Source organism: Mycetocola zhadangensis, assembly GCF_003668565.1.
GTDB lineage: Bacteria > Actinomycetota > Actinomycetes > Actinomycetales > Microbacteriaceae > Mycetocola_A > Mycetocola_A zhadangensis.
On sequence record NZ_RCWJ01000004.1, the window covers coordinates 281,301 to 338,069 of the forward strand.

Consider the following 56,769-nt stretch of genomic DNA (forward strand, 5'->3'; position numbering starts at 1 on the left):
CAGGGGTTCGCGTCGGCGCGGTCGGACTGGTCACCGATCCGGCGCACGCCGAGGAGATTGTGGCATCAGGGCAGGCCGACGCCGTCCTGATCGGCCGCGAGGCCCTACGCGACCCGCACTTTGCGTTGCGCGCCGCCGCCGAGCTTGGTGCAGAGATCGACTACCTGCCCGGGCAGTACGAGCGTGCTCCGTACCCGTCGCCGACGGGAGTCAGCCTCTAACGCCGCTGCGTGGCATCCTGAACCTCACCGACAAGCTCTTCGATGATGTCCTCGAGGAAGAGCACTCCGGTGGTGTCGCCCTCACGGTTGAACGCGCGGGCCAGGTGGGCGCCGGACCGCCGCATGATGGCGAGGGCGTCTTCCAGGTCGGTGTCTTCGAAGATCGAGACGAGCTGCCGGATCCGTTTCGCCGGAACGGGCTGATCGGAGTCACCGTCGTCTTCACCTGAATCCAGGCGGAGCACGTCCTTGAGATGCAGGTAGCCGGATGGCAGTCCCTGCTCATCAACAACGACATATCGCGAGAACCCGTGTTTGGCCACGGCGCGTTCGACGTCGGTCGGCGTGGTGTTCGGCGGCAGTGTGAGCAGGCTCTCGAGCGGGAGCGCAACGTCGATCACCTTTTTGTTGGTGAACTCGAACGCGGCGAGGAGAGCGCCTGTCGAGTCGAGCAACAGGCCCTCACGGGTGGACTGGTCGACGATGTTCGCGACCTCGTCGAGTGTGAATGTGGAGGTTGCTTCGTCCTTCGGCTCGACCCGGAACAGCCTGAGCACACCGTTGGCCGCTGCGTTGAGCACCCAGATCACCGGCTTGAACACGCGGCCGACGAAAACGAGCGGAGGCGCGAGCAGCAGCACGGCCCGGTCAGGCACCGAGAACGAAATGTTCTTCGGTACCATCTCGCCGAAAACAACGTGCAGGTACGACACGAGCAGCAGGGTGACGATGAAGCCGACGGTTCCGACGGCTTCCTCCGGCAGGCCGGTCAGCCCCAGCGGGATCTCGAGCAGGTGGTGGATGGCCGGTTCTGACACGTTCAGGATGAGCAGTGAGCAGACGGTGATGCCGAGCTGGCTTGTCGCCAGCATGAGCGTGGCGTGTTCCATCGCCCAGAGTGCGGTGATGGCGCTGCGTTTACCCTGTTCGGCGAGCGGTTCGATCTGCGACCGCTTGGCCGAGATGACGGCGAACTCGGCGCCGACGAAGAAGGCGTTGCCGATGAGCAGGACGACAAGCCAGGCGATTCCGGCCCAGTCACTCATTTTCGGCTTCTTCCTTCACGGGGTTGGGGGTGTAACGGATGCGATCGATACGGCGGCCGTCGAGGCGTTCGACGCGCAGGGTTCCCGAGTCGATCGAGACGGTGTCGCCGATCACCGGCAGCTTGCCCAGTTCGCTCATCACGAAACCGGCCACTGTCTCGTACGGGCCGTCTTCGGGAACAGTGATGGCAGTGCGCTCGAGCAGTTCGTCTGGGCGGAGGTCACCTGGGAAGGCGATGGAGTCGAGGGTGCGGACGACACCGGCGCGAGTGCGGTCGTGTTCGTCGGCAACTTCACCGACGAGTTCCTCAACGAGGTCCTCGAGGGTCGCGATGCCTGCGGTTCCGCCGTACTCATCAACGACGACGGCCATCTGGAATCCGCGACCGCGGAGTTCACCAAGCAGGGCGTCGAGTCGCATGGTTTCAGGCACCCGGACGATGTCCGACTGCAGCGCTGAGACCGGAACGTCGGCACGCTTGACACGGGGAACGGCGATGGCCTGCTTGACGTGGACGAGACCGACGACGTCGTCCGCGTCTTCGTCGATCACCGGGAAGCGGGAGTATCCGGTGGTGCGGGCGAGTTCGACGACGAGCTGCGCCGAGTCTCCCCTGTGAACAGCTTCGACCCGAGGGCGCGGTGTCATCACGTCTGCCGCCGTGTGGCTGGCGAAGAGCAGTGTGCGGTTGAGCAGAGTGGCCGTGTCGGTCTCGAGGGTTCCTGCCCCGGCGCTGCGGCGCACGAGGCTCGAGAGTTCCTCGGCGGTGCGTGCGCCTGACAGTTCCTCCTTCGGCTCGATGCCGATCGCGCGGAGAATGCCGTTCGCGCTTCCGTTGAGCATCACGACCGCCGGTTTGAAGACCGTTGTGAACAGTGTCTGGAACGGGACGACGAGCTTCGCCGTGTGAACGGGAAGCGCGAGCGCGAAGTTCTTCGGAACGAGTTCACCGATGATCATCGACAGCAGGGTGGCGATGATGATTGCCGCCGTTGTGGCGATCGGCACGACGGTGATCTCGGGAAAACCAATCGCGAGCATCGGCTGCGTGAGCAGGCTGGTGATCGCCGGCTCCATCGTGTATCCGGTGAGCAGTGTGGTCAGCGTGATGCCGAGCTGGGCGCTCGACAGGTGCGTCGACGTGATTCGCAGGGCGGCGATCGTCATGCCAAGCCGGGACTCACCCTTCGCCTGGCGTGCCTCGAGTTCGGAGCGGTCGAGGTTCACGAGAGCGAACTCGCTTGCGACGAAGAGTCCGGTGCCGACGGTCAGCAGAAGGCCGACGCTGAGCATGATCCACTCAAACACTGGTCACCTCCCGTCGGGGGGAAACAACTTGGTGAGCGGCGGGCGAATCAGCAGGAGGGGGGTCGTCCATTGTGTCAGCAAGTATACGCAGCGTTCACCTGAGTGTCCGCCGTATCGCCCGCACGCATCACCAGGAAACGGGGAGCGCTTTGCCCTCGTCGTAACCCGCGGCGGACTGGAGGCCGACGCGTGCACGGTCGCGGAATTCAGCGAGGTCGGATGCTCCGGCATAGGTGAACGAGGAACGCACGCCTGATGTGATCATGTCGAGCAGGTCTTCAACGCTCGGGCGGCCCGGATCGAGGTAGATCTTCGACGACGAGATGCCCTCGGCGAACAACGTCTTGCGAGCCAGTTCGTATGGGTCGAGTCGGCCGAACCGCTCCTGCACGGCCTTGGTTGAGGCCATTCCCCAGCTTTCCTTGAAGAGCCGCCCCGTGGCATCCGACTTCAAAGTTCCTGGCGCTTCGATCGTGCCTGCGAACCAGGATCCGATCATGACGCTCGACGCACCAGCGGCGAGGGCGAGGGCGACGTCGCGCGGGTAACGCACGCCGCCGTCGGCCCAGACGTGAACGCCGAGGTCGCGCGCGGCCTCCGAGGTCTCAAGTACGGCCGAAAACTGTGGTCGTCCGACCGCGGTCATCATGCGAGTGGTGCACATGGCGCCGGGTCCGACGCCGACCTTGAGAATGTCTGCACCGGCCGAGACCAGGTCGGCCACACCGGTTGGTGTGACGATGTTGCCCGCGACGAGCGGGATCTTCAGGCCGAGGCTCTTCACTGTTGCAAGGGCGGTGAGCATCCCCTCCTGGTGACCATGGGCGGTGTCGAGGACCAGCACGTCGACGCCGGCCGCCGCGAGCGCGCGTGCCTTCGCGGCGACGTCACCGTTGATGCCGATGGCCGCCGCGACGCTGAGTCGGCCAGCAGCGTCGACCGCCGGGCGGTACAGCGTTGCCCGAAGCCCGCTCGTACGCGACAGCGTTCCGACCAGGACGCCGTGCCGAAGAACCGGCGCGAAATCCAGGTCAGCTGCGACGAGCAGGTCGAACGCGCTTCTGGCTGTCGTGACGTCTTCGGCGTCGATCGAGGTGAGCTGGCCGTGCAGCAGATCGCCCAGCCTTGCGTCGGGCGGGGTGCTGCCGAGAACTGTGGCCGGGAGACAGCCGAGGTACTCCCCCGACCCCGACCGCACAACTATCCCGTGCCCGGTCAGCGCTGGAGTGAGGGTGAGCGCGTCGGCGACCGTTGCATCAGCGGCGAGTTCAAGCGGGGTGTCGTACTCGACCGGCTGGTCCTTGACCCAGCGAATCGCCGCATCGAGTTCCTGCAACGGCATGTCCTGCGGCAACACGCCGAGCCCGCCCCGCCTGGCAAGCGTCGCCGCAAGCCTCGGCCCTGTCACCGAGTTCATATTCGCTGACACCAGAGGGATCTGCGCTGGAGTGCCGTCTTTCGGAGCGAGCGACACGTCGAGCCTCGACGTCACCTCCGATCGTGAGGGGACGAGGAAGACGTCCGAGTAAGTGAGATCAAACGCTGGTTCCGAACCATAGAACTCCATGTGCACCACGCTACTCATACCGCTCTCGGGCCGCAGCCTTCCTCTAAAGGGATTAGGCTTGATAACTGGATCTGGCAGCGCTTCCCACGGATGTCGCTGCTGTGCTCAATTCAATGGAGAGAGTGGTGGTCTGGCGGTGTCAAGCCAGTTGACCGGTGTGGGAACTGACGACGGTTCGTCGGGAGAATTTGGAGCGAACGAGTGGCTTGTCGACGAGATGTACGAACAGTACGTCGCCGACAAGAACTCTGTGGATCAGTCCTGGTGGCCGATCCTCGAGAACTACTCGCCCGTGAAGGGTGACGCGGCGACGCGAACGGCTCCTCCGGCGCACCCGCTAACCGCGCCGATTCCGGTGATCGGTTCGCAGCCGGCCGCGAAGACGACGTCGGTGCAGCCCAAGGCAGCACCGATCCCCGCAGACGCCCCGCGGACCGAGCCGGCGAAGCCGAAGGCTCCCGCTGTGACGGATGCTGTCGCTGAAGAACCGCAGGACACGGTCCAGCCGCTGCGTGGCATGGCCAAGTCGCTCGCGACAAACATGGACGTCAGCCTCACCGTTCCGACCGCGACGAGCGTTCGGACGATCCCGGCGAAGCTGATGATCGACAACCGCATCGTCATCAACAACCACCTCAAGCGCGCCCGCGGCGGCAAGGTGAGCTTCACCCACCTCATCGGCTGGGCACTCATCCAGGCGCTCAAGGACTTCCCCAGCCAAAACGTCTTCTACGACGTCGTCGACGGCAAGCCGAGCGTTGTGGCCCCCGCGCACGTTGGGCTCGGTATCGCCATCGACATCCCCAAGCCCGACGGCAGCCGCGCGCTGCTCGTTCCAGCCATCAAGAAGGCAGACACCCTGACCTTCAGCGAGTACCTCGCGGCGTACGAAGACCTCGTCTCCCGCGCCCGCAAGAACAAGCTCACCGCCGATGACTTCAAGGGTGCGTCAGTTTCGCTGACCAACCCGGGTGGAATCGGCACCGAGCACTCGGTGCCCCGCCTCATGAAGGGCCAGGGCTGCATCATCGGCGCGGGTGCCCTCGACTACCCGGCCGAGTTCCAGGGAGCGAGCGAGCACACCCTCGTCGAGCTCGCCATCGGCAAGACGATCACGCTGACCTCCACCTACGACCACCGTGTCATCCAGGGTGCAGGATCCGGCGAGTTCCTCAAGAAGGTCCACGAGCTGCTCACCGGCCAGAAGTCGTTCTACCAGGACATCTTCGCGGCCCTGCGCATCCCGTACGACCCCGTGCACTGGGCGCCGGACATCTCCGTCGACCTGAGCGACACCGTCAACAAGACGGCGCGTGTGCAGGAGCTCATCAACTCGTTCCGTGTTCGCGGTCACCTGATGGCAGACGTCGACCCGCTCGAGTACGTGCAACGATCACACCCCGACCTCGACATCCTCAACCACGGCCTGACCTTCTGGGACCTCGACCGCGAGTTCGTCACCGGAGGATTCGGTGAGAAGCGCCAGTCCAAGCTCCGCGACATCCTCGGTCTGCTTCGTGACTCGTACTGCCGCACCATCGGCCTCGAGTACATGCACATCCAGGACCCTGCCCAGCGCAAGTGGATCCAGGAAAAGGTTGAACGCCCGTACGCCAAGCCAACCCACGATGAGCAGATGCGCATCCTCGGCAAGCTCAACGAGGCAGAAGCGTTTGAGACCTTCCTGCAGACCAAGTACGTCGGCCAGAAGCGCTTCAGCCTCGAGGGCGGCGAGTCAACCATCGCTCTCCTCGACGCGATGCTCCAGGGCGCGGCAGAAGCCGGCCTCGATGGAGCCGCGATCGGAATGGCACACCGCGGCCGTCTGAACGTGCTCACCAACATCGCAGGCAAGACGTACGGCCAGGTGTTCCAGGAGTTCGAGGGCACCTCGAAGAAGGCGTCCGGCTCAGGTGACGTCAAGTACCACCTTGGAACCGAGGGCACCTTCCGTGCGGCTGACGGCACCGAGCTGCCTGTCTACCTCGCGGCGAACCCTTCGCACCTCGAAGCCGTCGACGGCGTCCTCGAGGGCATCGTCCGCGCCAAGCAGGACCGCCAGCCCATCGGCTCGTTCTCGACACTGCCGATCCTCGTCCACGGTGACGCGGCCATGGCCGGTCAGGGCATTGTGCTTGAAACCATGCAGCTCTCCCAGCTGCGCGGTTACCGCACCGGTGGAACCATCCACGTCGTAGTCAACAACCAGGTCGGTTTCACAACACCTCCGGGTGAGGGCCGTTCGTCGGTCTACTCGACCGACGTCGCCAAGACCATCCAGGCCCCGATCTGGCACGTCAACGGGGACGACCCCGAAAGCGTCGTCCGGGTTGCACAGCTGGCTCTTGACTACCGCCAGGAGTTCAACAAGGACGTCGTCATCGACCTCATCTGTTACCGCCGTCGCGGTCACAACGAGGGCGACGACCCGTCGATGACGCAGCCGCTGATGTACAACCTCATCGAGCAGAAGCGCAGCGTGCGCAAGCTGTACACCGAGGCACTTGTCGGCCGCGGCGACATCACCGAAGACGAGTACGAGGCATCGCACCGCGACTTCCAGGACCGCCTCGAGCGCGCGTTCATGGAGACGCACGCCGCCCAGACAGCTTCGACACCGATCATCGTCGATGACATCGACCAGGACGGTTACTCAGGTGAGCCAGAGACGACCGGTGTTCCCGAGGCCGTCGTTCAGCTCATCGGTGACGCGTTCAACAACAAACCGGCCGGCTTCACCGTGCACCCGAAGCTGCAGCAGTTGCTGCAGAAGCGCCTGGACATGAGCCGCAACGGCAACATCGACTGGGCGTTCGGCGAGCTCCTCGCGCTGGGTTCGCTCCTCGTCGAGGGCACGCCGGTGCGCATGAGCGGGCAGGACACTCGCCGGGGCACTTTCGTGCAGCGGCACGCTGTGCTCCACGACCGTGTCAACGGTCAGGAATGGCTGCCGCTCGCGAACCTCGCAGACAACCAGGCCCGGTTCTGGATCTACGATTCCCTGCTCTCGGAGTACGCGGTCCTCGGTTTCGAGTACGGCTACTCGGTCGAGCGTCCTGACGCTCTCGTGCTCTGGGAAGCACAGTTCGGCGACTTCGCCAACGGTGGTCAGACCATCATCGACGAGTTCATTTCGAGCGCCGAGCAGAAGTGGGGACAGCGCTCAAGCGTTGTCATGCTGCTGCCGCACGGTTACGAAGGCCAGGGCCCCGACCACTCGTCAGCGAGGATCGAGCGGTACCTCCAGCTGTGTGCAGAGAACAACATGACAGTTGCTCGCCCGTCGACCCCGGCGTCGTACTTCCACCTGCTTCGCCGCCAGGCGTACGCACGGCCTCGTCGTCCGCTCGTCGTCTTCACACCGAAAGCCATGCTCCGCCTCCGCGGCGCATCGTCGAGTGTTGAGGAATTCACGAGCGGCAAGTTCGAGCCAGTGATCGACGACGCGCGGATCACCGACAAGGCAGCCGTGAAGCGAGTGCTTCTGCACTCGGGCAAGATTCACTGGGACCTCGTCTCCGAACTGGCCAAGCAGCCGAACGACGCCATCGCCCTCGTACGCGTTGAGCAGTTCTACCCGCTCCCCCGGGTCGAACTCGACGGAACCATCGCCCAGTACCCGAACGCCGAACTGGTGTGGGTGCAGGACGAGCCTGAAAACCAGGGCGCGTGGCCGTTCATCGCTCTCGAGGCAGCGAAGCACGTGAAGGACCGGTCCATCCGTGTCGTTTCACGCGCGGCATCAGCGTCGCCGGCGACCGGCTCGGCGAAGCGCCATGCTGCCGAGCAGGCTGACCTGCTCTCGCGGGCGCTCACCCTGTAACCAGGTCCCACCAGCACAACGGACGTCGGCTTCTGCCGGCGTCCGTTTTGCGTTGTCGGACGACTGCGCCTGGCGACGTCGGCTTCTGCCAGACTGGGACACAATCAAGGGGGGCCATGTCGTCGACGCAACTTCGATCATCACAATCGTTCGCCACGTCCCGAACCGCGTCGGTGCTCGCGATCTCGGCCGCAACGGCGCTTCTTGTCTCTACTGTTGTATCGGCGACTCCCTGGCCGTCCGCATTGCTGATCCGCTCAGCGTTCGAAGCCGGAGCTCGCGCCACAGTCAAGGAAATGCTGCCGTACGTTCCCTCGTCGGGAATCTCCGAGGAACTCGACGTGGAGATTCCTCTTCCCAGCGGCTCAAGCACTCTCGATGTCTTCACGCCATCGAACGCGACGGGCCCGCTGCCGACAGTCGTCTGGGTGCACGGAGGCGCCTGGATCTCGGGCAGCAAGACCAACGTCGCGCCGTACCTCCGCATCCTCGCCTCACGCGGATACACGACCGTCGGTGTGAGCTACCCGATCGCGCCGGAGACCACCTACCCGACGGCGGTACACGACCTCAACGACACGCTGGCGTACATCACCGAGAACGCCGACGATCTGGGCGTCGATCCGACACGGATCATCCTCGCCGGAGACTCGGCCGGCGCCCAATTGGCCAGTTCCCTCGCGACGGTGACGACCAACCCGGCATACGCGCACCTTCTTGGTGTCACCCCGTCGCTGTCTTCTGAGCAGCTGATCGGCACCATCCTGCACTGCGGCGTTTATGACCTCGACGCCATGGCCGACCTCAACGGCCTCACCGCGTGGGGGTTCAAGGTCGCACTCTGGGCATACACCGGCACCAAAGACTGGTCAGACACCTACGCGGGCACAACAATGTCGACCATGGATTTTGTGACAGACGGCTTCCCGCCGACGTTCATCAGCGGAGGAAACGGCGACAGCCTGACCTGGATCCAGTCCGTTCCCATGAGCACCGCGCTCAAGAGCCAGGGTGTCGCCGTGACAGAGCTGTTCTGGCCTGCCTCCCACGAGCCGGCGCTTCCCCACGAATACCAGTTCCACCTCGACTTCGAGGAGGCGCGCAGCGCACTCGACGACACAGTGACGTTCCTCGACCGCCTGACCCGCTGACTTCTCGCCGAATTCCACCTCCGACCGGGAGTTGTGACGGGCACCCCTCTACTCTGGGGACATGGAATACGCCCTTCTGGGACTCTTCGGCGTCCTCGCCATCGTTGTGGTCGCCAGGTTCGCCCCGAAACTTGGAGTCGCCAGTCCGCTCATCCTCGTCGTCGTCGGTATCGGCACGAGCTTTGTGCCAGGCGTTCCCGAGATCGTCGTCCCGCCTGAGCTGATCCTCTCGGTGGTGCTTCCCCCGATCCTGTACGCGGCGGCCGTCAACGTGCCGCTCGTCGATTTCCGCCGCAACCTCAAGGCCATCACCGGCCTCTCCGTGCTGCTCGTCATCGTCTCGGCGCTCGTCACCGGCTTCGCGCTTCACCTGATCCTCCCCGACCTCAATCTCCCAGCGGCCATCGCCCTCGGAGCTGTCATCAGTCCACCGGATGCTGTCGCTGCGACATCGATAGGAAAGCGCCTTGGTCTTCCCCCACGGCTGGTCACTGTCCTCGAGGGCGAGGGCCTCGTGAACGACGCCACAGCTCTCGTGCTGCTGCGCTCAGCAATCGCCGCGTCGGCCGGAGCCGTGTCGCTCGGGGAGATCGCCGGTGAGTTCCTCTATGCGGTCGCGGGCGCCATCGTCATCGGCATTGCCGTCGGGTTCGCCACGGTCTGGGTGCGTTCCAAACTCGATGACCCCGTCCTCAACACCACAATCTCCTTTGTTGTGCCGTTCCTGGCGTTCCTCCCCGCTGAAGAGTTGAACGCGTCGGGTGTGCTGGCCGTGGTCGTCGCCGGACTCATCACCGGTCACAACAGCGCGAGGTATTTCAGCGCACACGACCGCATCGCCGAACGGCTCAACTGGAGAACCGCGCAGTTCGTTCTCGAGAACGGGGTGTTCCTGCTCATGGGCATCGAACTGCGCACCCTCATCGACGAGGTTGAAGCTGACGACCTCAGCGTGCCGGCCGCGATCGGACTCGGCATCCTTGCCAGCGTCATGCTCGTTCTCATCCGCACACTCTTTGTGATTCCGCTCGTTGCCCTGCTGCGGCACGACCAGCGGCGCGCGAAAGCCCAGGGCCGCTACCTCGACTCAGCGCTGCGCCGCCTCGACGACCCGAAAATCGAGACGCCGGTCTCACCCGAACGAACCGTCCGGGTACGTCGATTCCTCACGCGGAAGCGCGCCGACGTCACTTTCCTCACCGAGGAAGGCCTCGGCTGGAGGGGCGGAGCCGTTCTCGCCTGGTCGGGAATGCGCGGCGTCGTCACGCTCGCCGCGGCGCAGTCGCTGCCAACCGACATCCCCTACCGTCCGCAACTCATCCTCATCGCATTCACGGTGGCCGTCGTCACCCTCCTTGGTAACGGCGGCACCCTGCCGCTCCTCATCCGGAAGCTGCGCATCACCGGCTCCGACCCCGCCGCCGACAGGGCGGAACTCGCCGAGCTGATCAGAGAGGTCAGCGCTGTCGGGCTCGCGACCCTCGATAACCCCGAGCTTCGTGTCGAGAACGGCGGCGAGTTCGAGCACGATGTGATCGAACGCGCACGAGCAGACAGTGTCATGCGCACCGAATCTGTCGCTGAGCTGCGCACCGGAGCGCCAGGGCCATACCAGCAGCACCGCACACTGCGCATGCGGGTGCTCGAGGCCGAACGCGCGGCGCTTCTCGACGCCAGAGCCACCGGTTCATACAGTTCACGGGTGATGGAACGGGCGCAGACGATCCTCGACCTTGAGGAGTCCCGACTGTCGCAGCTCAGTGGCCCGATCGACAGGCACTGAAACCGGCACCCCGGTTCTCTTTGCGCCGATCCCGCTCGCTAGGTTCGGGTCGGGCCGGTCTTGCTGGTCGTTGCGTACCGCTCGGAAAGCGTGGCGAAAGCTGCGGCGAGCTCGGGTGGATTGACAACCTCCATCGGCACTTCGAACCTCCCGAACGAGGCGGCCAGGGCTCCCCAGGACCAGGAGCCTGCGTCGAGGCTGCAGGTGTGCTCGTCGATAGCCGTGACCGTGCCGTCGCCAGCGAAAGGGAGGACGTCACGGGCGGGCGCGGAGAGAATCACGGTGCCGCGGCAGGGCCAGTCGTTGACGTCAGCACCCTGAAATCGCGCTGAGACGAACTCGTTCACGTCGCCGCCAGGCACCGTGCGCTGGGTGAAGCGAGGTCCGTTGGGTATGCGCGGATGGATCCGCTCGACGCTATAAAGCCGCCAGTCGTCGCGCTCAAGGTCCCACCCGACGAGGTACCACCTGCCGTGAGAAGTGACCAGGTGATGCGGCTCAACGCGGCGGGGCGGGAGCGGCTCGCCGGTGTCGGCCGCCTCGCGAGTTGCGTAATCGAAGCGAAGGATCTCTCGATCGCGGATGGCGTTCGCGAGGATGACGAGCACGTCGAGTGAGATCTCCAAGGGTGCCGCGTCACCGGGGCGGCCGATCGCCGTGACCTCGAGCGCATCGAGTCGGTGTCGGAGCCGCGAGGGCATCACCTGACGGATGGTGCCGAGGGCGCGGATTGCGGCTTCCTCGATTCCCGCGCCGATGGCGGGGGCCGCTTGCAGGGCGATGGCAACGGCGACGGTCTGGTCGTCGTCGAAGAGGAGCGGTGGCAACTCGCTGCCGGCGTCGAGGCGGTATCCGCCGTCCGGACCCATGGTGGCCCGGATGCTGTAACCCATCTCTCGCAGGCGGTCGATATCTCGTCGGACCGTGCGATCGCTGACGTCCAGCCGGGATGCCAGGAGCGATCCTGGCCAGTCCCGCCGGGTTTGCAGGAGCGACAACACCCGAAGCAGTCGTGAAGTCGTCGTCATGTTCTTGACTTTACGGCCGGTCTAGGACAGAACGCGTCCTACTCGCCTGCGATGGTGAAGACATCGACCCGATCGGGCCGAAGTTCACAAGGAGCACAGATGACCATTCAGGCGACCACCCACCTCAACTTCCGCGGCGATGCACGCCAGGCGCTGGAGTTCTACCAGTCAGTCTTCGGCGGGCACACCGTCTTAAACACGTACGCAGACTTCGGCATGCCGGCCGAGCTGCCCGGGTCCGACAAGGTCGTGTTCGGGCTCGTCGCCGCGGAGAACGGCTTCCGGGTGATGGGCTACGACATCCCGGGCGAGACTGAAGGCCCGATCGCCGGCGGCGGCTCGACTCGCCGCGAGAACAACACCACGGTCACCGACCAGGCACTGTTCATCTCGATCGGTTCCGACACCCTTGATGAGCTCCGGGGCTACTGGGACGCGCTGGCGAGAAATGCCGTCATCGTCGAGCCGCTGGCCGCGTCGGCGTGGAGCGCCGGGTTCGGCATGCTGACCGATCGTTTCGGAGTCACCTGGACTGTCAGCGTCACCGCTCCCTAAGTGCTCCTTGGTCGCGGCGCGGGTCTCATCCGACTCGCGCCACGACCCCGGCCGTTCACATGATCACCATCCCGAAGGAATAGCTGTGCACCGCGGTCCCTGTCCAAGACAGCGTCGTTTCTCGATCAGCTCTCGCGGTCGGCGGGAACACGGTCGTCGCTTACGACAGGTGCCGACCGGTCGGCCGAGTGGATGCCACGTGACAGCTTGCTCGGCCACCAGATGGCCCGGCCGATGTCGTAGCTCAACGCCGGAACGAGGAGCGAGCGTACCAGGAACGTGTCGAGGAGCACACCGAATGCCACGATGAACGCGATCTGGAGCAGGAACAGGATCGGAATAACGCTGAGCGCAGCGAAGGTCGCCGCCAGCACGAGTCCTGCCGAGGTGATCACGCCACCTGTGACGGCCAGGCCACGCAGGATGCCCTGCTTGGTGCCGTGCTTGCCCGACTCCTCTCGCACCCTCGTCATAAGGAAGATGTTGTAATCCACGCCGAGGGCAACGAGGAAGACGAAGCCGAACAGCGGAACAGAGGGGTCAGCCCCCGGAAAGTCGAAGATGCCGTTGAACACCCACGCCGAAACCCCGAGCGCCGCGCCAAACGACAGCACGACGCTGGCGATGAGCAACAGCGGAGCGACGATCGAGCGCAACAGGAGCATGAGAATGAGCGTGATCGCGCCGAGGATCAGCGGGATCAGGAGGTTCCTGTCGGCGATGGCCGTGGTGTTCGAGTCCAGGGCGATGGCCGTTGTGCCACCGACGAGCACCGGTGCGTCCTCGGTCGAAATGTCGGCAAGCTCAGCGCGCAGGTCTACCACGACGTTTTCGGCTTCGATCGAGTCGCCAGCGTCGAGGAGTGTCGCCGAGAGCAGCACGTTTCCGTCGATGACCGTGAGCTCGGGAACAGGGGTTCCCGGAGGCCCGAGCGGCTGGACGCCGTTCTCGGTGACCGGGAGTGATCCGGACGGGGAATCCGCGGAGAGCACGGTCAGCGAGTCGACACCGTCGGTGGCAAGCACCACGTCGGAGACGGCGTCGAGCTCGTCCTCCGGCGCGATGATGACCGTCGGCGAACCGGAGCCGGCCGGGAAGTGGTCGGCGAGCACAGCCTGGCCGTCGCGGGCCTGTGATTCGCCGAGCACAAACTCGCTCTGCGCGATGCCGTCTGCCTTGAGCTGGAACATGCCGAGGCACATCACACCGAGCAGCAACACGCTTGAGATCCAGATGGCACGCGGACGGCGCGCGATGAATCGCGCGAGCGCCGGCCAGAGACCCTTTTTGTTCTCGGCGACGGGGTTATCGTCGACCGGCTTGGCCTTCGGTTTGATCGGCCAGAATGCAACCTTGCCCGCCCAGTACAGCAGCGCGGGCAGAAGCGTGAGCGACGACAGCAGGGCGAACACGATACCGATCGACGCAACAGGCCCGAGCGACTTGTTTGAGTTGAGGTCGGAGAAGAGCAGAAGCAGCAGGGCCGCGATGACGGTTCCGCCCGACGCCAGGATCGGCTCCCACGATCCCTTGAGCGCGGCCCAGGTCGCTGTCCACTTGGTGGGCTGGGTTGCAAGCGACTCCCGGAACCTGGCGATGTAGAGCAGAGAGTAGTCGGTCGCCGCTCCGATGACGAGGATGAACAGGATGCCCTGGGTCTGCCCGCTGAGCAGCAGAATTTCGGCACGAGCGAGCTGCACGACCACGAGGATCGCCGCGCACAGCGCCGAGAGGCTGGAGAACAGCACGAGAACGGGAAGTAGTGGCGACCGGTACACGACGACGAGGATGACAAACACGGCGCCGAGCGCCACGAGCAGCAGAAGACCGTCGATTCCAGCGAACGCATTGGTGAGGTCCGCTGCGAGCCCGCCGGGCCCGGTGATTGCCGCGGTGAGCCCGTCGACGGCGTTGTCGTCGAGGACTGTGCGGAGCTCCCCCACCGTGTCTGCCGTCTTGACGTCGGTGTCGAGCACCATCACGACCTGGGCCGCTTCGCCGTCCTCGGACGGGATGGCTGGCGAACTTTCTTCGGGCAGCACCCCGTCGAGGGTGCCGAACTCGGTGACGATGTCGTCGATCGAGGCCAGGTCGCTCTCGGTGAGCCCGCCGTCGCGTTCGAAGACTACGATCGCCGGAATCACATCATCGTCGCGGAACTCGGCCTGGAGTTCCTGGACCTTCGTTGCCTCTGCGCTTGCGGGCAGCTGCTGCGACTGGTCGTTCGTACTGACCGCGCTGATCTGGCCGAAGCTTGCTCCGCCAGCCCCGAAGAGCCCAAACCAGACGAGGATAAGGGCAGCGGGGATAAGAATGCGCAGCCACACGGGCACACGCGACTTCCGGACGGGAGCAGGGGTCTGAATCACACACCCAACGCTACGGGGCGAGGCAAACCGAGTGCGTCGTCCGAAAGTTGGAACCTAGTGTGTTGCCTGCACCGCACGGAGCCGCTCAAGAACGTGCTCGCGCAGGTCCGCGGGCGCGGTCTCCTTGCATGCCCGCTGAACAGCATCCGTCAACGTCTTCGCGAGAAGCGCTTCTTCCTGGCACGACGTGCAGTGCTCGAGGTGCTCTCGAATATCTGCGGCATTCGTCGAGCACACCTCGTTTCGGAGGTACTCCTCGAGATCGCGCTTCGCCTGGTCACATCCGCAATCGGTCATTTTCGTGCTCCTGCCGGGCGGGTGTCGATACCGCGCTCGGTTGCATAGTCGGCCAACAGGTCCCGCAGCATCCGCCTGCCTCGATGCAGTCGGCTCATAACGGTTCCGATGGGGGTTTTCATGATGTCGGCGATCTCCTGGTAGGCAAAGCCTTCGACGTCAGCCAGGTACACCGCCAGTCGGAAGTCCTCAGGAATGGCCTGGAGGGCATCCTTCACAGCACTGTCCGGCATGTGATCGATTGCCTCGGCTTCGGCCGACCGTGATGACGACGCCGTTGTCGACTCCGCACCACCCATCTGCCAGTCTTCGAGGTCATCGATCGTGCCCTGGTATGGCTCGCGCTGCTTCTTGCGATAGATGTTGATGTACGTATTCGTGAGAATGCGGTACAGCCACGCCTTGAGATTTGTTCCCTGCGTGAACTGCCCGAAGGCCGCGTAGGCCTTCACGAACGTCTCCTGGACGAGGTCCTGCGCATCCGACGGGTTTTTCGTCATGCGCATGGCAGCGCCGTACAACTGGTCGATGAACGGCAGGGCCTGTTCTTCGAACAGCGCACGCGGGTCCGGTTCAGGGGTTGGGGTATCGTCCACGGTGGTCATCAGAGGCAAGTCTACGGCCGCCGGTTCGAGACGACGCTCGAGATCGCGAAGAACGTCGCCGGTGACCGGCACGTCTGTTGCTCGCTCGAGTACGTAACTTGTCATTATCGAAATGCCTCCAGGACTGAAATGGCCGATACATTAGAGAAACAATGCTTGAGTCTCAATATTCCGCACCGGAGTTCGACATCTACGGCGACCGCCACCAGCCCGCCGGAAACGAGCCGTGGCCTGCCCCTCTCGCGGCAGGCCCGATTTCGGCTGTCGTCTCACTTCCAGGCTCAAAATCGCTGACCAACCGCGAGCTTGTGCTTGCCGCCCTGGCCGATTCGCCCTCTGTCCTGCGTGCGCCGCTGCACTCGAAGGACAGCCAGAACATGGTCGACGCTCTGCGGGCGCTTGGAACAACGATCACAGATACGGATGCCACTGGCGAGTTTGGTCCTGACGTGCTGGTCACGCCGGGAGAACTGACCGGTTCAACCACTGTTGACTGCGGCCTCGCCGGTACTGTGATGCGTTTCGTCCCTCCCGTCGCCGCACTCGCTCTCGGGCCAACAACTTTCGATGCAGACGACTCCGCTCGCGGCCGTCCGATGACAACGCTCATCTCCTCACTCCGCGACCTCGGCGTCGACATCAACGACGACGGCCGCGGATCGCTGCCGTTCACCGTGCACGGCACGGGCAGGGTGGCCGGAGGGACGCTGACCATCGACGCGTCCAGCTCAAGCCAGTTCGTCTCGGCACTCCTTCTGGCTGCGGCACGGTTCGAGACCGGCCTCACCCTCACTCACGAGGGCGAACGCCTGCCGAGCCTGCCGCACATCGACATGACGATCGCCGCCCTCGCCGCCCGCGGGGTGACCGTCACTTCGCCAGCACCAGGCACCTGGCGGGTCGAGCCAGGCCCCATCGCCGGTCTTGATGTCGACATCGAACCCGATTTGTCCAACGCCGCACCATTCCTCGTCGCAGCCGTTGTGACCGGCGGAAGCGTGACGATCCCGCGCTGGCCAGCCGAGACCACCCAGGTCGGCGCCGAATTGCTCGAGCTGCTCCCGAAGTTTGGCGCCGAGGTGGTTGTCGACGGCGACCGGGTCACCGTGTCAGGAACCGGCCGCATCTCCGGCGTCGACCTCGACCTCACCACGGCAGGCGAACTGGCACCACCCCTCGTTGCGCTGGCGGCCCTCGCCGACTCGCCATCCACCATCACGGGCATCGGGCACATCCGCCACCACGAGACCGACCGCCTCGCCGCACTCGCCACCGAGATCAACAAGCTCGGCGGTGAAGTGACCGAACTCGAGGACGGCCTGTCCATCGTTCCGAAGCCGCTCACCGGCGGCCTGTGGTCGAGCTACCACGACCACCGCATGGCGACGGCTGGCGCCATCATTGGACTCGTCGTTAAGGGCGTCTCGATCGAGAACATCGCCACAACGGCGAAAACCCTCCCCCAGTTTCCCGAACTCTGGACAACAATGCTGGCCGGAGCCGTGTCCCGATGAGCTGGTGGGACACCGGCGAAGACGACGATGAGCCGCAGTTCGACGAGTCGTCGATTCGCGTTCGACCGAACCGCAAGGGCAACCGCCCGCGAACCAAGACTCGCCCCGAGCACAACGACGCCCAGACCGCGCGCGTTCTCGCCGTCGACCGCGGCCGCTACACGGTGCTGCTCGATGAGGGCACGAGAAAAGAACGCCGGATCACGGCATCCCGTGCGTCTGAGCTGCGCAAGCACGCCGTCGTCAACGGCGACCGTGTCGACGTTGTCGGTGATCTGTCCGGCGACGCAGGCACCCTGTCCCGCATCGTCCGCATTGTCGAGCGCACCACGCTGCTCCGCCGAAGCGCCGATGATTCCGACGAGGTCGAGCGCGTCATCGTGGCAAACGCCGACCAGATGCTCGTTGTTGTGGCCGCAGCTGATCCGGAACCACGCGAGCGACTGGTCGACCGGTACCTGATCGCGGCGCTTGACGCGGGCATCCGTCCGATCCTGTGCATCACCAAAACAGACCTCGCTGACCCGTCCGACTTCCTGCGCAACTTCGCCGGGCTCGACCTGCTTGTCTTCACCAGTGCGACAGATCGGATGCCACTGGCCGAGATCACCGAGGCGCTCATCGGTCACGACACGGTATTCGTCGGCCACTCCGGGGTCGGTAAATCCACACTGGTCAACGCCCTCGTCCCAACCGCACAGCGGGCGACAGGTCACGTCAACGTTGTCACAGGTCGCGGTCGCCACACCTCATCATCGACGGTGTCGTACCGGATCGAGAATGACAACGGAACAGGCTGGGTGATCGACACTCCTGGTGTGCGCTCGTTCGGGCTCGGCCACATCGACCCGGCGAACGTGCTCAAGGCATTCACTGACCTGGCCGAGGCGGCGGAACGTTGCCCGCGCGGCTGCACACACCTGCCTGACGCGCCGGACTGCGCCATCGTCGAGGCCGTCGAGGCAGGCGAACTCGGAGAGACCGGTGCAGCTCGCCTTGACTCGCTGCAACGCTTGCTGGCCACCTTCGCGACCCGCGCGGCCGTTCGGGATGCCTAGGCTGGAACCATGACGAATTCAACTTCACCCGAACCCACACAGTCCGATGCTTCGGTTCGCCTCTCGGCTGGCGACGCAGCACCAGCGTTCACCCTCACCGACTCGGAGGGCGCGTCGGTCTCACTGGCCGACTTCGCCGGCTCGAAGGTCATCCTCTACTTCTACCCGGCGGCCATGACCCCCGGCTGCACCACCCAGGCCTGCGACTTTCGGGACAGCCTCGGTTCGTTGCAGGGCGCCGGCTACACGGTGCTCGGCATCTCGAAGGACAAGCCTGAGACGCTGAAGACGTTCGCCGAACGTGATGCGCTGACCTTCCCGCTGCTCAGCGACCAGGACCTCGACGTGCACCAGGCGTATGGCGCGTACGGCGAAAAGAACTCCTACGGCCGGATTCTCACCGGGGTGCTCCGCTCAACCTTCGTGATCGACGAGAGCGGTTCGATTGAGCTGGCGCTCTACAACGTGAAAGCGACCGGACACGTTGCGTCGCTGCGGAAGAAGCTGAAGATCGCGTAAGGCGTCCGCGCCAACGCCGCCCAGAGCATCCGTTCGCGAATTCGACAACTACTCGACGTCCGGGCGCCGCAGAATGATCATCACGCTTCTCGTGAACAGCAGGATCAGCGCGATCACCGATGGAACGAGGATCGCCCAGCCCCACGCCGGCTGAGCCGTTACCCCCTGGAACGCTCCGACCGCGATCGCCAGTTGCACGAGCTGCCACACCACAGCTGCGCCACGGCTCCACGGGGAGCGTCTGGCCAGAGCGACCGCGACAGCCGAAACGAACACGGCGGCGATCACAACGAGCACCGTCAGGGCGATTGCGCTCGCGACCGATGCGGCAGGCTGCGTGAGGATGTCGAAGACCAGCACGAGGACGAGAGCGACCAGTGCGAGAGCCTCCAGGAACAAAATCCCGGTGAGGAGCCGAATTGCGAGAGATCCTCGGCTATCGGGTGGAAAATCGGAAATTGTAGACCCCTCGTGTGTCAGAAATGTGTCTGGAACGTTATTCACAGGTTTATCGCGCTTAAATCTATTGCTTTGATTCGACCGTTATGCGAACATAATGAAGGCCCGATTTGCGGTTCACAAAGAGGTGAGCAGATCCCATCGTGTGATCGCCCTCTCAGATTACGGGCCCGTTTCCATTTTCGACCATATCGGTCGCTTACCCGCAATTCTAAGGAGCATCCCCATGGACTGGCGCGACAAAGCCGCTTGCCTCACCGCAGACCCGGAACTATTTTTCCCGGTCGGAAACACGGGGCCAGCCGTCGACCAGATCGACAAAGCGAAGGCCGTCTGCGGTCGCTGCACGGTGACCGAGATCTGCCTGCAGTACGCGCTGGAGACCGGCCAGGACTCGGGTGTGTGGGGCGGTCTTTCCGAAGACGAGCGACGCGCGCTCAAGCGTCGCGCCGCTCGCGCACGTCGCGCTTCCTAAGCTCACGAAAAGATCGTTGCCCCTCTCCTTTCGGAGAACGGGCAACGATCTTTTTTATGCCTGTCGAGCGGATGCTACGTGCGTGAGATCCAGCGGAGGGGCACCTCAATGGTGACCTCGGTTCCGGATCCGACCACTGTGTGCCAGTCGATCGTGCCGCTCAGTTCACCCTGAATGAGTGTTCGGACGATCTGGGTGCCGAGACCTGCGCCCACCTTGCCTTCCTGCAGTCCAACGCCGTTGTCGCGGACCAGGACAGTGAGTTCGTCGCCCGACCGGTCGGCGACGATCTCGACCTCGCCATCGCGCCCGGCGAGCCCGTGCTCAACGGCGTTGGTGACGAGTTCGGTGAGGGCAAGGGCCAGCGGAGTGGCGTATGCACTGGGCAGCACACCGAACTCACCGGTCTTGTGCGGGTGAACTGTTGTGTTGTGGCTCGACGCGACCTCGGCGATGAGCATGAGGACGCGTTCGAAGACCTCGTCGAAGTTGACGTCCTGGGTCAGGCCCTCCGACAGGGTGTCGTGCACAACGGCGATCGCGGCCACACGCCGCATCGCCTGGGACAGCGCCTCACGGGCCTCGTCGTTGTGCGCCCGCCGCGCCTGGATCCGCAGCAGCGAAGCGACGGTCTGCAGGTTGTTCTTCACACGGTGGTGGATCTCCCGGATGGTCGCATCCTTGGTGATGAGTTCGCGCTCCTGGTGGCGAAGCTCGGACACGTCGCGGCAGAGCACGATCGCACCGGCACGTTCACCGCGGTGACGCAGCGGGATGGCGCGGAGCGACACCGTGACACCGCGGGCCTCAATGTCCGTGCGCCACGGGGCGCGACCGGTGACGACGAGGGGAAGTGACTCGTCGATGACCTGTTTGCTCGGAAGGATCTGGGTTGTCACTTCGGCGAGGGACTCTCCCTCGAGCTCGTCTGCGAACCCCATCCGGTTGAACGCGGAGAGGGCATTCGGGCTCGCGAACGTGGTGACCCCGTCGACGTCGAGCCGAATGAGTCCGTCAGACGCACGCGGCGCTCCTCGCCGTGGGCCGGTTGGCGCTGAAACGTCGGGGAAGTCGCCGGTTGCGACCATCTCAAACAGGTCGTCAGCGCACTCGTTGAAGGTCAGTTCCTGGCGGCTGGGGGTGCGAGCTTCGCCGAGGTTGGTGTGCCTGGTGAGCACCGCGATCGGCATCGGCGCGTTCTCGGGTGACGCCGATCCGAGTCGACGCATGACAGGAACCGCACGAACGCGGGTGGGGGTTTCTTCGTACCAGTCCGGCGCCGTTGAGTCCGCGATCCGGGCGTTCTCGAATGCGTCACTGACCTGCGCACGCCACTGGGCTTTGATCGGCTGGCCAACGAAGTCACGGTAGAACAGGGTGGCCGCGCTCGACGGGCGGTAGTGCGACACCGAAATGAAGCCACCATCCTTGGCCGGAACCCAGAGCACGATGTCAGCGAACGCGAGATCGGCGAGGAGTTGCGCGTCACCGACGAGCATGTGCAGCCAGTCGACATCGGCTTCGGTGGAGCGCCCCTGGGCGAGAACGAGGTCACTGAGCGTTGACATTTGTCCAGTCTATGCGGGCCACACGCGCGCATTTGTCGCCGGAACCGTCCTGTATAAGGAGCGCCTACACGGCGGTCGCTCGGGCGAGAGCGTGAGCACGCCTGCGGGACCGGCGGGTTACCGGTTGCTCAGGGGGCGGCAGGATGTGATCGGTCGCGAACCGACGCACAGCGGCAAGTGCGGCCGATTTCGGGCTGGCGTCGCGCAGTGCTTTGCCCGCGAGCAAAGCGGCATCCGTCGCCTTCTCATCGTGCGGGAGAAGAACTGGTTGACCGATGCCGCCGAACCGTTGCAGCGTCGCTTTCACCTGCCCGGACGGGTTCAGCCCGATGGCACCTGGGCGGACCTTGTTGATAATCGTTGTGATCGGAACACCCGCCGCCCGGTCGAGGAGCTCGGCGTGCGCCCGCAGGTATCGGGCGAGGCCAATCGGGTCGGCGGAACCAACGGCCAGAATCTCGTCCGCTGCGTCTAGGCACGCGAGTGTTGCTGCGTTGCGCCGGGGAGCGAACAGGTCACTGGAGATTTCTTCGTCGTTCTCGAAACTGAACCCGGTGTCGATCACGACGTAGTCGGCCCAGTCCCGGCAGGCGTCGAGCGTGCGCCGCACCCGCTCAGCGCTGAGCTCGGGCCAACGATATGACCGGGTGATGCCTGTGAGAACGTGGAGGGCTCCGCCGCGGACGGGATAGGACTGGCTGACACGTTCCAGCTCCGCCCTGCTGAGCCCGTTCTGCCCGGCGAGCCGGCAGGCGGCGGCGAACCCGGGCGACTCGTCGAGCATGCCGAGCGCTGGTGCGATCGATGCACCGTAGGTGTCGGCGTCGAGGAGGGCGACAACACGACCGGATGCCGCCAGTTCGGTGGCGAGAGTGATGGCCACGGTGGTTCGGCCTGGCGCGCCGGCCGGCCCCCAGACCGCAAGGATCCGGCCAGGACCGCTCGACACCGGCGTCGGTGCAACCACTGCTCCTCCACGCACCAGGGCGTCGATTTCGTCGAGCGGAGCATCGGCGGGAAGGACCTCGTGCAGGTGCAGCGCCTGACCATTGTGCGCGGCGGCCTCGGTGGCTGCGAGGGCGACAACCCGGATGCCGTGGTCGTCACACCAGGACAGCAAACGAGCGGTGAGCCGTTCGGGCTCTGCCGAGACGAGCAGTACGGCCGCATCGCTCTCGGCCAGCACCGCAATCGGGTCGGCGTGTTCACCGATGCGCGCTGCCACAGTGTGCCCGCGCTCGACCAGGTCGGCGATGACTCGGTCCTCTGTGTTGCCGTCGATGGCGAAGGCAAGCGCGACCACCGGTCTCACCTGCCCGTCGCCGGGACGACGGAGATGGCGTCTTTTCCGGCCAGGGCGGCGAGCACAGAGGCCACCTTGCCCTTCGGGACGAGGATCTCGACGTCCTGGCCGCCAGCGTCCACAAGTCCCTGTTGTTCAACCACCCGTACAACCGATGCTCCAGGAACCAGGACGACGGGAGGGGCGAAGGTGCCATCGTCCTGAACCTGCGCTGACCACACGTCGATGAGCGAACCGGCGTCAATCGATTCGGGGAGGGTGGACGTCGAACCGACGACGATCGCGCTGACGTTGACCGTGGCATCCGTCGCGACAGCCGACTGAGGAAGCAGTTCACCCTTGAGCACTGTGCGGAGGACAACCAGGCCGTCCTCTGGGATGGCGCCGTCGGCGACGTAGTGCGTATCCGCCTCGCCGAGCCGCACGTGCGTGAGGGTGAGGTCACCGTCACGGACGACGTCTCCGACGCTCAACGTCGTTCGGGCCAGGTAGACGGGCGTCGAGCGATCGGCGGACTGGACGACCAGCCAGACGCCGACGATCGACACGAGAATCAGTGCGATCCCGACGACAAATCGTGGGTCGAGCCGAATGCGCGAGCGTACTGGCGTGAGGGTCGCTGCGGGGTCCATTCATCCTCCGAACGAACGGTCGGACACGCGGGGTTGCGTGGGTTTCCATCGTGCCAATTTTTGGGCAGTCGTGAAAAAGTTATCCACAGCTACGTTCGCCACAGGACATCGCGCCCATAATCGACGTATGGACACGGTCTCTTCCGACTCCGTCGGCCGCTTCCTCACCGTCGCGGACGCTGCGGACATCCTCAACATCTCAGCGGCAGAGGTGATCGAGCTGATCCGCACAACGGAGCTGCCCGCTATCAGCGTCGGAGCTCCAGGCCGGTGGCGGATTGAACGTGTGCAGCTTGAGGCGTACATCGCTGAAAAGTACGAGGAAGCTCGCCGGATGAGCCTGTGGGAAGAGTCCGACATCGCGAGCCTGCCGGAGATCGCGCGCGGCACGATCTTTCGGCCGAAGCAGGACTAGCGCTACAGGCGGAGGTAGGCGAGCTGGCTGAACGGGATCAGGCGCTGGTGCGCGACGTTCCGTTCACGCCGCGGCTGCCCCGGCTCGTGGACAGCGAGGTCGAAGTGGTCACGCCCGACCCGGTCGATCGTGCCGGAGTGCACAGCGGATACGGCGTTTGCGCAATGCACCTGCACAAAGGCCCGCCGGCGACAGAGGTCGCGCAGGGCGAAAGCGATCCCGATCCGATCGGTGAGCCGCGGATCACTGTCCGGAACCTCGGGCACGTCAAGGCTCCGAGCGAGCACCGACTTCGGGACCAGGATGGCCGCAATCGCGTTCATCGAAACGAGGACAGCGCCCGAGTCCGCTCCGGCGGTTTGGGCGTCAGCGGAGAACCAGTCCCTGCCGAAGGTCTGGGGCAGAAGAGCCAGTGTCTCCCCCGTCACAAGTTCCACGGTGACCGGTTGTCGCTCACGACCGCCTCCGCGACTGAAGGTGGAGATTCGCTCGCGCAGAGCGAGCCGCCCCAATCTGTGCCGATATTCTTCCGCGCGTAGATCGGTCTCGTCGGAGTGCAGCTCGTGCTCGAGCTGGCTTTCAAGATCGTCGAAGAGGCTGTCCCACCGCATGCTGGAAGGGTACACAGTTCTACACAGCAAAACGTGAGTTATCCACAGATTTGTGATGCGGGGTTTACACCTCGCAACACCGCTGAGAGAGTAACGTTCCACAACTTCATTTTCCGATCCCCGGTTTGCTCCGGGGATCTGCTGACGCAGGTCTCGCGTGGACCCGAAACACTCGTCCTGTTGCGCTGGCGTCTTGCCCCGTGGCCGCCATCACCGGCTGTGAGCCGGTTCTCGAGCCTGCTCGATGAAGAGCACAGACAGTCATCTTTCAACGGAGCCACGCATGAGTATTCCGTTCTCCGGCGAGCCAGCCGCGACCCCTCGGAAGCCGGCGGATGCACACCGACCGGCTTCACAACGCCGGCCGAATTCGCCGCCAGGGAGCGCAGGAACGAACGCTTCACTCCCAACCGACGGTCCGGGGACGAACCACTTCGATTCTGAGGGCTACTTCGGCCACCAGGCCACCCCAACCGAACAGCTCCCGCCGCCTGAGCCACTTCTCGAGAACCTGACCCGCTGCGTGATGGAGGTGCTCCGCGGCGCCCGAGACATCGACCAGCTCGGCAGGTGGATCAGCGAAGACGTCTACAAACATCTGCTGAAACGCCAGTTGATCTCGGCGCGGGCACGGCAGGTGAAGGGTGTTCCTGCGACTCGCCCTGTGCTCGTGATCGGCCGGATCACCACAAGTTCTCCACGCGACGGCGTCGTCGAGGCCGTGGTGATGGTCTACGAAAAACCTCGCGCCAGGGCCGTCGCCATTCGACTGGAGGGCGTCGACAGGCGCTGGCGCGCGACCTCGATCGGCGTGCTCTAACGAAACGGCCCCGGCTCCCTCGAAAGGGAGCCGGGGCCGTGTGCTCGTCAGCTGCTACTTCTTTTTACCTTGCGCGCGGCGGTCGGCACGGTTTCCGCCGGCCGGCGGGACCGTTGCACCCTTCTGACCGAACGCTCCACGTTCGGCGGGAGCATCCGAGGCGTCGTCGACGACCGGGGCCAAGCGGGCGGCGTTCGCCTGCTTGGCGCGAGCTGTCGCTGCCTTCTCGATCTGGCCCTTTTGGTTGCGCACCTCAACGTCACCGGACTCGGTGGCTGCCGAGTAGCTGAGTTTCTCCTCCTCGCCATCGGGCCGGGTGAGTCCCTTGGCCTCGACAGAGGTGACTTCCTCGCTCGCGCCCTTCTTCACTTCAACCTCGAGGTTGAACAGATATCCGACGCTCTCCTCGCGGATCTGCCCCATCATCTGCTGGAACATGCTGAAGCCCTCGCGCTGGTATTCGACCAGCGGGTCACGCTGCGCCATGGCGCGCAGGCCGATGCCGTCCTTGAGGTAGTCCATCTCGTAGAGGTGGTCGCGCCAGCGGCGGTCGATGACCTGGAGCACCACACGACGTTCGAGTTCGCGCATCGCAGGCGCGCCGAGCTGTTCCTCACGGCGGCTGTACGCGAGCTTGGCGTCTGACAGGATTTCGCGGCGCATGAAGTCGCGGTTGATCTTGCCCTTCTGCCCGGCTTCAGCAACCACCTCGTCGATGGTCAGGCTGATCGGGTACAGCGTCTTGAGGTCGACCCAAAGCGCGTCGAAGTCCCAATCATCACCGTTGCCCTCGCCGACGTGAACGTCGAGCACCTCATCAATGACCTCTTCGAGGAACTTCTGCGTGCGCTCGTGCAGGTCGTCACCCTCAAGGATGTGGCGGCGGTCTGCGTAGATTGCCTCGCGCTGGCGGTTAAGGACATCGTCGTATTTGAGGACGTTCTTGCGAATCTCGGCGTTACGCGATTCGACCTGCGACTGGGCGCTGCGGATGGCACGGCTGACCACTTTGGACTCGATGGCCATGTCGTCCGGCACTCCGCCGCGGCCCATGAGCGCTTCGGCGGCAGCCGAGTTGAACAGGCGCATGAGGTCGTCGGTCAGTGACAGGTAGAACCGGCTCTCTCCGGGGTCACCCTGTCGACCTGAGCGGCCGCGGAGCTGGTTGTCGATACGGCGAGACTCGTGGCGCTCGGTACCGAGGACGTACAGCCCGCCGGCGTCGATGACCTTGTCCGCCTCTTCCTGGACCTTGTCCTTCACAGCGGTGAAGACGTCGTCCCATGCCGTTTCGTACTCGTCGGGCGTCTCGCTCGGGCTGAGGCCCTTGGCGTTCATCTCCTGCACGGCGAGGAACTCAGCGTTACCACCGAGCATGATGTCGGTACCACGTCCGGCCATGTTGGTGGCAACGGTCACCGAACCGAGTCGGCCTGCCTGCGCGACGATCGCTGCCTCGCGAGCGTGGTTCTTCGCGTTGAGAACCTCGTGGCGGATGCCCTTCTTGGCGAGCAGGCGGGAGAGGTACTCGCTCTTCTCGACGCTTGTCGTTCCGACGAGGACTGGCTGGCCCTTCTCGTGACGCTCGGCGATGTCTTCAACGACCTGCGCGAACTTCGTCTCCTCGTTCTTGTAGACGAGGTCAGACTGGTCGATGCGACGCATCGGCCTGTTCGGCGGGATCGGAACCACACCGAGCTTGTACGTGGAGACGAATTCCGCAGCCTCGGTCTCGGCAGTACCGGTCATGCCGGAGAGCTTCGAGTACAGGCGGAAGTAGTTCTGCAGGGTCACCGTGGCGAGGGTCTGGTTCTCGGCCTTGACCTGAACCCCTTCCTTCGCCTCGATGGCCTGGTGGATACCCTCGTTGTAGCGGCGGCCCATGAGGATACGACCGGTGTGCTCGTCGACGATCATGACCTCGCCGTTCATCACGACGTAGTCCTTGTCCTTCTTGAACAACGCGTTCGCCTTGAGCGAGTTGTTGAGGAACGAGATCAGTGGCGTGTTGGCTGACTCGTACAGGTTGTCGATGCCGAGGTAGTCCTCGACCTTTTCGATGCCCGGCTCAAGCACGCCGACCGTGCGCTTCTTCTCGTCGACCTCGAAGTCCTCACCCTCGATGAGGATCTTGGAGAGGCGCGCGAATTCGTTGAACCAACGGTTCGCTTCCCCTGAGGAGGGTCCGGAGATGATGAGCGGGGTACGCGCCTCATCGATGAGGATGGAGTCGACCTCGTCGACGATGGCGAAATAGTGACCGCGCTGAACGAGGTCCTTGGACTGCCAGGCCATGTTGTCGCGCAGGTAGTCGAAACCGAACTCGTTATTCGTTCCGTAGGTGATGTCTGCGTTGTACTGTTCGCGTCGCTGCTCAGGCGTCTGCCCTGCAACGATCACGCCGGTGGTCATGCCGAGAGCGCGGAAGACGCGCCCCATCAGCTCTGACTGGTACGTCGCCAGGTAGTCGTTCACCGTGACGATGTGCACACCCTTGCCTGCAATGGCGTTCAGATAGGCGGGGAGGGTCGCGACGAGGGTCTTGCCCTCACCGGTCTTCATCTCGGCGATGTTGCCGAGGTGGAGGGCCGCGCCGCCCATGATCTGCACGTCGAAGTGACGAAGACCAATGGTGCGCTTCGACGCTTCACGAACGGCCGCGAAGGCCTCTGGGAGAAGTTCGTCGAGGGTCTCGCCCTTCTCAAATCGAGCCCGGAGTTCGCCCGTCTCGGCGCGCAATTCCTCATCGGTGAGTTCGGCGAAGTTGGGTTCGAGCGAGTTGACGGCTTTCGTCAGGTTCTCGAGCTTCTTGAGGATCCGGCCTTCGCCGACGCGAAGAACCCTCTCTAGTACTGAGGCCACGAATTGCACTCCACTTTTGTCTCTAGGGCACGCGAGTTTCGCGCCACCGCGCCGTGTGCGCGGGTGATGATCAACAGTCAGTCGATAACGCTATCCATGTTAGCGTCCAGTCCGGTGGGAGCACCCTGATAACAACAGGCAATCACCCCCAAAAGTGTTCACGCGGGTGCCGGGAATTCCGGCACCCGCGTGAACAACGGTCGAGTGATCCCTGCGGATCTACGCTCGCTTCTTCGATTCCGTTGTGTCCTCGTCGAGCCCGATGACTCCGTAGTCCCAGCCCTTTCGGCGGTACACAACGCTTGGCCTGTCGTTCTTGGCATCAACAAAGAGGAAGAACGGGTGGCCGACGAGTTCCATGCGGTCGACAGCTTCATCGACGGTCATGAACTCGGCCGGGAATACCTTCTCCCGGATAACAACCGGGCAGTATTCCTCTTCGGTGTTCTCCTCATTCTCATCGACCGCCGTCAGCACACCGGTGGCTACGCGTTCGATGGTCTCAGGGTCAGCGGGTTGCAGGTCGATTCCGCTGAATCCTTCAGCACTCGCTGTCGAGAGTGATGTTCGCCGTTTCCCCCTCAATACTTTCTTTCGATCTTTCGCTCGACGCACTTGCTCGAGCAGTTTTGCAATTGCCAGATCAAAGGCAACGTACTTGTCTGAACCCGCCGCTTCGGCTCGAACGAGTGGGCCTGGACCGACGAGCATCAGCTCGACCCGGTCGTCTCCGGCCTTACCGCTCTTGTCGTGGTGACGGCTGACCTTGACCTCGAATGCGAGGGCTCGGTCTGACAGGTGGGCTACTTTCGCTGATTTCTCCTCGACGTAATCGCGGAAGCGATCAGTGAGTCCCAGGCCTTGTCCGACAATGTTAATTTCCACGTCAACCTCCCAGATCAGGCGTCCCGCCGCATAATCATGGGCGGTCCTTTCGCGCCTTTAGCCCCACGGTAGTCCGCGGGGGGAGATAAGTCACTCAGCAAACTGTGTGGTTACGGCCGGGGTAGAATGCGCCGTGGCGTCGCGGCGAGCACCACCCCACCGAGGACTCGTGCACCCGATTGCTCGAGCGCTCGACGCGCTTCGAGCAGCGTTGCGCCGGTGGTCACGACGTCGTCGACGATGAGGTAGCAGCGCCCCGTCGCGCGGTTGCGTGCGCGGAGCGATCCGGTCAGATTGCGCTGTCTGCCGGCGATTCCCAACCCGATCTGGTCGTCCGGCTGTCGGACGAGGGCGAGCGGATGCTCCGCGGCGAGGCGCGCATTAGCCACGAGCCTGTCGACGGGCCGGTATCCCCTTCTCCGGTAGGCGGACCGGCTCGATGGAATCGTGGCGAGCGTCACATCGGCCACGGTGCCTGCCCGAGCGGGCAGCTCAGTGAGGGCCCGGTCGAACGCCGAGCGGAGAAGGCCGCCGAGCGCTGCGGCAACGTCTGTCCGCTGCTCATTTTTGAGTGCGAGGAGAGCACGACGAACAACACCGTCGTAGTCTGTCGCCGCCCACACCGGAAACCCGTCGTCGAGCTCACGAACTGCGGGAGGTTTCGGAACGCTGGCCAGACAGGCGTCGCAGAGCGCGGCATCCGCTTGCCCACAACCCACGCAGGCAACCGGGAGAAGCACCCCGATCGCCTCGCGAAGGGCTCGGCCGACGACCTGCGCGACCGGGGTGCTGTCGGAGACCTCCATCCGCTTAGCTTTGCGCGCGCAGCGATCGCGGAACCGGGAGTTGCACGATCGGGGGAAAGCCCGCCGTGCAGCCCGGCCTGTGGACAGTTAGCTCGGGCTCCCAAGCTGGGTGGCCAGGAACGCCACCCCGCTCGCGGTTGTCTGCCAGAGCGACGTGCGCAGTACCCGCACGTCACCCGCAGACGACAGCGCACGAAGTTGCTTGGTCGTGTTTCCCCCAACGATCTGCACGGCGTCGTCGAGGGTGGCCAGCCGCGTCGATTCTCCGCCGATCACCTGGGTGACGACCTCGCCCCGACCGTCGGACGAGCTCGTCAGGGACGCGACGGTGATCTCGTCGATCCAGGTGGCGGAGAGGCCAGCGCCGTCACCGACCGCGAGCACGAGCGGATCGCCGAGGCTGACCGGGGTGTTGTCTGCGGCGCGAGCGATGCCGGCAACGAGGAGCCGGGGTTCGCCAGCCGTGCGGACCAGGGCGAGGAGCCTTGTGCCATCCCGCGACACCTGGATGGACTGGATGCTCGACGCGTCTGGCCAGCTCGACATCACCGGTGACTGCGAACCGTCTGCGCGGATGGCCAGGAGCGAACCTGGCTCGCCCTCCGGGACACTCCAGATGAAACCGAATCGATCGAGTGACGGGGCGATGAGACCCGCCCTGCCGTCGACGCGAAGGCCTGAGGTTTGCGACTGCCGCACGGCGTACACGCCGTCCGGCGTTCTGACCGCCGCGAGCGAGTGACTCGGGTTGACGACCGCCGCCGTTGCGCTGAGTGCCTCGATCTGCGGGCTGATGCCGGGGAGCCGCTCGACGGCGCCGCCGCTGAGGAAACCGAAACCGTCCTCGGTCATGGCGAGCGGCCGCGGGTCCACCCGTGGTCCTGGGATCGCGAGCACCGGGATGTCCTGAACGTTGCCGCTCACCGCGATGCTGACCGAGTTGATGGTCGACACACCGCTGAGACTCGCGGAGAGCTGCGCCTGCATGCGCTGCAGCGTCAGATCGTCTGCTTCGAACGCCTCACTGTTGAGGTCAACCTGCGCCACGTCACTGACGATGGGCACGGCGTTGCGGGTCAGCTGGGTGCCCTCGGGGAACGCCGATGTCACAGCGCCGACAAGCCACTCGCTTGGCCCGTCGAGCAGGGCGTTGACGATCTGTGTTCCCGTCGACGCGCGCGATGGGAACCAGCGCAGGTCGGGGACGAGGTGCGTCCATGACGGGTCAAAGAAGCTCAGTGCGTACGGATTGAAGACCTCGCTGAACTTCTGCTCGTCGAGCACGACTCCGTCCGGTGCTGAGTTGATCCGCCACTGGCCGTCCACCTGCACGAGCGCGAACACCCGGGTGGTCGGTTGCAGGTCGCTGAACTCGACGTACTCCCCCGACCCGTCGACAGATGCGACAGGCACAAGGCTGACCTGCATGGTGAGAGCGTCCACCGAGGTGAATGCTCGCTGGTTGGCCTCGTCGATGAGCGCGCTCGCGTCAGGGTTCCAGGTCGATTGGATCGACGGCGAGAGGTACTCACGTGCTGTCGCGTAGTCGTCGCGCGGGCTCGAGGCCGCGTCGATGAAACCGCGCAGGATCTGCTCCTGCGTCGCGTCCTTCTCGGGTCCCTGGGCGAGGAACTCGATCTCCGGGTCCTCGTCGGTCGGAACGACCTGCCCGATCTGCGGTGCACCCGATTGCGGGATGCCTGCACAACCGGTGACGAGGACGGCCAGCGCGAGCGCCAGCCCAGTCGCGAGGGTGCTTCTCAGCCGCCTGCGGGTCATGAGCGTTCCTCTCTCACTTGCGTCGGAGCATCCGCTCGATCGATCGCGGGGGAAGGACCGTCCGCGTCCTCGGGGGGAAGCGGGAGCGGCGACACAGAGAACTCGCCGCCAAGCACGCGCGGCAGGGTGAGCCGGAAGCACGTGCCACCGCCGACCCGTGTCCACAGGTCGAGAGTTCCTCCGTGCAGTTGCGCGTCTTCGAGCGCGATGGCGAGGCCGAGGCCGGTGCCGCCGATGGTGCGTTTGCGCGACGGATCGGCCCGCCAGAACCTGTCGAAGACCCGCTCGGAGTCGGCCTCGGTCATTCCGTGCCCGTAGTCACGGACGGTGAGAGCGACGGCCTGCTCGTTGCTGTCGACCACCACGACGATCGGGCGTCCTTCGCCGTGCTCGATGGCGTTGCCGAGGAGGTTCCGAACCACGCGGCGGATGCGCCGCGGGTCGGCCTCGACAGGCGAGTAGCCGCCCGGCGCGACAAGTCGGATCTCTGACCCCTTCTGCTCGGCGAGCGACGCAACACCATCGATGGAGTCCTCGGCCAAGTGAATGAGGCTGGTCGGCTCGATTTCAAGCTGCACAGACCCGGCGTCGTACCGTGAAATTTCGAGCAGGTCGGCGAGCAGCACCTCGAAGCGCTGGGTTTGGGTGTGCAGCAGCTCGGTCGTGCGGGCCATGGCAGGCGGATAGGTGTCGCGCTGGTCGTAGAGCACGTCGCCCGCGAGCCGGATCGTGGTGAGCGGGGTGCGGAGCTCGTGCGAGACATCGGACACAAAGCGCTGCTGGACCTGGGACAGGTCGGCAAGTTCCTTGATCTGCTTCTGCATGCTGTCGGCCATGCCGTTGAACGACTGAGCGAGCGTCGCGAGTTCATCCTCGCCCTTTTCAGGAATTCGAACCTCAAGATCTCCGGATGCCAGTCGCTGGCTGGTCTCGGCCGCCACACGAATCGGGTTGGCAACGAGGCGCACAACCACCCAGGCGACGGACGCCAGGAGGATCAGGAGGGTGAGCCCGCCGATGAAGAGGGTGCGTTGAACGAAGAGCAGCGTCTCCTCGGTGTCGACCAGGTTGTAGCCGATGTAGATTTCGTACCTGCTGCCCTCAGGCAGGGTGATTTCGGTTCCGACCACGATGCCGGGGTTGGTTCCACCGTTCGACGCCGGAAGTGAGACCGACTGCCACCACTGTTCGTCAGGGTTCTTCTGCACACTCGCGCGGAGGGCGTCGCTGATCACCCCGCTGAGCTGGGGGCTCTCGAAGTCCTGTGGAGCGACGGCGCTCGGCGATTGGCCCGGTGTGCGGTAGCCGGCGATGAGGGTGGAGCTTGAGGCGCGGGCGATCTCGGTGCGCGCGGCGCTCATCAGCTCCTGGATGCCGGCCCGGTCCTGGTCGCTCGAGGAGTCGAGGATGTTCTGGGCAGACGATGTCGCACGGAACGAGTCCTGCTGCACCTGGTCGACGCGGGAGGAGAAGAGGTCGTTGCCGATCGACAACGACATGTAAATGCTCGAAATGAGCACGGCGGCGAGCGACAACCCGAGGGTGACGATGACGGTGCGGAACTGCAGCGACCGTCGCCACGAGCGGACCACCCGGGTTGGCCAGGTCCTCCAGTTCGCGAGTCGCGCTCCGGCGACCCCTGCGTTGGCGCCGTACCCCGCTGGGCTCGCCGTCGATTCCCGGCTGAACACCATGCCAGCTATTGCGCGGCGGCGCCGGTGCCGGCGCGGTAGCCGACACCTCGAACCGTCATTACGATGCGCGGGTTATCAGGGTCGAACTCGACCTTGGCGCGGAGGCGCTGCACGTGCACGTTGACCAGGCGGGTGTCTGCCTTGTAGTGGTAGCCCCACACCTGCTCGAGCAGCATTTCGCGGGTGAATACCTGTTGCGGCTTCGACGCCAGGGTGAGCAGCAGGTCGAACTCGAGGGGGGTCAGGTTGATGGCTGTGTCGCCACGGCGCACCTCGTGCCCGGCGACGTCGAGGACGAGGTCGCCGATCTGCAGCGTGTCCAGGGCCTGCTGCGGTGCTGGGCGCAGCCGGGTGCGGATGCGAGCGACGAGCTCCTTGGGGTTGAACGGCTTGACCATGTAGTCATCCGCCCCTGATTCGAGCCCCTTGACCACATCGGCCGTGTCGGTTTTGGCCGTGAGCATGATAATCGGCACGCCCGATTCCGCACGAATGCGGGTGCATACCTCAATGCCGTCGATGCCAGGAAGCATGAGGTCGAGAAGAACGAGGTCGGGCTTGACCTCGTGGAAGGCGTCAACTGCGCCACTTCCGTCGGCGCAGAAGTGTGGCTCGAAGCCTTCGGTTCGCAACACGATGCCGATCATCTCGGCCAGTGCTGTGTCGTCGTCGACCACCAGGATCCGTGCGTTCATACGCCTCGTTCTCGTTTCTTCGACCGGCTTTGGGCATCCGGGCGCTCGGTACTCTGGAACAGATTACTGGCTCCAGCCGGGGACCTTCTGATGAACAGCATTTTTCCACGGTCCGGGCGCAGGATCGGAGGTGTGCGGGAGCTGGATATGCCACGATGAACGAAGGCAAGTTTTCGCTACGAGGGGGCCACTGAGTGACTCACGACCAGAACTGGCAGGCACCGGGATCGGCTGAAGAGCCGCCCCGCTATGGCGAGCGCGTTCCGCAATCGCCGCCAGCACCGCAGCAGGCACCGCAGAGCCAGCAACCGCCTGCCGGTCAGCCGCAGCAGTACCCGCAGGTGAACCCCCCTTCTGGCGCGAACCCGTACGGCCAGAACCCCTACCCCTCACAGCCCTCAGGGCAGGGTCAGTACGGCCAGAATCCGTGGGGCCAGCAACCGTACGGCGCTCCGCAGTTCTCCCAGCCCGGCTGGACCCCTCCCCCCAAACCGGGGCTCATCCCACTTCGACCGCTTGGATTCGGCACCCTTCTTGGGGCTCCTTTCCTCGCTCTCAAGCGCAACCCCAAGGCGACATTCGGCAGTGCATTACTTGTGCAGGCCATCAGCGTCGTGATCAGCCTTCTGGTGATTGGCGCCATCACGTTCTTCTTTGTGTCCCGGATCAGCTCCGCCTCGGCCGAGGATCAGGACGCGATCGCCGCTGGCGGTGTCGCCGCAATCCTGCTCGGCGCGCTCATTCCGTTCCTCATCACCCTAATCGGCACGGTCTTCCTGCAGGGGGTCATCGTCAATGAGGTCGCTCGGTCGACCCTCGGCGAGAAACTCACACTCAAGGCCGTGTGGAAGGCCACCTGGCCGAGGTTCGGACACCTGCTGCTCTGGGTTCTCGTGGCGACTGTCGCGTTCACCATTGTGCTCGCGGTCCTGGTCGGGATCGTCTGGATGCTCGTTGTGCTCGGCGGCGGGTTTATCGCGGCCGGTATCATCCTGGCCATCCTCGCCGGCATCGCCCTGATCGTCGTCGGGGTCTGGCTGAGCATCAAACTGTCGATCGTCCCGAGTGTGATCGTTCTCGAGCGCGCGTCGATGGGAGCCGCGATCCGCCGGTCATGGCGGCTCACCGACGGCTACTTCTGGCGCACCCTCGGCGTTCAGTACCTCATCGCCTTCATCGTCGGAACTGTGTCGCAGGTTGTTCTCACCCCGGTGAGCGTGCTCTATGTGATGGCGTTGTCAGCCGTCGACCCGACGGGAACAAGTGCCGAAAGCTGGGTTGGCCCTCTCGTGCTTTACGCGATCATGATTGTTCTGTCCCTGCTCGTCGGGTCGATCACTTCCGTGGTTTCATCGGCGGCCATCGCCCTGATCTATGTCGACCTGCGGATGCGTAAGGAGGGGCTCGACCTCGAGCTGATCCGGTTCGTTGAGGCGCGGCAGACCGGAAACGCAACGGTTGAGGACCCCTATCTTCTTCAGGCGAGCGGCCGTCCGACGCCGATGGGGCAGGCCGGGCCTGCCGGGTCTGGTTCGCCGTGGGCCTAGCTGGCGCGTGGGGTGTGCCTGGCGGAGCACCGCTCGACGTGCCCGTCGACCCGACGGCGCCCGAGGCGCGGGACTGGTTGGTCGACGAGTTGTCGAAGCCCGAGTATGCCGCGGCGCAGCCGAGCCTGTTCGATCGGTTGAGCCAGGCGTTTTTTGAGTGGCTGGAGCGTCTGTTCCAGCCGGGAGCGTCAGTGCCGACCGACTGGGTTCCCGTCGCCATCGTGATCGCCATTGTGCTGGCGCTGATCGTCGCGCTTCTCGTCTGGGGTATGCCGCGCCTCAACCGCCGCAGCCGGGTGGCACAGGGCCTGTTCGGTGAGGATGACACCCGCACGGCCGACGAACTGCGCCGGTCTGCCGAGGGATTCGCCGCCGCCGGCGACTGGACGAACGCGACCCTCGACCGGTTCCGCGCGCTCGCTCGGGACCTCACCGAGCGCACCATCGTGTTCGTCTCCCCCGGCACGACGGCCCATGACTTTGCCGGTCGCGCCGCTGAGGCGTTCCCGGATTCCAGCGACCGCCTCGCCTCGGCCGCCCGCACTTTCGACGATGTGCGCTACCTCGGCACCGACGGAACCGCCGAGCAGTACCGGTTGCTCCGGGCGCTGGATGTCGAACTCTCCGCCCGCACACCGGCGCGGCTGGAGTCGATCGAAACGGAACCGGCCTCATGACCGGAAGGCTCCCAACCACGCGACCAGTGGCATCCGCTTCGCAAGAGAACCACGGTGACCAGGTCACCACGCCGCGGGCTCGCACCGTCGCCCGCCGCTCCGTTTTCTGGATCGGAGTTGCGGTCGTGGCGATTCTCGTTGTCGCGGCCACGATGCTGCTCACGCGGGGTGGAGCGTCGAGCGGTATCGAGTTGGACCCGGCGAACCCGGCACCGACCGGGGCGAAGGCCACGGCCGAGGTGCTGCGCGACCAGGGGGTCGACGTGATCCTGCCTGGCAGCTACGGCGAGGCGATGCGTGAGGCGAAACGGCAGGGCACAACTCTGGCCGTCTTCGACCCGAGCGGATACCTCACTGACGAAAGGCTCTTCGACCTCGTCAGCACAGCGGATTCAACCGTGATTCTCGCACCGACCTTCGCGCAGCTGCGGGTGGTCGCCCCTGACGTGTTTGCGGCGGGTGTCAGCGACGAGCCTGGCGCACTGGACGCGGACTGCGACCTGCCCGCTGCCGAGCGGGCACAAACGATCAGTCCAGGCGCCACCTTCCGGGTGAATTCCGAAACGGATGCCATTACATGCTTCCCCGCGGACACCGACGGTTTCGCTGTGGTGCAGTTGCCGGAGCAGAACGGCACGCTCACCCTGGTCGGCCCGTCGGAACTGGTCAGCAACGAGTCAGTGATTCTGCACGGCAATGCGGCGTTTGCGCTCGGGCTGCTCGGCGAAACCGGCCGTCTCGTCTGGTACCTTCCCTCGATCGCCGACGTTGAGGCATCCGGCCCGCCAGACGTTGCCCAGCTGACCCCGAACTGGCTTGTTCCGACGACGTCGCTGCTCGCGCTGACCGCGCTCGTCGCCATGTTCTGGCGTGGGCGCAGGTTCGGGCCGCTCGTCGCCGAGAACCTCCCAGTCACCGTGCCTGCCGGCGAAACGCTCGAGGGTCGCGCCAGGCTCTACCAGCGAATCTCCGCGCGCACCCGCGCGATCGACGCGCTCCGCATTGGAGCGGTTGGCAGACTCGGCCGCGTGCTCGGGCTGTCCCGTCACGCCACGGTTTATGAGGTAGCGGATGCCTGCGCCTCGGCACTCGGACGGCCTCGCGACGAGATTCGCGGCGTCCTGGTCGATATCCTTCCGCAGTCCGAACGCGACGTCGTGTCGATCTCGGACGCGCTTGCCAACCTTGAACGGGATACAGCGGCGGCCGTCGATCCACGACCGCCGAGCCGCCCGTCGTAACGTGGAGCCGACAGCCCCGCCGCCCCATTTCTCCCCCACCGACACTGACAACCGGAAGCAGAACTCGATGACATCACCGCAGCAGCCGTACGAGGGACACCAGCAGACACCGCACCAGGCGGTGCCGCCGAACCCGTATGCGCTTGTCGGCGAGCAGCAGGAGCAGACCCGCCGGTCGCGTTCCGCCCAGCAGGAGCAGGCTGCGCAGCACGAGCAGCCGCGAGTCGAGCAGCATGCCGCACCGGCGCAGTACGCCCAGCATGCGGAGCAGCAGGCTCAAGATCCGCAGGCTCAGCAGGCTCCGCCTCAGCAGCAGCAGCCTCAGCAGCACGGCGAGTCCGCCCGCGTGCAGGAGCTTCGGGGAAAGCTCGCTCAGGTGCGACGCGAGGTCGCCAAGAGCGTCGTTGGCCAGGAACCTGCCGTCACCGGACTGATCATCGCCCTGCTCGCCAAGGGGCACGTGCTGCTCGAGGGCGTCCCCGGTGTCGCCAAAACCCTGCTCGTCCGCACGCTCAGCTCGGCGCTCGACCTCGACACCAAGCGCGTGCAGTTCACCCCTGACCTCATGCCTGGCGATGTCACGGGTTCGCTCATTTACGACGCGAAGACCGGCGAGTTTGAGTTCCGCCGCGGCCCGGTGTTCACCAACATCCTGCTGGCCGACGAGATCAACCGCACACCACCGAAGACCCAGTCGTCACTGCTCGAGTCGATGGAGGAACGGCAGGTCAGTGTCGACGGTGTCACCCAGCCGCTCCCGACGCCGTTCATGGTGGCAGCGACCATGAACCCGATCGAATACGAGGGCACATACACGCTGCCGGAGGCCCAGCTCGACCGGTTCCTGCTCAAGCTCGTGCTCGACGTGCCCGAGCGAGAGCTCGAGGTCGAAGTGCTTCGTCGGCACGCGGCAGGCTTCAACCCGCGCGACCTCGCGGCGGCCGGGGTCACCGCTGTGCTCGGCGCCGATGACCTCGCCGACGCCCAGCGCGCTGCGGCAACCACAGGGGTCTCGACGGACGTGCTCAGCTACATCGTCGACCTGGCCCGCGCGACGAGGCAGAGCCCGAGCGTGCGGATGGGTGTCAGCCCCCGCGGAACGACAGCGCTTCTGGCCGCCGCCAAGGCATGGGCGTGGCTCAGTGGCTACTCCTCGGTCACCCCTGATCACGTCCAGGCCATGGTCCTGCCCGTTTGGCGGCACCGGCTCCAGCTTCGTCCAGAGGCCGAACTCGAGGGCATCGCCTCTGATGCGATCCTCCGCTCCATCCTCAGCTCCGTGCAGGTGCCGATCTAAATGACCGTCTCGGGGAGATTTGTCGCGCTCGTCGCCTTCGGCGTCGTCCCGGTGATCGTGCTTGGCTCATTCACCGGTGAGCCGGGCATTGTGCTGGGCCTGTGGCTGTTGTCCTGCGTGCTGATCGGCGTCCTCGATCTCTCGCTCGCGGCATCCCCCCGCCAGATCAGCACAGCGCGATCACTCCCATCACGCACACGGCTCGGCGAGACGGTGACGAGCGAGCTGTATCTCACGAACCGAGGAAAACGGACGCTTCGAGCAACGGTTCGGGATGCCTGGCAGCCGTCAGCTGGACCGTCAACGAACCGCAGCAGGGTCACCATTCCCCCGCGTGAGCGCCGGGTGGTTGCGTTGCAGTTGACGCCGTTCCGCCGCGGCGAACGGCGGGTCGAACACGTCACCGTGCGCTCAGCAGGACCGCTCGGATTGATGTCGCGCCAGGCGACGATGACATCGCCGGGACAACTGCGGGTGCTTCCGCCGTTCAACGCCCGCAAACACCTGCCCTCCAGGCTCGCCAGGCTGCGGGAACTCGACGGTGCAACCAGCGTGATGGTTCGCGGGCAGGGCACCGAGTTCGACTCGCTGCGTGAGTACGTCCGAGGCGATGACGTGCGGTCGATCGACTGGCGCGCGACCGCCCGTCGTCGAGACGTTGTTGTGCGCACCTGGCGTCCCGAGCGCGACCGCCGTGTGGTGATCGTCCTCGACACAGGACGCACATCGGCCGCACGCGTGTCAGACGAGCCGCGCATCGACACGGCGTTCGAGGCGTCGCTTCTCCTGTCAGCGCTGGCCACCCGCGCCGGCGACCGGGTCGACTTTGTCGCGTACGATCGCCGGGTCCGTGGTCGGGTGCAGGGTGCCACAGGGGCAGACCTGCTGTCGAAGCTCGTCGACTCCATGGCGGGCATCGATCCCGAGCTGATCGAGATGGACTGGGCTGCTGTCCCAGGGCAGGTCCGCAACATCACCACGCAGCACTCCCTCGTTGTGCTGCTCACCTCGATCGACGCGCCTGGTGCCTCGACCGGGCTGCTGTCGGTGCTGCCGCAGTTGACGTCCCGCCACACGGTAGTCGTGGCATCCGTCACCGATCCTTTCGCCCTCGAGGCCAGCCGCACGCGCGGCAACCGGGACGAGATTTACCTGGCCGCAGCCGCCGAGCGGGCGCTTCTCGACGTCTCACGGGTCTCGGCGGCGGTGCGCCAGCTCGGTGCTGAGGTCGTGACCGGGTCGCCGGAGGACCTGCCGCCCGCCCTCGCCGACACCTACATCGCGCTCAAGGCCGCCGGCCGGCTGTAGTCGGGCGCTCGTCCCCTCGCGCCGCCTTCCGTCGGCCCTCGCCACCGTCTGCCGCACGCCGCTCCCACGCCCGCCGCCACCTCGCCGCACCATTTACCAAAAAGTGTCGGCTGGTCCGCGTTCGGCACACATCACAGAGCCATTTTCGGCAAATGGATCGCGGCGACCGATGAAGCCGAGCGCTGAACCACGAAGGGCCCGACCTCCGCGCAATGCGGAAGCCGGGCCCTCAGTCAGCAGTGCTTAGACGGCGACGCTCGTTGCAGCGAGTGCAGCGCCGAGCTTCGAACCGAGCTCGATGTCGACGTTCGACCAGTACGCGATGGCGCGCGCACGGATCTCAGCGTTCTTCACTGCACCGACGTGACCGATGATCTGCGCGAGCAGGCGGGCCTTGGCCGCGTCGTCCATGACGTCGCGGTAGAGGGTTCCGGCCTGACCGAAGTCGTCGTCCTCGGGGTGCAGGGTGGCGGAGGTGCGCAGGAGCTCACCGTCGTTCTGCCATCCGGTCGATTCGGCAGCGCGTGCCGGGTCAGCGTGCGGGCCACCGAACGAGTTCGGGGCGTACCCGGGACGGTCGGCCGGCGGGAAGTCGATGCGCGCTGCGCCGTCCTTCGAGTAGCTGTTGACCTGGGTCTTCGCGGCGTTGACCGGCAGCTGCGCGTGGTTGACGCCGACGCGGTAACGCTGGGCGTCCGCGTAGGAGAAGATGCGAGCCTGCAGCATCCGATCGGGGCTTGCTGCGATTCCGGGAACGAAGTTCGCCGGGGAGAATGTCGCCTGCTCGATCTGAGCGAAGTAGTTCTCGGCGTTCTTGTTGAGCGTCATGGTGCCGACCTTGATCAGCGGGAAGTCGGCGTGCGGCCAGACCTTGGTGACGTCGAACGGGTTGAACCGGTAGGTCTTCGCGTCTTCGTACGGCATGACCTGAACGGACATCGTCCAGCTCGGGTGGTTGCCCTCAGCGATGTTCGTGTACAGGTCGTGCTGGTGGTAGTCAGCGTCCTGACCGGCGATTTCGGCAGCCTGGTCGGCGCTCAGCACAGCGATGCCCTGGTTGGTCTTGAAGTGGTACTTGACCCAGAAGCGCTCGCCGGCGGCGTTGATCCACTGGTAGGTGTGCGATCCGAAGCCGTCCATGTGGCGCCATGACGCCGGGAGGCCGCGGTCGCCCATCAGCCAGGTGACCTGGTGTGCGCTCTCGGGAGACTGGCTCCAGAAATCCCACTGCATGTCGTTGTTGCGCAGGTTCGAGCCCGGGAGGCGCTTCTGCGAGTGGATGAAGTCGGGGAACTTGATGCCGTCGCGGAGGAAGAACACCGGGGTGTTGTTTCCGACGAGGTCGTAGTTGCCTTCTGACGTGTAGAACTTGAGTGCGAAACCGCGCGGGTCGCGCCAGGTGTCGGGTGAACCCTGCTCACCGGCGACCGTCGAGAAGCGGGCGAGCATCTCGGTAGCCGTGCCCTGCTGGAAGAGGGCGGCACGGGTGTACTGCGACACGTCCTCGGTGGTCTCGAAAACACCGAACGCTCCACCACCCTTTGCGTGCACAACACGCTCCGGCACACGCTCACGGTTGAAGTGGGCGAGCTTTTCGGTCAGGTAGCTGTCGATCAGCGGGATCGCGCCGTCTGCGCCGACGGTGAGCGACTGGGAGTCAGCTGCAACCGGGGTGCCGGTGTTTGTGGTGGTGTACGAAGTATCGGACATGTATCTCCTTGGTGTTTCTGGGCGGGGCAGGGGGCAGCTGTCAGCCAGGGGTGCTGGCCGAAAGCGAAAGAGGGTGGGGTTAGCTGAGTGGCGCTGCGGCGCAATTGGGGCAGAGGCCCCAGTAGGTCACTTCGGCAGTTGTGAGGGTGAATCCGGATGTTGTGACTGGCGTCAAGCACGGAGCGTGGCCGACCGCACAATCCACGTCACCGATCGCACCGCACTTCGAGCAGACGATGTGATGGTGGTTGTCGCCGACGCGCAGTTCGTATCGCGCCGGGGAACCGGCCGGTTCGATCCGACGCACGAGACCGGCATCCGTCAACGCTCCCAGCACTCCGTAAATCGCCTGAACCGAGGTGTCGGGGAGTTCGTGCAAGACGATGTCGAAAACCGCCTGTGCATCAGCGTGTGGGTGCTTCTCGAGCGCGCGAATCGTCTCGACGCGCTGGTCCGTCGCACGGAGACCCGCCGAGCGCAGCAATTCGCGCTCAGGGCTGACTTCCGTGGGTGACATGTTCCCAGTCTAGTATCTATTTTGATTCATTCAAAACTACAGTGAAAAGTATCTCGGCAACGTCGCGAGCGACCTCAAAGGGCTGCGAGAAGGCGGATCCGACGCGAGTGGACGAGCACGCGTGAGAGGCGAGCGGATGCCACACCTAACGCATGCGGAAACGGTCAGTTCGCGTAGATGCGCCGGGCGCCAGCTTCAAAGGCAGCCAGGTCCCCGGTCTCCCCCGCTCGGTACGCACGTCGACCGACGACGAGCATATAAAAGAGGAACGCCCCGAGAGCCGCAGCGCCGAGTCCGATCTTCACGGGCCACGGCCACGGCTGCGGAGTGACGAACCCCTCGAGAATGCCCGAAACGAGCAGAACAAAAACGAGGCCGATCGCCACGGTGAACAACGCGCGGGCGTCTTCGGCGAGGGCCTGGCCGCGCGTGCGTTTGCCAGGGGCAACCCACGCCCAGAAGATTCGCAACCCGCCAGCCGCCGCAACAAAGATGGCCGTGAGCTCAAGCAGGCCGTGCGGCGCAATGTAGAGGAAGAACGTGTCACCCTCACCGAAGCTAAACAGCACTGCGGCGTTGAGCCCGAGGTTCTGCGCGTTCTGGAGGATCACGTACGGCACCCAAATGCCGGTGATGCCGAAGGCAATGCACTGCGCCGCTATCCAGGCGTTGTTGGTCCACACCTGGCCGGCGAACGACGCCGCGGGGTTGTCGGAGTAGTAGTTGGCGAAGTCCTCTTCAGCGACCCGGCGCAGTTCCTCGGTGCTGCCGAGGTTCGCGAGCACCTGCGGGTCGTTGAGCACCCACGCAGCCCAGAGTGCTGCAACGCCGACCGTGACGAGGGCGACGGCGAGGGTGAGCCAGCGCAACCGGTACAGCGCGGCGGGCAGTTGAAGCACAAAGAACCGCGGTAGCTGGCTGAGCACGTTGGCGCTGGCCGAGGTGAACCGCAGCCGCGACTTCGACAGCGTGACGCTCAGCCGGTCCCCGTGCCTGGTCGATCCGGCGGTGGTCTTGATCGCCGAGAGCTGAGTCGCTCCCGCCTGATAACGATCGATCAACTCGTCCGCTTCCGCGCCCGACAATGACCGCTTCGAGGCTAAAGCGTCGAGGCGGTCCCAGTCATTTCGGTGCGCGGCACTGTAGGCGTCGAGATCCATCTGATTAGATACTATTCATGACTGACTCCCCCGGCGTGCAGATGTCGGATCTGTCTGACTCCTCCCAGCTGATCACCGGTGAGGCGGTCGCGCTCGACGTCCAGTCAGCGAGCTTCATTCTGCGCGCGGCAGGCGCCATCATCGACTTTCTGGTTTCGGTGCTCGTCGCCGCCGGATTGCTCTGGCTCCTCGTCGTCCTGGCAACACAGGGCGTCGTCGACCAGTCAGCAACAACCGCGTTCTCCACGGCAATCATCGTGTTCAGCACCGTGGTTCTCCCGACGGCGGTCGAGACCATCGGCCGCGGCCGCTCCCTCGGAAAGCTCGCCATCGGCGCACGCATTGTCCGCGACGACGGAGGTGCAACCGGGTTCCGCCACGCCTTCATTCGCGCCCTCGTCGGCTTCTTCGAGATTTACATGACGCTCGGCGGTGTTGCCGCACTCACCGGCCTGCTCTCCACCCGCGCGAAGCGCCTTGGCGACCTGCTGGCCGGCACCTATGCCCAGCAGGAACGAGTTCCCCGCGCCGAGCCATCCGTCTACGGTGTTCCGCCTGTGCTGCAGTCGTGGGCAACGATTGCAGACGTGGGGCGGATGCCTGATCGTCTGACCCGCAGGATCGCCCAGTTCCTGGGTCAGGCAGCGAAACTCACGCCGGAAACGCGCTCGCGGTTGGCACGCGATCTGGCCGCTGAGGCATCCGTTTTCGTCTCTCCTGTCCCGAACGTCGACCCGGAGCTGTTTCTCTACGCGGTGTCTGCTGTTCGCCGGGATCGCGAGTACGCGGCGCACATGCTCGAGCAGCAGCGCCTGTCGACGCTGGCGCCTGTGCTCACCGGGCGCCCGCACGGGTTCCCTGAGCGGTAGCACCCGCGCCCCTCCCTCATTTCGTCGGTCCGTTAGGGCGCCAACACCCCCGAACCGCGCACTTCGAGACCGACGAACGATGCACACCCCCGCCCGCACAACTTCATCGGTCCGTTGCGACGCGAAACAACGTCGAACCGCACACCTCCGGACCGACGAACGACGCCCACCCCCGCCCGCACAACTTCATCGGTCCGTTGCGACGCAAAACGGCATTGAACGCGCACTTCCGGACCGACGAACGGCTGCACGCCACCGCCCACCTGCCACGACCGCCCAGCGCGCCCCCGCACACGCGAAAACGGCGCCGCCCAGCCGAAGCCGGGCGACGCCGTCGAAGGCGAACTCTTAGTAGCGGTAGTGGTCGACCTTGTACGGTCCATCCACGGTGACGCCGATGTAAGCGGCCTGCTCTTCTGAGAGTGTGGTGAGCTCAACGCCGAGTGCGTCGAGGTGCAGGCGCGCGACCTTCTCGTCGAGGTGCTTCGGCAGCACATACACGCCGACTGGGTAGTTCTCCTGGTGTGCGTACAGTTCGATCTGCGCGAGGACCTGGTTGGTGAACGAGTTGCTCATGACGAACGACGGGTGGCCGGTGGCGTTGCCGAGGTTCATCAGGCGTCCCTCGCTCAGCACGAGGATTGACCGGCCGTTCGGCAGGCGCCACTCGTGCACCTGCGGCTTGATCTCGACTCGCTCGGCGCCCTCGATCTTTTCGAGTCCGGCCATGTCGATCTCGTTGTCGAAGTGTCCGACGTTGGCGACGATCGCGAGGTGCTTCATGTTCAGCATGTGCTCGGTCGTGATGACGTTGAGGTTGCCAGTGCCCGAGACGAAAATGTCGACCTGGTCGACGACGCTCTCGATCTTGGCGACCTGGTAGCCGTCCATCGCGGCCTGCAATGCGCAGATCGGGTCAACCTCAGAAACGATCACACGGGCGCCCTGGCCGCGAAGTGCCTCGGCTGCGCCCTTGCCGACGTCGCCGTATCCGACAACGAACGCGACCTTACCGCCGATGAGCACGTCGGTGGCGCGGTTGAGTCCGTCTGGCAGTGAGTGGCGGATGCCGTACTTGTTGTCGAACTTGCTTTTTGTCACCGAGTCGTTGACGTTGATCGCCGGGAACAGCAGATCGTCGTTCCGGAACAGCTCATACAGGCGGTGAACACCCGTGGTGGTCTCCTCGGTGACACCCTGGATCTCGGCGGCGATCTTCGTCCAGCGGTCGGTCGATGTCGCGAGCGAGCGGCGCAGCAGCTCGAGGACAACCCGGCCCTCGTGGCTCTCGTCTTCAGCAGCTTCGGGCACAGCACCGGCGAGCTCGTACTTGCGGCCGTTGTGCACCAGCAACGTGGCGTCTCCACCGTCGTCGAGGATCATGTTCGGGCCGGTCCAGTCGGCGCCGGCAGCGGCAGCCTCCGCTGACCAGTCGAAGATCTGCTCGGCGCACTCCCAGTACTCCTCGAGCGTCTCGCCCTTCCACGCGAAAATCGGGGCGCCTGCTGGGGCGTCGACGGTTCCGGTCGGGCCGACGGCGATCGCCGCTGCGGCCTCGTCCTGGGTAGAGAAGATGTTGCAGCTTGCCCAACGCACCTGGGCGCCGAGCACTACGAGGGTTTCAATGAGAACGGCCGTCTGCACTGTCATGTGCAGCGAACCGGCGATGCGGGCACCGGCGAGCGGCTTCGACTCGCCGAACTCGGCGCGAAGGGCCATGAGTCCCGGCATCTCGTTCTCGGCCAGACGGATCTGGTGGCGGCCTGCCTCGGCAAGCGAAAGGTCACGGACCTTGAAAGGAAGTGCAGTAGCGGATGCGGCGGGTGGGGAAAGCGTCATAACTTCATTCTCGCAGACCCCGGGTGGGCAATCCCGGTGAGTGTGCAGCTTTCTACGTGTTGAGCACCTGGTGTCGAATGACCTGCCAGCCCTGTGGCACGCTCAACCGCTCGGCGTGAATCGCGCAGAGGTCATAGGTGTGCGGCTCCTTCGCCAGGCTCAGCGGCCCGAGGACGGCCATGGAGTCTGCGTAGTCGTAGGTGAGCGTCGAGACCGCTTCGCGCGAGCATCCGACTTTTGTGCATGGCCTGTCCAACATTCCTCTCACGATACAACTGACAGGGTGCCTCGGAGAACACCTCGCCGTCGCTCCCGGCGAATAGGATGGCTGCATGGCACGACGCGGGACGAGAAGCAGCACTTTTGCGCGGCGAGCGGTTCGGCACGACCGGCACGGCAGGGCACAGCGCAGCCCTGCGACGGGCCCGCACCTGCCGCCGCTGAAGAACCGTATCGACAGTTTCGACATGACGGTCGCGGCCGCCGCAGACTTCCTCCGCGCAACCTGGCCCGACGAACTCGTCAACGTTCGGTTTGAGGTCGGCAACATGCCGGTGGGCGAGCAAAACGGCGAGGGTGTTGCGCGGTGGTGGACGAGTGCGGCCGAGCGACGTGTTGTGTTGTATCGGCTACCGATCCAGCGCATGAGCAAGCTCCATCGCGACGATGAGCTGCACCAGCGGATGATGATCGAGAGCTGCGTCTTTCGCGCGACAGCTGAGCTCATCGGCAAAGACCCGTGGGACCTCGGTCCCGACCGGTTTCGCTTCTAACCACCCGCACACTGTCGGCTGGGCGCTGCCCGCCGTCCTAGCGCGGGTAGACGGTTACCGGAGTCGCCGACGGATTCGCGGGCTGCACCGCGAACGCGCTGATGCCCGTCGCTGACTGCACGCTCAACTGCGCAATCGCGCCTTCGGCGCCGGAAATCTGGTAGGACGCTCCTCCGGCCACCGGAAGAGCAACCGAGGTTCCGGCCGGGATCTTCGCCGTGATGGTCTCCCCCGCCGACGGCTCCAGCTCGACGGTGAGAGCGCGTCGTTCCGGGTTCGCGAGGTGCAGCACCGGGGTTTCCCCCGCCGGAACGGCAACCATGACCGCCTCGGGCAGCGCCGTTGACGCCTGGAACCAGGCGAGGTCACTGGACTCACCAACCGCCACCGAGGTCCGTGCACCTGCGACCACCGGCTGTGTCGACGACACCTCGACGGTGTAGCTGCCGACGGGCAGGTCCCTCAAACTGATTTCGGTGGCGATACCCGCCTCGAGTGCGAACTCAAGCGGCTGGGGTGATTCGCCGCCCTGCTCGCTCGTGAAGGAAACCGTGACGTCGGCCGGTTCGGTTCCCGGCGCGATCATCCGGAGCGCTGGGTTGTTGTCGTCGTAGTCCTCGTCGGAAACCACCGGTGCGTTCGGTGCGATGACGATGCCGGACAGGAACTGCTCGTTGGCGGCGGGCGCCGTCGGGGCGACGTACTCAACGCCGTGCGGTGTGAGACCCCGAACGACACTGTGCTGGATCACGGCAGCAACCTGGCCGCCGCGGCTCGTGACGTGCACCACCGGCGTGATGAGGTTCGGCGCGAATGCGGCAAGCGACAACAACTTCTGCTCGCCAGCCTTGACGATAATGCCCTGCGAACCGGGAGCGTCGACAGCGCCGCCCTCACCGAAGATGGCAATGTCGACGATGGCGTCCGACCGCGTCGGGTTGGTCAGCGCAAGCACGCTCGTTCGCCCGACATCGGTGGATCCACCGACGAGCCAGCTTTCAGCGCTTGGCTCGGCGCAGGCGCTTGCCGCGAAGCCGCTGAGGTCGCCGAGGGCCGCTGACTGAGACTGCGCGGCTGCGAGCAGAGGTGCGGTCGTGGCATCCGTTGCACTCGGTTCACTGACAACGATCGGCGAGCCGAAGGCGTCCCCCGCCAGGTTGTTCGGAGCGACGAGCGGGGTCTGAGTCGGCTCGGACTCCGATCCGACGGTGAGCTCTGCCGCACCGAACGACGAAGCGTTGGATGAACCGTCGCCCGCAAGCTGTACAAGCGGCCCGGCGCACACGCGTGCCTGGTCGGCCGCCGTCGGTGTGACCACGGCGCTTGGCACCGCCGCTGTGACGCGCGGCAACTCAAAAGTGCCGACAGCGAACACCGAAGCTCCGGCAATGCCGACGCCGACGATTCCGGCGATCAGCCTGCCGCTCGTTTTGGCTACCCGTCGTTTATCGGCCATTGCTGTACTCGCTTTCGGTCGCGGCAGTGCGGCTCGCGATCGGGTTGCTTCCTGTTGTCACGTCTGAGGCGGATGCCACTTGGCCGGCCTCAGTTTCGACGGCTGGCTCGTTGTCAGCGGCGGTGTCGCTGCCGGGCTGGCGATCGGTATCGCTGTCGCTCCCGGGCTGGGCGTCGGCCTCGGTTTCGCTACGCGGTTCGTCGACAGCGTCGGCACTCCACTCGGGGGATTCGACATTCGGCGAAACCGCGTCGGGAGTCGCCGCGACGGCTTCTTTCCGGTCCTCGACCTCGGCGTCGTGTGCGATTTCTGCGGCGAGGCTGGCCTCGGCTTCGGCGTCCGCCTTGAGCTCGGCTCGTTCGGCTCGGGTGAGCCTGCGTGGGCGTTCCCGGACGTCCCTGCGACCGACCGTGCGCGGCGATTCCTCGGCCGCGCGGCGCGATGCCGCAGTGGGAACCGAGAGCAACAACGCGAATCCGAACACGATTGCCCAGCCGATCAGGACGGGTGTCGAGAACGGCGAGGAGGGACCGACGGCCGCCGTGGCATCCGTTTCACCTTCGAATCGCCAGAGAGTGCCGCGATCCGTGGGTCCGATGTGTGCGAGGACCGGGCTGCTGTCGAGCGCTGCTGAGGCGCGGCTCGACGTTGTGGTTGCCTCTGGACTCCTTTGCGCATCAGGTTCGACGAAGGCCGGCGAGAGCAGCACGTACTGGACGCCGAGCTCACTCAGCGTCGGGGCGGGGTCGTATCCGCCCTGCGAGACCAGGTTTCCGGCCAGGGCGGTGACCTGCTCGTCGTTGCTCGTGAGGTTCTCGCCTGTGGTGAGGATGGTCGACTGGTTGTCGAGGGTGTCTCCGACGCCGCGCACGATGCGAGCGGACACGCCGCCATCGGGCTGCGGGGTGACGATGAGAGTGGCAAGAGCCGGGTTCGTCGACGCCGCCGCCGAGACATAGGCGGGAAGTGTGCGACCGTCGCTCGCGACGATGGAGCCTTGCCCGAGCGGGAGAGTCGCGGCCATCGGCACCGCAACCACGACCGCGAGGATCGTGATCACGAGTGCGGGTACCGCTGCGCCGCGGCGGATGCTGTCGCAGCCGACGACGGCTGCTCCGGCGAGGCCGAGCCAGTACAGGCTGAGACCGGCGCCGGCCCAGACGCTGGTCACCGTTGATCCGGTGAGCGAGATCATCAGGGCGGTGGCGCCGACGGCCGTTGCCAGTCCGAGCAGTCCGACGAAGAGCAGAACGGCGGCACGGGCGCTGCCAGGGAGGAAGAGAGCGAGCAGGGCCATCACGGCGATGGGGGCGAGCAGCACTGGGACCAGCAGCTGCGCGGGCAGCCCGGTGAGGCCGAGCGCTGTGGTGATCGAGTCCCAGGCCGGGTTGCCGCCCGGCAGGCCGAGAGCGAGTTGCCACCCGGTAGTCGGCGCCGAGCTGACGACAGCGCCAGGGTCGGCAAGAAGCAGCAGCCAGTGGCCGCGGACGATGCCCTGCTGCCAGATCAGCGGCGCGAACAGCGCTGCCGTTGGGATGACCAGCCAGACGATGCGGGCAATCTGTCGGCCACTGACGAAGAGCGCAAGCACCCAGATCACGAGGAAGGCCGGGCCGAGCGACGGCGCGGCGGCGATCGTCAGCGCGAGCAGCATCGACGCCACGGCAGAGGCCGCCCATGAGCGAGCGGCAACGGAGCCGGCGTAGAACAGCCACGGAAGGAGCAGGTGCACGATGATGGCGGCGGGGCGACCGTCGATCAGCGCGGTGAGGAACGGCGGGGCGACGGTCCACAGCACGGCGGCGACAATGCGGTACCCGCTCGATTCGGTGAGCCGGGTCGCCGCGAACCAGCCACCGAGGGTGGCCAGCGGCAGGGCCAGCAGCGTGAGCAGGACGAGGGAGTACGATGGGTCCCAGAACGTGACAGCCCCGAGAAGCGCCATCACAACCGAGAACGGGTCTGCCGCACCGGTGAAGCCGATGCTGATGTCGCGCCACCCGAAACCGATGTTCTGCCACAGGTCCGCCACGGACGCCGAGAGTGGAAGCATCCCTCCACCTTCGACAGCGGATGCCGCGAGCAAATTAAAGAAGAGACCAACGCTCACGAGCGCGGAGGCGATGACGACCCAGCCACCGCCGCCGGTGAAAAACCTGAGGTCGCTTCGCTCGACCGTATAGACCGGAGCACCGGCTTCTCGGCGGAGCAGCCGTCGTCGGCGGACCTCCGCAAGCGGGATTCGGAGCGGCGAAATCGCCGACCAGCCCAGCTGCTTTGACGCCTGCAGGTTTTTACGGGCGTGCGCGACGCGGATCGGGCTGAACGCCACGTGGAACGCCGCGGCGAACTCGCCACCGACAAGACCGGGGTTCTTCGTGGCGACGCGCCACACGGTGCGCACAATCGCGAGCGGAACGAGGCTCAACCAGTGCAGCCAGACCAGCGCGGCAGGCGCGTATACGAGCCGACGGTAGAGCTGTGCTCCGCGGGTTTGCCGAGCGCGCTTGCGGTAGGCGCTCGCTTTGCGTGAGCGGGACGGGCCAGCGATGCCGTCGCCCCCTGTGAAGACCAAAGCCGTGGGGACGACAACGACGCGGTGCCCGGCGAGGCGCACGCGAACGGAGAAATCGAGCGAGTCGTCGGTCGAGCCGAAGGCCGTGTCGAGACCGGAGGCCTGCTCCCAGACTGCGTGGCGCACGAGCATGCCGGCCGGCGCGGCACCGAGAACGTCGGAGACGGCGTCGTGCTGGCCCTGGTCGAGTTCCTCACCGACGAGGGAAACCGTGGCGCCGAGCGGGGTAAGTGCCTGACCGAGGGAAACGATGGTTGCGCCGTCGCGGGCATCCATCACCTTCGGCCCTGCCGCAGCAACCGATGGCGCGACCTCGAGTGCACCGACGAGCCGCTCAAGGGCATCCGGCGCTGGAGTGCTGTCCTGCGCGAGCAGCCAGAGGAATTCATCGGGCCCGCCGGACTGCGGGATGACCCGAACACCCTCGGCTAGCGCCGCAGCAAAGTTGAGCCGGTCCCCCGCCTCGACTATCCGGTTCACACCGGCCGCTTCAAGCGCCTGGGTGACAGCCGCTGGTGACGCGCAGGCCACAGCGATGATCGAATCGGGCTGCCGCGTCTGGGCGGCGAGGGCGTCAAGGGTGTCCTGCAGGTGGTGTGAGCCATTAGGGCCGGTGCCATCGTGCACGACAAGGATCGCGGTTACTCGGGGAAACATCGCGTCCAGACTATGTTGACCTTGCGATCACGCCGCTGACGCTGTCGGCGTGGCACGGATTCGTCCGCCTCGAAGCAGGAGATCCGACGAGTGTCAATGGCCCTCGCGGAAACGAGGCCCCCTCAGAAGGAAGGTTAGACGGCGCGCTTTTTGAGCTTGCGACGCTCGCGCTCGGAAAGGCCACCCCAGATGCCGAACCGCTCATCGTTCTCAAGTGCGTACTCGAGGCACTGCGAGCGAACCTCGCAGCTCGTGCAGATGCGCTTGGCATCGCGGGTCGAGCCGCCCTTTTCGGGGAAGAAGGCTTCGGGGTCCGTCTGAGCACAGAGAGAATCAGACTGCCACGCAAGCGGGTTATCGTCTTCGACCGGCTTCCGGACACCTGGTACTCCGAGTTGTACCGGATCGACGAACCAGTCCTCGGGAACACCAGAGCGATATTCAGGCGCCATATCTCTCTCCCCACTTGTTACCCGTGCGCCACGCGGCGCTACACATAATTACACCTGTGTAATTCGGGTACGTCAAGTCGCAGATAGTAAACCCTCAACCCCCAATGGAGGGTTCATCGTGCGTTTACCGGCGTGTCGCGCCTCGGGTCAAGCCTTCGACCGTGCGTCCCACGCACTCTGCACCATGTCGGTGAGCGTGTGGCGCATGGTCCAGTCGAGATCCCGTGCCGCAAGCTCTCCTGATGCCACGATCCGTGCCGGGTCCCCAGCACGGCGCGGAGCGACCTCCGGGTCGAATTCGATTCCGGTGACCTCGCGCATGGCGGTCATGATCTCGCCGACCGAGACACCGTCACCGGAGCCCAGGTTGTAGACGGGCTCGATCGGCTCGCCGGCGTCGAGCCGTCGGGCTGCGGCTACGTGAGAGAGGGCCAGGTCAGCAACGTGGATGTAGTCGCGCACGCAGGTGCCGTCTGCAGTCGGGTAGTCGTTGCCGTTGATCCGGGGCGTTCGGCCGTCGAGCAGCGCCTCGAACACGAGCGGGAAGAGGTTGTGCGGGCTGGTGTCGTAGACGTCCGGGTAGCCGGAGCCGACGACGTTGAAGTAGCGCAGCGAGGTGTGAGCGAGACCCTGGGCGACACCCTGGTCGTGCAGCAGCCACTCGCCAATGAGCTTGGACTCCCCGTAGGGCGACTCAGGGCTTTTGGCCGTGGCCTCGGTGACGAGGTCAGTGTCGGGCGTGCCATAGACGGCGGCGCTCGAGGAGAAGACGACCCGACTCACGCCAACCTCTTCCATGGCGGCGAGCAGCGACAGGGTGCCGGTGACGTTCTGGGCGTAGGTGTGCAGCGGACGCTGCACGGAGACACCGGCGTACTTGAATCCGGCGACGTGCACCACGCCCGTGACGTTGAAGCGGCGGAAAGTGTCGACGAGGTGACCGCCATCGAGGATGCTCCCCCGAACGAACGGGACGCCAGCGGGAACAAACGATTCGTGGCCACTCGAGAGGTCGTCGTAGATGACGACTTCCATCCCCTGCTCGGTGAATGCGCGAACAACGTGCGCTCCGATGTATCCAGCTCCGCCAGTGACCAGCCAGGTCATAGTTCCTCCTCGATGCGGGATGCTTCCGCATCCTCGACGAGCCTATGGCACTGGCGAAACCGGAGCGAGTTCGCGACGTCGCGGAGTCCGTCCCGCACGCCCGCATGGCTTTGCTCCAGACGGCTGTTTCCGCGGCAGCTCGGCCGGTGATTCCCCTGCTCGGTCGCGAACGGCTGGTGGTGTCGCCGCTCGGTCGCAAACGGCTGGTCACCCCCTGCTCGGTCGCGAACGGCTGGCCGATTCCGAAAACTACGACCCTCTTCGACCGAGCAAAGGTGCTTCAGCCATTTGAGTCCGAGCGAGCACCGCGGGCAGCACCCCGAGTGAGCAAGCAACGGCCCGGGTCACAATCGACCCGGGCCGGCACAGACGAGGAGCTAGACGAGGAAACGGTACTTTTCCATGGGACCCGCACTGCGGGTGGATACGCGACGGTAGCCGTCGCGACGGAGGGCGATCACGCTGGCGGCGGTCATGAAGAGAACGGCGGCCAGGACGAGAAGCAGTAAAACGATCATGGCAGTAAATCTAGGTATTGCCGTTTTCTGCCACCAGTGGCAGAATTGCCAACGTTCGATACTTTTCTGCCAGAGCGGAGCATCCGTATGTTGAAGAAAATTGCCCTAGTCGCATTGCCCGATATGGCGCCATTCGAATTCGGTGTGATCTGCGAGGTGTTCGGCATCGACCGCGCAGACACCGGTGGGCCGGAATTCGACTTTCGTGTTGTCACCGCAGACCCCGGACCGGTTCGCACCAAACTCGGTTTCGACATCGTGGTGAACGACGACCTGTCGAGCGCAGCCGACGCTGACCTCATCGCCATCCCCGCGTACTCGGTATCCGGCGGCAAACCCGACCCGCGCATCTCGCAGCTCCTCCGAGACGCGGTCGACCGCGGCGCCTGGGTGCTCTCCGTCTGCAGTGGCGCATTCGCCCTCGCCGAGGCCGGCATTCTCGACGGACGCCGCAGCACCACCCACTGGATGTACACCGACCAGCTCGCTCGCGAATATCCGCTCACCGACGTCGATCCCGACGTGCTCTTCGTCGAGGACCGCGGCGTCATCACCGGCGCCGGCACCGCAGCCGGTATCGACGCGTGCCTGCACCTCGTCCGCAAGGAGCTCGGCGCAGCGGCGGCCAACGTCATCGCGCGCCGGATGGTTGTTCCGCCGCAGCGCGACGGCGGTCAGGCGCAGTTCATCCAGGCGCCGGTGCCCGAGCGGCAGAGCGATTCGTTCGCCGGTGTCACCGAGTGGATGCTCGCGAACCTCGCCGACGACCTCACGGTCGACGTGCTTGCAGCGAAGGCGCTGATGTCTGAGCGCACCTTTGCGCGCCGGTTCCGCGCCGAGATGGGAGCGACCCCGGCGGCCTGGCTCAACCGACAACGGCTCATCCGCGCCCAGCACCTGCTCGAGCGCACCGACTACGGGCTCGAGCAGATCGCCTCGGAGAGCGGATTCGGTTCGTCGGCCGTGATGCGGCACCACTTCCTCAAGGTGCTGCACACGACGCCGAACGCCTACCGCCGCACGTTCAGTTGCACAGACAGCGACGAGGAGATGCTCGCCGAGCTACAGGGTGGTGGTCGCCAGGAAGAGTTCACCAGCGCCTGACACGGTGAGCGGGCCTTCGTCCGGGGTGACGTAGACGATGTCGCCGCGGTTCAGATCACGGCGAGCGGATGTTCCGGCGAGCGTCACAGTCCCCTCGGTGGTGATCGCAATAGCGGGCCCTGGCAACTCGAGTAGCGTCGGCTCGCTGCCCAGCCCGGCGACGTGGATCAGCTCGAAATCGGGCACGTCCGGCGCATAGAGCGCGGCACCGGCACCAGCTGGCCGCGGCGTCAGGTACGGAACGGGAAGCGGCGTGAAGTCGAGCACGCTGAGCAGCTCGGGCACATCGATATGTTTGGGTGTGAGTCCGCCGCGCAGCACGTTGTCGCTCGCGGCCATGAGCTCGACGCCGAAGCCGCGCAGATAGGCGTGGATGTTGCCCGCGGGCAGGTACAGCACCTCGCCGCGCGTGAGGGTCACACTGTTGACGAGCAGCGACACCACGATGCCAGGGTCGCCCGGATAGAACTCGGCGAGCAGCCGCACCGTTTTCACCGCGGGGTTCTCAGGGGCGGATGCCGCGGCGTGGGTCACAGCGGACACCAGCGCGGTCACGTCGTCGGTGAGCAGGTGTTCAACCACCGAGCGCAGCACGTCGGCGTCAGGGCCGTCAAGCCGGGACCGGAACTGGCGCAACTCATCGACGGCATCGGCAGCCAGGTTCGGCACGGTGAGCAGCGCGTCGACGTCGGCCGCGGCAGCGGCCACCGGGCGGAAACCGCAGAGCGCGTCGAAGGTGTCGCTCAGCGCGAAGATGAGTTCGGGCTTGTGGAACGCGTCCTTGTAGTTGCGGTTCGGGGCGTCGAGCGGAATACCGGCAGCGTTCTCCCTGTCGAACCCGGCGAGCGCCTGCTCGGGTGACGGGTGCGCCTGAAGCGACAGCGGAGCGTCGGCCGCGAGCAGCTTGAGCAGAAACGGCAGCCGTGGTTCGGTGAGCCCTGCCGCTGCCGGATCCCGTTCGACCCACGCGGCCAGCGTGTCGGCCCCGCCGGTCAGCTCGGGCTCCAGCACGCGGGCGGGCGATCCCGGGTGCGCGCCAAGCCAGAGTTCCGCCTCAGGTCCACCAGACGCCTCGGTGCCGAGAAGCTCGGAGATGGCCGTTTTCGACCCCCAGGCGTAGTCGCGCGGAGTATTGGCAAGCGGAATCAACATCGAGCGGGTCCTTTCCCGAACGGCAGGAGCAGCGAATGCGAAACGCACGCGGCGAACGTTCATCGACACCCTACAAGGAGCGAGAGGGAGCATCCGTTTCGGTTTGATCCAAACGGCAAGCAATTGCGTGGCCCTGCGCGGCATCCGTAGGCTTCAAAGCACTGCGGGCCGGGAAGCCCGCCGCCGACCACAACGCAACGGAGCACGAATGTCGTTTGAACCCCTCGCCAGTGATTTCTATGGATTCGAGACGCTGCTGACCGCGCAGGAGCAAGACGCCCTGATGCGCGTGCGCAGCTACATGGAGACCTCGGTTCGCCCTGTCATCAACGACTTCTGGGAGCGGGCCGAGTTTCCGCACGAACTGATCGCCTCATTCCTCGAAACGGATGTCGCGCGTTACGCATTCGAGGAAGTCGCACCTTTCGAGAACTCGGCGGTGTTCCGCGGACTCGTCGCCATGGAAATGGCACGGGTGGACGCGTCGATGGCCACGTTCATCGGAGTGCAGGAGGGCCTCGCGATGGGCTCGATCAGTGTCTGTGGATCCGTCGAGCAGCGGAACGAGTGGCTGCCGAAAATGGCGAGCGGTGAGGTGATCGGCGCGTTCGGTCTGACCGAGCCGTTGTCCGGAAGCGACAGCGCGCGCGGGCTCCGCACGACGGCCACACGCGACGGTGACAGCTGGGTGCTCAATGGGGCGAAACGCTGGATCGGCAACGCCACCTTCAGCGACATCACCATCATCTGGGCCAAGGACACCGAGGACGGACAGGTCAAGGGCTTTATCGTCCGCACCGACTCCCCCGGCTACTCGGCCACGAAGATCGAACGGAAGATCGCGCTGCGCCCGGTGCAGAACGCCGACATCATTCTCGAGAATGTCGTCGTGCCCGAGAGCATGAGGCTCGCCAACGCGAACTCGTTCCGCGACACCGCCAAGGTGCTGCGGTTGACCCGC

At 65.2% G+C, this 56,769-nt stretch carries 49 protein-coding genes (2 of these 49 running past the window's edge); 21 read left to right on the forward strand and 28 right to left on the reverse strand.

The window, feature by feature from the left end:
• Window positions 1-221: the end of an NADH:flavin oxidoreductase/NADH oxidase gene (locus D9V28_RS14125; RefSeq protein ID WP_121660388.1), read on the forward strand. Its footprint begins 880 nt before the window's first position; 221 of the gene's 1,101 nt are visible here — the last part of the coding sequence; the start codon falls outside the window, past its left edge; its stop codon occupies window positions 219-221.
• On the opposite strand, the gene D9V28_RS14130 is transcribed toward D9V28_RS14125, so the two are convergent.
• The 3 genes from D9V28_RS14130 to guaB1 form a co-directional block, all read right to left on the reverse strand.
• Window positions 218-1,267 carry a hemolysin family protein gene (locus D9V28_RS14130; RefSeq protein WP_121660389.1) on the reverse strand — a complete coding sequence of 350 codons (1,050 nt, stop codon included), beginning with the start codon at window positions 1,265-1,267 and terminating at the stop codon, window positions 218-220. The genes D9V28_RS14125 and D9V28_RS14130 overlap by 4 nt on opposite strands.
• A complete protein-coding gene (locus D9V28_RS14135) occupies window positions 1,260-2,561 on the reverse strand; it encodes a hemolysin family protein (RefSeq protein WP_121660436.1) in 1,302 nt (433 codons plus the stop codon). The genes D9V28_RS14130 and D9V28_RS14135 overlap by 8 nt, the downstream gene beginning before the upstream one ends.
• 142 nt (window positions 2,562-2,703) lie before the next feature.
• The gene (guaB1, locus tag D9V28_RS14140) at window positions 2,704-4,143 is read right to left on the reverse strand and encodes a GMP reductase (protein ID WP_121660390.1); all 1,440 of its coding nucleotides are present in this window, start codon (window positions 4,141-4,143) and stop codon (window positions 2,704-2,706) included.
• A 136-nt stretch (window positions 4,144-4,279) separates the two neighbouring features.
• On the opposite strand from guaB1, the gene D9V28_RS14145 reads away from it, so the two are divergent.
• From D9V28_RS14145 to D9V28_RS14155, 3 genes are all read left to right on the forward strand, one after another.
• Entirely contained in the window at window positions 4,280-7,966 is a 3,687-nt protein-coding gene (locus D9V28_RS14145; protein ID WP_121660391.1) for a multifunctional oxoglutarate decarboxylase/oxoglutarate dehydrogenase thiamine pyrophosphate-binding subunit/dihydrolipoyllysine-residue succinyltransferase subunit, read from the forward strand.
• Between the two features lie 116 nt (window positions 7,967-8,082).
• Window positions 8,083-9,117 (forward strand): alpha/beta hydrolase, encoded by a 1,035-nt coding sequence (locus D9V28_RS14150; protein WP_121660392.1) that lies wholly within the window; start codon window positions 8,083-8,085, stop codon window positions 9,115-9,117.
• Window positions 9,118-9,178: 61 nt separating this feature from the next.
• A complete protein-coding gene (locus D9V28_RS14155) occupies window positions 9,179-10,900 on the forward strand; it encodes a cation:proton antiporter (RefSeq protein WP_121660393.1) in 1,722 nt (573 codons plus the stop codon).
• Window positions 10,901-10,938: 38 nt separating this feature from the next.
• On the opposite strand, the gene D9V28_RS14160 is transcribed toward D9V28_RS14155, so the two are convergent.
• Window positions 10,939-11,928 (reverse strand): helix-turn-helix transcriptional regulator, encoded by a 990-nt coding sequence (locus D9V28_RS14160; protein WP_121660394.1) that lies wholly within the window; start codon window positions 11,926-11,928, stop codon window positions 10,939-10,941.
• Between the two features lie 99 nt (window positions 11,929-12,027).
• Here D9V28_RS14160 and D9V28_RS14165 point away from each other — a divergent pair, with 99 nt between their 5' ends.
• Complete coding sequence (locus D9V28_RS14165) at window positions 12,028-12,483, forward strand: VOC family protein (protein WP_121660395.1); 456 nt, start codon at window positions 12,028-12,030, stop codon at window positions 12,481-12,483.
• Between the two features lie 125 nt (window positions 12,484-12,608).
• Here D9V28_RS14165 and D9V28_RS14170 read toward each other — a convergent pair whose 3' ends face one another.
• From D9V28_RS14170 to D9V28_RS14180, 3 genes are read right to left on the reverse strand one after another with little or no spacing between them, the layout of a single operon-like run.
• The gene (locus D9V28_RS14170) at window positions 12,609-14,852 is read right to left on the reverse strand and encodes an MMPL family transporter (protein WP_229728078.1); all 2,244 of its coding nucleotides are present in this window, start codon (window positions 14,850-14,852) and stop codon (window positions 12,609-12,611) included.
• 54 nt (window positions 14,853-14,906) lie between these two features.
• The gene (locus D9V28_RS14175; RefSeq protein ID WP_121660397.1) at window positions 14,907-15,149 is read right to left on the reverse strand and encodes a zf-HC2 domain-containing protein; all 243 of its coding nucleotides are present in this window, start codon (window positions 15,147-15,149) and stop codon (window positions 14,907-14,909) included.
• Window positions 15,146-15,754, reverse strand: a complete 609-nt coding sequence (locus tag D9V28_RS14180) for a sigma-70 family RNA polymerase sigma factor (protein ID WP_121660437.1) — start codon at window positions 15,752-15,754, stop codon at window positions 15,146-15,148. Before D9V28_RS14180 ends, D9V28_RS14175 begins: the two co-directional genes overlap by 4 nt.
• 152 nt (window positions 15,755-15,906) lie before the next feature.
• Between D9V28_RS14180 and aroA the strand changes: the two genes are divergently transcribed.
• From aroA to bcp, 3 genes are read left to right on the forward strand one after another with little or no spacing between them, the layout of a single operon-like run.
• Window positions 15,907-17,268 (forward strand): 3-phosphoshikimate 1-carboxyvinyltransferase, encoded by a 1,362-nt coding sequence (gene aroA / locus D9V28_RS14185; RefSeq protein ID WP_121660398.1) that lies wholly within the window; start codon window positions 15,907-15,909, stop codon window positions 17,266-17,268.
• Window positions 17,265-18,326: a ribosome small subunit-dependent GTPase A gene (gene rsgA, locus D9V28_RS14190; RefSeq protein ID WP_121660399.1), complete on the forward strand. Its 1,062-nt coding sequence runs from the start codon at window positions 17,265-17,267 to the stop codon at window positions 18,324-18,326. Before aroA ends, rsgA begins: the two co-directional genes overlap by 4 nt.
• 9 nt (window positions 18,327-18,335) lie before the next feature.
• Entirely contained in the window at window positions 18,336-18,845 is a 510-nt protein-coding gene (bcp, locus tag D9V28_RS14195) for a thioredoxin-dependent thiol peroxidase (protein WP_121660400.1), read from the forward strand.
• A gap of 48 nt (window positions 18,846-18,893) precedes the next feature.
• On the opposite strand, the gene D9V28_RS14200 is transcribed toward bcp, so the two are convergent.
• Window positions 18,894-19,244, reverse strand: coding sequence for a hypothetical protein (locus tag D9V28_RS14200; protein WP_121660401.1), 351 nt, complete (start codon window positions 19,242-19,244; stop codon window positions 18,894-18,896).
• Window positions 19,245-19,530: 286 nt separating this feature from the next.
• Here D9V28_RS14200 and D9V28_RS14205 point away from each other — a divergent pair, with 286 nt between their 5' ends.
• On the forward strand, window positions 19,531-19,779 hold the full coding sequence (locus tag D9V28_RS14205) for a WhiB family transcriptional regulator (RefSeq protein ID WP_090711166.1): 249 nt from the start codon (window positions 19,531-19,533) through the stop codon (window positions 19,777-19,779).
• 74 nt (window positions 19,780-19,853) lie between these two features.
• On the opposite strand, the gene D9V28_RS14210 is transcribed toward D9V28_RS14205, so the two are convergent.
• The 3 genes from D9V28_RS14210 to D9V28_RS14220 form a co-directional block, all read right to left on the reverse strand.
• Window positions 19,854-21,347, reverse strand: a complete 1,494-nt coding sequence (locus tag D9V28_RS14210; RefSeq protein WP_121660402.1) for a sensor histidine kinase — start codon at window positions 21,345-21,347, stop codon at window positions 19,854-19,856.
• Window positions 21,348-21,411: 64 nt separating this feature from the next.
• Entirely contained in the window at window positions 21,412-22,650 is a 1,239-nt protein-coding gene (locus tag D9V28_RS14215) for a CpaE/TadZ family protein (protein WP_183086545.1), read from the reverse strand.
• Window positions 22,651-22,655: 5 nt separating this feature from the next.
• A complete protein-coding gene (locus D9V28_RS14220) occupies window positions 22,656-23,282 on the reverse strand; it encodes a hypothetical protein (protein WP_121660404.1) in 627 nt (208 codons plus the stop codon).
• Between the two features lie 127 nt (window positions 23,283-23,409).
• On the opposite strand from D9V28_RS14220, the gene D9V28_RS14225 reads away from it, so the two are divergent.
• Window positions 23,410-23,697, forward strand: coding sequence for a helix-turn-helix domain-containing protein (locus D9V28_RS14225; RefSeq protein WP_121660405.1), 288 nt, complete (start codon window positions 23,410-23,412; stop codon window positions 23,695-23,697).
• A gap of 2 nt (window positions 23,698-23,699) precedes the next feature.
• Here the strand turns inward: D9V28_RS14225 and D9V28_RS14230 are convergent, their stop codons facing one another.
• Window positions 23,700-24,308, reverse strand: coding sequence for a hypothetical protein (locus tag D9V28_RS14230; protein WP_121660406.1), 609 nt, complete (start codon window positions 24,306-24,308; stop codon window positions 23,700-23,702).
• Between the two features lie 283 nt (window positions 24,309-24,591).
• On the opposite strand from D9V28_RS14230, the gene D9V28_RS14235 reads away from it, so the two are divergent.
• A complete protein-coding gene (locus D9V28_RS14235; RefSeq protein ID WP_183086546.1) occupies window positions 24,592-25,128 on the forward strand; it encodes an Rv3235 family protein in 537 nt (178 codons plus the stop codon).
• A gap of 54 nt (window positions 25,129-25,182) precedes the next feature.
• Here D9V28_RS14235 and secA read toward each other — a convergent pair whose 3' ends face one another.
• The 6 genes from secA to mtrA form a co-directional block, all read right to left on the reverse strand.
• On the reverse strand, window positions 25,183-27,990 hold the full coding sequence (secA, locus tag D9V28_RS14240) for a preprotein translocase subunit SecA (protein WP_121660438.1): 2,808 nt from the start codon (window positions 27,988-27,990) through the stop codon (window positions 25,183-25,185).
• Between the two features lie 219 nt (window positions 27,991-28,209).
• Window positions 28,210-28,875, reverse strand: coding sequence for a ribosome hibernation-promoting factor, HPF/YfiA family (gene hpf / locus D9V28_RS14245; RefSeq protein ID WP_121659755.1), 666 nt, complete (start codon window positions 28,873-28,875; stop codon window positions 28,210-28,212).
• Window positions 28,876-28,985: 110 nt separating this feature from the next.
• Entirely contained in the window at window positions 28,986-29,681 is a 696-nt protein-coding gene (locus D9V28_RS14250) for a ComF family protein (protein WP_121659756.1), read from the reverse strand.
• A gap of 87 nt (window positions 29,682-29,768) precedes the next feature.
• A complete protein-coding gene (locus tag D9V28_RS14255) occupies window positions 29,769-31,460 on the reverse strand; it encodes an LpqB family beta-propeller domain-containing protein (protein WP_121659757.1) in 1,692 nt (563 codons plus the stop codon).
• Entirely contained in the window at window positions 31,457-33,154 is a 1,698-nt protein-coding gene (gene mtrB / locus D9V28_RS14260; RefSeq protein ID WP_121659758.1) for an MtrAB system histidine kinase MtrB, read from the reverse strand. Before mtrB ends, D9V28_RS14255 begins: the two co-directional genes overlap by 4 nt.
• A 5-nt stretch (window positions 33,155-33,159) precedes the next feature.
• The gene (gene mtrA, locus D9V28_RS14265) at window positions 33,160-33,849 is read right to left on the reverse strand and encodes an MtrAB system response regulator MtrA (RefSeq protein ID WP_121659759.1); all 690 of its coding nucleotides are present in this window, start codon (window positions 33,847-33,849) and stop codon (window positions 33,160-33,162) included.
• A 194-nt stretch (window positions 33,850-34,043) separates the two neighbouring features.
• Here mtrA and D9V28_RS14270 point away from each other — a divergent pair, with 194 nt between their 5' ends.
• The 5 genes from D9V28_RS14270 (at window position 34,044) to D9V28_RS14290 (ending at window position 39,919) form a co-directional block, all read left to right on the forward strand.
• A complete protein-coding gene (locus tag D9V28_RS14270) occupies window positions 34,044-35,396 on the forward strand; it encodes a DUF7847 domain-containing protein (protein ID WP_121659760.1) in 1,353 nt (450 codons plus the stop codon).
• Window positions 35,387-36,073 (forward strand): DUF4129 domain-containing protein, encoded by a 687-nt coding sequence (locus tag D9V28_RS14275; RefSeq protein WP_229728077.1) that lies wholly within the window; start codon window positions 35,387-35,389, stop codon window positions 36,071-36,073. The genes D9V28_RS14270 and D9V28_RS14275 overlap by 10 nt, the downstream gene beginning before the upstream one ends.
• Window positions 36,070-37,314, forward strand: coding sequence for a DUF4350 domain-containing protein (locus tag D9V28_RS14280; protein WP_121659761.1), 1,245 nt, complete (start codon window positions 36,070-36,072; stop codon window positions 37,312-37,314). Before D9V28_RS14275 ends, D9V28_RS14280 begins: the two co-directional genes overlap by 4 nt.
• 67 nt (window positions 37,315-37,381) lie before the next feature.
• On the forward strand, window positions 37,382-38,611 hold the full coding sequence (locus D9V28_RS14285; RefSeq protein ID WP_371870009.1) for an AAA family ATPase: 1,230 nt from the start codon (window positions 37,382-37,384) through the stop codon (window positions 38,609-38,611).
• The gene (locus D9V28_RS14290) at window positions 38,612-39,919 is read left to right on the forward strand and encodes a DUF58 domain-containing protein (protein WP_121659762.1); all 1,308 of its coding nucleotides are present in this window, start codon (window positions 38,612-38,614) and stop codon (window positions 39,917-39,919) included. It begins immediately after the preceding gene.
• Window positions 39,920-40,162: 243 nt separating this feature from the next.
• Here D9V28_RS14290 and D9V28_RS14295 read toward each other — a convergent pair whose 3' ends face one another.
• The 3 genes from D9V28_RS14295 to D9V28_RS14305 form a co-directional block, all read right to left on the reverse strand.
• Window positions 40,163-41,629 (reverse strand): catalase, encoded by a 1,467-nt coding sequence (locus D9V28_RS14295; protein ID WP_121659763.1) that lies wholly within the window; start codon window positions 41,627-41,629, stop codon window positions 40,163-40,165.
• Window positions 41,630-41,708: 79 nt separating this feature from the next.
• Window positions 41,709-42,146: a Fur family transcriptional regulator gene (locus D9V28_RS14300; RefSeq protein ID WP_121659764.1), complete on the reverse strand. Its 438-nt coding sequence runs from the start codon at window positions 42,144-42,146 to the stop codon at window positions 41,709-41,711.
• Window positions 42,147-42,310: 164 nt separating this feature from the next.
• Window positions 42,311-43,306 (reverse strand): stage II sporulation protein M, encoded by a 996-nt coding sequence (locus tag D9V28_RS14305; protein ID WP_121659765.1) that lies wholly within the window; start codon window positions 43,304-43,306, stop codon window positions 42,311-42,313.
• A gap of 17 nt (window positions 43,307-43,323) precedes the next feature.
• Here D9V28_RS14305 and D9V28_RS14310 point away from each other — a divergent pair, with 17 nt between their 5' ends.
• The gene (locus tag D9V28_RS14310; protein ID WP_229728074.1) at window positions 43,324-44,175 is read left to right on the forward strand and encodes an RDD family protein; all 852 of its coding nucleotides are present in this window, start codon (window positions 43,324-43,326) and stop codon (window positions 44,173-44,175) included.
• Between the two features lie 348 nt (window positions 44,176-44,523).
• Here D9V28_RS14310 and ahcY read toward each other — a convergent pair whose 3' ends face one another.
• Together ahcY and D9V28_RS14320 are read right to left on the reverse strand one after the other, a co-directional pair.
• Window positions 44,524-46,014 (reverse strand): adenosylhomocysteinase, encoded by a 1,491-nt coding sequence (gene ahcY / locus D9V28_RS14315; protein WP_121659766.1) that lies wholly within the window; start codon window positions 46,012-46,014, stop codon window positions 44,524-44,526.
• Between the two features lie 52 nt (window positions 46,015-46,066).
• The gene (locus D9V28_RS14320; protein WP_121659767.1) at window positions 46,067-46,273 is read right to left on the reverse strand and encodes a DUF3499 family protein; all 207 of its coding nucleotides are present in this window, start codon (window positions 46,271-46,273) and stop codon (window positions 46,067-46,069) included.
• A 73-nt stretch (window positions 46,274-46,346) separates the two neighbouring features.
• Here D9V28_RS14320 and D9V28_RS14325 point away from each other — a divergent pair, with 73 nt between their 5' ends.
• Window positions 46,347-46,787, forward strand: a complete 441-nt coding sequence (locus D9V28_RS14325; protein WP_121659768.1) for a metallopeptidase family protein — start codon at window positions 46,347-46,349, stop codon at window positions 46,785-46,787.
• 37 nt (window positions 46,788-46,824) lie between these two features.
• Here the strand turns inward: D9V28_RS14325 and D9V28_RS14330 are convergent, their stop codons facing one another.
• From D9V28_RS14330 to galE, 4 genes are all read right to left on the reverse strand, one after another.
• The gene (locus D9V28_RS14330; RefSeq protein ID WP_121659769.1) at window positions 46,825-48,243 is read right to left on the reverse strand and encodes a DUF5719 family protein; all 1,419 of its coding nucleotides are present in this window, start codon (window positions 48,241-48,243) and stop codon (window positions 46,825-46,827) included.
• Window positions 48,233-51,475 carry a glycosyltransferase gene (locus tag D9V28_RS14335; RefSeq protein ID WP_121659770.1) on the reverse strand — a complete coding sequence of 1,081 codons (3,243 nt, stop codon included), beginning with the start codon at window positions 51,473-51,475 and terminating at the stop codon, window positions 48,233-48,235. Before D9V28_RS14335 ends, D9V28_RS14330 begins: the two co-directional genes overlap by 11 nt.
• Before the next feature lie 134 nt (window positions 51,476-51,609).
• Entirely contained in the window at window positions 51,610-51,927 is a 318-nt protein-coding gene (locus D9V28_RS14340) for a WhiB family transcriptional regulator (RefSeq protein ID WP_121659771.1), read from the reverse strand.
• 147 nt (window positions 51,928-52,074) lie between these two features.
• On the reverse strand, window positions 52,075-53,034 hold the full coding sequence (gene galE, locus D9V28_RS14345; RefSeq protein WP_121659772.1) for a UDP-glucose 4-epimerase GalE: 960 nt from the start codon (window positions 53,032-53,034) through the stop codon (window positions 52,075-52,077).
• A 44-nt stretch (window positions 53,035-53,078) separates the two neighbouring features.
• Here galE and D9V28_RS14350 point away from each other — a divergent pair, with 44 nt between their 5' ends.
• Both D9V28_RS14350 and D9V28_RS14355 read left to right on the forward strand, forming a co-directional pair.
• A complete protein-coding gene (locus tag D9V28_RS14350) occupies window positions 53,079-53,543 on the forward strand; it encodes a hypothetical protein (protein ID WP_121659773.1) in 465 nt (154 codons plus the stop codon).
• Between the two features lie 96 nt (window positions 53,544-53,639).
• Window positions 53,640-54,656, forward strand: coding sequence for a GlxA family transcriptional regulator (locus D9V28_RS14355; protein ID WP_121659774.1), 1,017 nt, complete (start codon window positions 53,640-53,642; stop codon window positions 54,654-54,656).
• Here D9V28_RS14355 and manA read toward each other — a convergent pair.
• Complete coding sequence (gene manA, locus D9V28_RS14360) at window positions 54,615-55,808, reverse strand: mannose-6-phosphate isomerase, class I (RefSeq protein ID WP_121660107.1); 1,194 nt, start codon at window positions 55,806-55,808, stop codon at window positions 54,615-54,617. The two genes, D9V28_RS14355 and manA, sit on opposite strands and share 42 nt — an antisense overlap.
• Before the next feature lie 208 nt (window positions 55,809-56,016).
• Here manA and D9V28_RS14365 point away from each other — a divergent pair, with 208 nt between their 5' ends.
• Window positions 56,017-56,769 carry the 5' portion of an acyl-CoA dehydrogenase family protein gene (locus tag D9V28_RS14365; RefSeq protein WP_121659775.1) on the forward strand. 426 nt of this gene lie beyond the right edge of the window, so only the first 753 of its 1,179 coding nucleotides appear in the window; it begins with the start codon at window positions 56,017-56,019; its stop codon lies off the right edge, out of view.

What these genes read in the sequence shown, in the direction of transcription:
- D9V28_RS14150 (WP_121660392.1), top strand. Translation starts at nt 8,083, where the DNA reads ATGTCGTCGACGCAACTTCGATCATCACAATCGTTCGCCACGTCCCGA.
- D9V28_RS14180 (WP_121660437.1), bottom strand. Translation starts at nt 15,754, where the DNA reads ATGACCACCGTGGACGATACCCCAACCCCTGAACCGGACCCGCGTGCG.
- D9V28_RS14340 (WP_121659771.1), bottom strand. Translation starts at nt 51,927, where the DNA reads ATGGCGCCTGAATATCGCTCTGGTGTTCCCGAGGACTGGTTCGTCGAT.
- D9V28_RS14285 (WP_371870009.1), top strand. Translation starts at nt 37,382, where the DNA reads ATGACATCACCGCAGCAGCCGTACGAGGGACACCAGCAGACACCGCAC.
- galE (WP_121659772.1), bottom strand. Translation starts at nt 53,034, where the DNA reads ATGACCTGGCTGGTCACTGGCGGAGCTGGATACATCGGAGCGCACGTT.
- D9V28_RS14310 (WP_229728074.1), top strand. Translation starts at nt 43,324, where the DNA reads ATGACTGACTCCCCCGGCGTGCAGATGTCGGATCTGTCTGACTCCTCC.
- D9V28_RS14330 (WP_121659769.1), bottom strand. Translation starts at nt 48,243, where the DNA reads ATGGCCGATAAACGACGGGTAGCCAAAACGAGCGGCAGGCTGATCGCC.
- D9V28_RS14295 (WP_121659763.1), bottom strand. Translation starts at nt 41,629, where the DNA reads ATGTCCGATACTTCGTACACCACCACAAACACCGGCACCCCGGTTGCA.
- mtrB (WP_121659758.1), bottom strand. Translation starts at nt 33,154, where the DNA reads ATGGTGTTCAGCCGGGAATCGACGGCGAGCCCAGCGGGGTACGGCGCC.
- mtrA (WP_121659759.1), bottom strand. Translation starts at nt 33,849, where the DNA reads ATGAACGCACGGATCCTGGTGGTCGACGACGACACAGCACTGGCCGAG.
- D9V28_RS14255 (WP_121659757.1), bottom strand. Translation starts at nt 31,460, where the DNA reads ATGACCCGCAGGCGGCTGAGAAGCACCCTCGCGACTGGGCTGGCGCTC.
- D9V28_RS14160 (WP_121660394.1), bottom strand. Translation starts at nt 11,928, where the DNA reads ATGACGACGACTTCACGACTGCTTCGGGTGTTGTCGCTCCTGCAAACC.
- D9V28_RS14230 (WP_121660406.1), bottom strand. Translation starts at nt 24,308, where the DNA reads ATGCGGTGGGACAGCCTCTTCGACGATCTTGAAAGCCAGCTCGAGCAC.
- guaB1 (WP_121660390.1), bottom strand. Translation starts at nt 4,143, where the DNA reads ATGGAGTTCTATGGTTCGGAACCAGCGTTTGATCTCACTTACTCGGAC.
- D9V28_RS14235 (WP_183086546.1), top strand. Translation starts at nt 24,592, where the DNA reads ATGAGTATTCCGTTCTCCGGCGAGCCAGCCGCGACCCCTCGGAAGCCG.
- ahcY (WP_121659766.1), bottom strand. Translation starts at nt 46,014, where the DNA reads ATGACGCTTTCCCCACCCGCCGCATCCGCTACTGCACTTCCTTTCAAG.
- D9V28_RS14335 (WP_121659770.1), bottom strand. Translation starts at nt 51,475, where the DNA reads ATGTTTCCCCGAGTAACCGCGATCCTTGTCGTGCACGATGGCACCGGC.
- D9V28_RS14300 (WP_121659764.1), bottom strand. Translation starts at nt 42,146, where the DNA reads ATGTCACCCACGGAAGTCAGCCCTGAGCGCGAATTGCTGCGCTCGGCG.
- D9V28_RS14165 (WP_121660395.1), top strand. Translation starts at nt 12,028, where the DNA reads ATGACCATTCAGGCGACCACCCACCTCAACTTCCGCGGCGATGCACGC.
- D9V28_RS14280 (WP_121659761.1), top strand. Translation starts at nt 36,070, where the DNA reads ATGACCGGAAGGCTCCCAACCACGCGACCAGTGGCATCCGCTTCGCAA.
- D9V28_RS14155 (WP_121660393.1), top strand. Translation starts at nt 9,179, where the DNA reads ATGGAATACGCCCTTCTGGGACTCTTCGGCGTCCTCGCCATCGTTGTG.
- D9V28_RS14175 (WP_121660397.1), bottom strand. Translation starts at nt 15,149, where the DNA reads ATGACCGATTGCGGATGTGACCAGGCGAAGCGCGATCTCGAGGAGTAC.
- D9V28_RS14210 (WP_121660402.1), bottom strand. Translation starts at nt 21,347, where the DNA reads ATGTCAACGCTCAGTGACCTCGTTCTCGCCCAGGGGCGCTCCACCGAA.
- bcp (WP_121660400.1), top strand. Translation starts at nt 18,336, where the DNA reads ATGACGAATTCAACTTCACCCGAACCCACACAGTCCGATGCTTCGGTT.
- manA (WP_121660107.1), bottom strand. Translation starts at nt 55,808, where the DNA reads ATGTTGATTCCGCTTGCCAATACTCCGCGCGACTACGCCTGGGGGTCG.
- D9V28_RS14225 (WP_121660405.1), top strand. Translation starts at nt 23,410, where the DNA reads ATGGACACGGTCTCTTCCGACTCCGTCGGCCGCTTCCTCACCGTCGCG.
- aroA (WP_121660398.1), top strand. Translation starts at nt 15,907, where the DNA reads ATGCTTGAGTCTCAATATTCCGCACCGGAGTTCGACATCTACGGCGAC.
- rsgA (WP_121660399.1), top strand. Translation starts at nt 17,265, where the DNA reads ATGAGCTGGTGGGACACCGGCGAAGACGACGATGAGCCGCAGTTCGAC.
- D9V28_RS14205 (WP_090711166.1), top strand. Translation starts at nt 19,531, where the DNA reads ATGGACTGGCGCGACAAAGCCGCTTGCCTCACCGCAGACCCGGAACTA.
- D9V28_RS14350 (WP_121659773.1), top strand. Translation starts at nt 53,079, where the DNA reads ATGGCACTGGCGAAACCGGAGCGAGTTCGCGACGTCGCGGAGTCCGTC.
- D9V28_RS14305 (WP_121659765.1), bottom strand. Translation starts at nt 43,306, where the DNA reads ATGGATCTCGACGCCTACAGTGCCGCGCACCGAAATGACTGGGACCGC.
- D9V28_RS14325 (WP_121659768.1), top strand. Translation starts at nt 46,347, where the DNA reads ATGGCACGACGCGGGACGAGAAGCAGCACTTTTGCGCGGCGAGCGGTT.
- D9V28_RS14355 (WP_121659774.1), top strand. Translation starts at nt 53,640, where the DNA reads ATGTTGAAGAAAATTGCCCTAGTCGCATTGCCCGATATGGCGCCATTC.
- D9V28_RS14130 (WP_121660389.1), bottom strand. Translation starts at nt 1,267, where the DNA reads ATGAGTGACTGGGCCGGAATCGCCTGGCTTGTCGTCCTGCTCATCGGC.
- D9V28_RS14320 (WP_121659767.1), bottom strand. Translation starts at nt 46,273, where the DNA reads ATGTTGGACAGGCCATGCACAAAAGTCGGATGCTCGCGCGAAGCGGTC.
- D9V28_RS14220 (WP_121660404.1), bottom strand. Translation starts at nt 23,282, where the DNA reads ATGGACCCCGCAGCGACCCTCACGCCAGTACGCTCGCGCATTCGGCTC.
- D9V28_RS14250 (WP_121659756.1), bottom strand. Translation starts at nt 29,681, where the DNA reads ATGGAGGTCTCCGACAGCACCCCGGTCGCGCAGGTCGTCGGCCGAGCC.
- D9V28_RS14135 (WP_121660436.1), bottom strand. Translation starts at nt 2,561, where the DNA reads ATGCTCAGCGTCGGCCTTCTGCTGACCGTCGGCACCGGACTCTTCGTC.
- D9V28_RS14290 (WP_121659762.1), top strand. Translation starts at nt 38,612, where the DNA reads ATGACCGTCTCGGGGAGATTTGTCGCGCTCGTCGCCTTCGGCGTCGTC.